Origin of the sequence: Aerosakkonema sp. BLCC-F183 (assembly GCF_041929145.1) — a bacterium.
Taxonomy (GTDB): Bacteria; Cyanobacteriota; Cyanobacteriia; order Cyanobacteriales; family Aerosakkonemataceae; genus Aerosakkonema.
The window spans coordinates 1-57,671 of record NZ_JBHFNU010000114.1; the positions used below are offsets into that span (position 1 = coordinate 1).

Here is a 57,671-nt window from a genome sequence, read left to right on the forward strand (position 1 = left end):
TTACATTATTCAAGTTAAGATTAGGTATGTAGTTGGGCATGACGCCTAGAATAAGAGGCGTAAAGCCCAACTACGTACCCAGAAAGCAAATAACTAGCAACTTGCGTTACTATTCTCAACAACGGGACGCCTTCTCAATTAATTACCTCAATGACTTGCGCGGAGAGATTCTGGCGTGTCCTTATTTTGCTACTAATAACCTCAACCGCGACTTTATTGGTACTAAAGGGTTTTCGGTGGTGTTTCACCGATCGCACATTGGGGAAGTGGAACAGCGCTTTCCCTTCTTCAAACCTTATCTAGACCGAGCTTTACTACCTACGTGTAACGCTTTTTACCTCAATCCCCTGCTACTCAAGGAAGGTTCTCGCGTCGATCCGCATATCGATCGCTCTTTGCGATCGTACTGCAAAGCGATCGATCCTCCTATGTTTGTCAGCGTGCTTTACGTACAAGTCCCGCCCAATTTGGAAGGTGGAGAATTGGTGCTGCGGAATTACAAACAACAAGTCGGACAGATTAAACCGCAGGTTAACACACTGGTGTATTTTCAGGGAGATTTGACTCATTCTGTGAATGCTGTGAAAAGTTCTGGAACTCGTCTGAGTTTAGTTTGCGAACAATACAGTTTGAGCGAAACCGAACTGGAAGAAATTCCCTTATTCATCGTAGAATCTAGGGCAGTTAACGGCAAGCAGAAACAGCTTAAAAATAACATAAAATAACCATTGAATCTAGATGCCCGACTTCTTCAAGAAGTCGGGCATCTGGACAGCAAGTTTTACTTAACAAACGTAGGATTCACCGATGAACTATTTACGATTCCTCTCTTTTATTTTAATCGCCTTTGGTTTCATGCCAAGTTCTGCGATCGCATCCTATCAAAACACATCCGCAGACTTCACCGCTGCGAAATGGCAAGCCGTTCCAGAAACCGGATCTGAACCGATTTATATTGACACCAATAGCATAAAATTAGATGAAAGTCAAAGTGTAATTACCTTCGATTTGCTCGCACCTGACGGTAGTTACGGTCGCATAGAAACAGATTGCATTAATAACAAACAAAGGTCAATTCGTCAAGGCTCGTTTGAATCTAAAACTAAGGCTACTTTCGTTTCATTACCGAATGCAATATGGCAAAATATTGAAACAGATAGCTTACAAGCAACTATATCAGGTTATGTGTGTTCGTTAGGCGATCGAATTGAACCAGCCACTGATGAAGCATTTTATAACGCACAAGTACAACAGCTCGAAGAAATGACTGAAGGTTGCCAAGAAAAGAAAAAAACGCAAGGTAACATTACCTATCAAATTTGTACCATTAACGGTAAACCCGTGCAAGCTTCGGAAGCTCTCACCGAAGCGGGAGATGGTTTAGGATTTTGGTTTCAAAATAATAAAGTGAGGGCAATTCGCTTTTTCCATAATGGCGATCTCGCTATTTTCGATGAAAATGGACGTTTACAAGTTCGATTTTATGATGGGAATGAGATGCAAACTGATTTTACTGAAACAGAAAGGAAAGAATTAGAAGCAACTGCTAAAAACGGGTATCGGGATATTTTTGCGGTGTTTAAAATTTAGGGTTGTCAATAAGCCTAAAGAAACCGGGTTTATCTGCGTGAATTGCCAGAAACCCGGTTTCTGACCCTCTAGGAAGCCAGTCAAGTAAAAGAGGTTGACAAAATAAACATAATCTGTGTTCTATTTAGATCTCGGCAGGGCGAAGCATTCGGGGAGAAAGATTGTTCATAATTGCGATCGATTGTCGCCCGAATGCTTCGCCCCTACACAATACATATTTCGTTATTTTTGTCAATTTATTCTACTGGACTGGCGTTCTAGGAAGCCATTTCAGCTAGGGGAGAGCGATCGTACTGTTGCAGCAGATCCGCTGGATCGTCGTAGATTGCGATCGCATCAGACAATTGCTCATCGCTAAAACCACCACAACGAAAAGCAATAACTCCTACTCCCGCTTTTCCAGCCGACTCAATATCGTAAGGCGTATCGCCCAGCATCACCGCTTTATCCGGTTCCAAGTTAGCTTTTTTCAAAGCTACCTCCACAATATCCGGTGCTGGTTTTGAGTTTTCTGCATCGCTAGAAGTTGTATGTTCCGGAATTAAATCGTCTACATCGGCAATTTTGAGCAAAACATCCATCTCTTGCGAAGTAGCCGAACTAGCAATAATTAAATGTAACCCAGCGTCTTGCATCTTTTGAACTAACTCTCGCGAACCATTGGCGGAAACTAACTGGGAAGAGAATTTATCGATCATCAATTCCTTGCGGCGATCGGAAATTTGTTTGCCAACACCCTCCTCGCTATTGAGTTCCGCCACCATCTTCGGAATTATCTGATCGCCACCCATACCGATCAGGGGGCGCACTTTTTCAAACTGAATTTCATACCCATAGTGAGCAAATGCCTCTACCCAAGCTTGTGCATGAGCATCATTGCTTAAAATTAGAGTTCCGTCCACATCTAAAATTACACCCTCTAGCGGCATCATCTTCTCCTGCAACCTTTAATTGTTCGATATTGACATAGCGATCGCAAAGGCTCATCTATCTCTATGAGGAGAAGAGGCTTGACAACGAGTAACATATATGGTACTCTAATGTGCAGTATGAAATTTTAAAATATACTATATTAAAATCAGTAAAGCCATTTTTAAAAATAGCTATTATGGCATTAAATAGAGATTTCAAAGAAACGGTTAACGCAAGAATTCAGAGAGATACTGCATTTGCAACAGCCCTGCTTGATGAAGCTATTTACCTTTTTCTCAATGGTGAACCAGAAACGGCAAGACTTATACTAAGAGAGCTTGTAAATGCAACTATAGGGTTTGAACAACTGGCGATTAAAACTTCCAAACCTAGTAAGAGTCTTCACCGGATGTTATCTGCAAAAGGTAATCCTACGATGGACAATCTGACTGCTATATTTGATGTCCTTCGTAAAACGTTAAATGTGGATATCAAGGTTAAGACAGTTGCAAGATCTTAAAATGCCAAAGATTTAAACTAAATCAAGGATTAAGCTTCAATGAATCTTCCGAATGCAGAGAATGCCGTAGTCGATATTCGCAAGCTTCGTGACTATTGCCTGAATCCAGAGCATGATGATGGAAAACACAAAGCTCGACTTTTTTCATCCATACTCGGTATGAATGCGGATAATGCAGAGGAATTACGTCAGATTCTTCTTGAAGTTGTCAAAACTCACGAAGTTCAACTAGGACGGCGTGATGAATTTGGACAACGCTACACTCTAGATTTTATGCTGACATGGCAAAATAGAAGTGCCACTATTCGGAGTGGTTGGATTATTGAACACGATTCCGGTATTCCAAAACTAACGACCTGCTATCCCCTATAACATTTGGAGGTTAGATGAAATGAGGAAAAATACAGTCAAGTTGCTTGATGTGGTAGCACTAACAGTCGATCTCCCGGAATACAACTTATGGCAAGGTCAAGTCGGCACAGTAGTTGAGATATTGGCTAATGGGACAGCATTTGAGGTAGAATTCAGCGATCGCAATGGGCGCACTTACGAATCTATTGGTTTACGACCAGAACAGATTATGGTGCTACGATTTGATCCAGCATCACTTGAACTCAGGCCGGAGATTGTGACGGCGCAAGCAGGGGAATAATGATGGTGAAAAGATCGATATTACACTGGGCTTTGCCATCGACTAGCTGTTGGTATGGTAAATTAATGATGGGATTGTTTTTATATTATAAGGAAGTTTTCCCTACTTAAATTATAAATATGATATAGTCCCACGTAGCCCCATCAACAGCAGGAGGTATCTGAATGAATATTTTTTATAGTCAAGCCATGATTGAGAACCGCAAACTAAATTATGAGCGATTGCGAAAAGCTGGATGGGTTGCCGTTAGCATTCGCAAAATTACAGGAATCGAGCGTATTTACTCCCTTGGCTGGACACTCCAAAGTGAAATATGTCTACCATTTCCACCTAGAGTTGGGGATGAAATTAGTATAGCCGTCTTTGACACAAAAACACTAGAGAACTATGGGCTGGACAGTGGCTATACTGAATCTATCACTGTGAAGGTTGAGGCAGTTGAAATAGATTCAATCTCACCAGATGAGCCTGCTTATCGGGTGGAAGATTCACTCCAATGTCTCTATCTATATATTGATGTGAGTGTCACCGATATATCAGCCCTGCTCAACAATACCTCTGCCTAGCAAAGAAAGATTGAAATATTAAAATCTAGTTATGAAAACAGATATTTCTCTTCCAGACCAAATTTTTGAAGAGGCTGAGGCACTTGCTCAACAGTTGGGGATGTCTCTTCCAAAGGAGAATTGGTAGTGTATCGCGGTGAAATTTGGTGGGCGCAGCTACCCGATCAAATTGGTTCAGAACCGGGTTATCGTAGACCTGTGCTAATTATTCAAAGTTGCGATCGCACTTCTGCAAATCCTCCTTACTTTAACAGCATTAACAAACGCTGTAATTCCCCGCAAGCTGCCTGAAGAGACTCTGGTGCATTTTCAGATAATCTCTGAAAACGGCATTCCTCTGCCAAACTCTCAACATACGGTTTACAAAAAGCTTCATTATTCTCAAACTTGGCATAACTATCCTCCTCATTTACAAATTCTCCTTGCAAATAATGTATCCAAGTTTCTATATTTCGTTTAGGAATAAAGATTGCGATCGCTTCATCCGCTCGACGTTCTGGCTGGGAATCTTCACTCAGAGCATCTGCTAACTGATTTAGTCGTTCCTGCAATGTACCCGTATCTGCATCAATTAACACTACTAACCCAATTGAAACGCGGTTTCTATTCTGGCGATATGCTTTAACTTCCGCCGCATATTGAGTGCGTACATACTGTTCTCCAGATTGGCTACCCGAAGGGCAAATTTTTGCTCTAATTATACCAGCAAAACCTCGCATTTTTAGGAAATGCCGAGCAAAAACTTCCTGCTGTCTATCTTCGCAAAGGATAACAATCTGAACTCTACGCTGGCTCATTCAACCATCCCCTTGCAATTAATTCTGAAACAGGTAATCCAGAATTATCAGCCACTTCACCACTAATTCGTTTTACTCTTACAGGTGCATTGCTTTGTCGCTCAAACCAATAGCCAATAGGTGAAGCCAAAAGGTAATTAATTAGCTCAGGATGGTGAGAAATCAGTAAAGATTGCAATTTACCTTCGCTACAAAGGTCATAAAGCTGAATCAGCCAAGGTTGAATTTCCGGCAAAGCTAAAAAGTTTTCAGGTTCATCAATACATAAAGTATAGTCTTCCGATTTTGTCCCATAAATAAGCGTATATAAAGCAACTAAAGCTTTTTGTCCGTCCGATAATTCTCCCAGACGATATTCAATTGGTTTAACGCTATTACTCCCTCCTGAAAAACGTGATTTTAGTACTAGATTTTGCTCGCTAACTCGCTCAAACTTAAAGCTGTTGAAACCATCCAAAACATTTCGTAAAATATTGCCTATTTCAGCTACCTTGCCTTGATCGTCAGAGAGGTAACGATACCAAGAAACAAAGTTTTCCATCTTGGTAGTTAACCGCATTTCTTCTTGGTTACTTTCATCAACCATCAAGCTGGGAATGATTCGGACAATAATAAATCGTTTGAGCCGTTCTCTAAACCAAGTTAACTTCGTATTGTCATTTCTTGGCATCAAAGAAGGTAGCATCGACTGCGACCAATCAAATGAGTATTGAGGGCCTTCGGAATGATTGTCTCGATAAAGTTGAACTTCGCCTAGCTCAAATTTTAGTAAAGGTTGGTTATCATACCACAAACGCTCATACTCAACACGCGATCGATCGCGATCGCATCCAATCCCCAACTCATATTTATAAGTTCCGCCATTACCTATAATCTCTAACTCAAAACGTTGAATTTGCGAAGTTTGCCAGCGAGTGCAATCTGATGCTTTAAAAATTCCCTCTACCTTACTATCACCGCTAACAAATGCCTGAATTTTCTGCAATACTTCAAAAACAGTTGATTTCCCCGAACCGTTAGAACCGAGGAACAAATTAATCGCATCAACATTAAGTTCAAAATTTACCAAACAGCGAAAATTATCAATGTATATGCGTTTTAACATAAGTTTTTATGCTTAAAATGAAACAGAAATAACAACTAGGCACTCAGTTTACCACGATTCATCTGTTGAACGTACCAGAAGCGATCGAATTTAGTGTAAGGGATATTATACCCCAACTGCGGTATAATGAATAGTTAGATTAATTCTAGTCAGGCTCAGTCTGCTGTTTTTAAATCTGATAGAGTTAAGCAGATAACTTGAAAAGGTTTTGTTGGAGGATTAAAATAGGCGACAGCAGCAGAATACGAAAGTATGATTACATCGCTGCAATGGGATGGGTTAAGAAAGCTATGGGACAACATCGAGAATCGCAACACCCCAAAATGGGAACCGGGCAAAGCCTTTGAGTATCTCGTTATACGAGCATTTCAACTTGATGGTGCAGCGGTAAGATGGCCTTACAGAGTGAAGCTTTTTGGGGAAGAAGTTGAACAAATTGATGGTGTTGTCCATTGTTCTGGACTTTCTTGTTTAGTTGAAAGCAAAGACTTTGCAGACGAAACAAAAGTTAATATCGATCCTATTGCTAAACTCCGCAATCAACTTTTACGTCGTCCCGCAGGTACAGTTGGATTAGTTTTCAGTCGAACTGGCTTCACCGATCCAGCACGTTACCTTTCATACTTTTCGTTACCCCAAGCAATTCTGCTGTGGAATGGAGAAGAAATAAAATATGCTTTAGACAATGAAATAATCTGCGAATTATTAACCCTAAAATATCGTCAATGTGTAGAAAATGGATTAACTGATTACGATGTTAGAGAGAGATATATCCCATGATTGCTTACATTGTTTGCGAAGGCCCTTCCGATGCAGAATTACTTAAAACTGTGTTGCCTAAAAAATTACTAAATGATGTGGAAGTTGTTGCAGGTGGTGGAATATCTGCTGTCAAGTCACTTGCGCGATCTCTCGTTGTGCGTCGGCAAGTACCAGTGATTATTGTAGTTGATGCAGATTCAGTAGTGCAAGAATTAATTCAAGAACGCCTCAAAAGCATTGAAGAAATAGTCGGAGGCGTAGCTGCTAATACACCAGTTAAAGTGGTGCTTGCTGTCCCTGAAATGGAAGCGATCTTTTTCCAAGATGCTTCTCTTCTTGCACGGGTACTAAGATACGAAACTCCTCAAAATTTACTTAATTTGGCAGTTTTTCAACCTAAAGAAGCTTTACACCTATTGCTTTCTCAATCAGAAAAGGACAATCATCTATCTCCATTAGAAATTATAGCTCGATTATCTAATGAAGATACTGAAATTTTACGTAAAACTCCGTTTATTCAAGAAATAATTAATTTTCTTGAATCTGTACGTGAAACAGCAAAAATTCAGTCTTGATGATGCACCAATCTAATGCTTTTACTTCCACCGAATATTGAGTGGGTGCATACTCTTGTCCAGATTGGCAAACCTGCAAGTACCTGAGACTGGTTAATTTTACGGTAAGCTCGATCGCACAACCAACCCCTCAACTCCCCCCAACCTACGGCACAATAAGAATGAGGTCAACAAGGGAGGGGCTATGTCTAAGCGCAAAAAGCACGATCTCCAATGGATTAAAGAAACCCTAGAGTTAAAAGAAGACCACAACTGGAAATCAGCGCCAGGAACTCGCATCTTTGTCGCTGGGCGGGGGGCTGTTCGCTTCGATGTCCCGGAAGATTGGTATTTTGAACCGGATGAGAAGTCGTTCCGGTTTTTGGACAAAAAGCCACCTAACGATGATTGTCGTTTAGAAGTTTCGTATAATTTGTTGCCCCCAGCTGATTGGACAGATTTTCCGCTAGTTCCCCTATTAAAAAAGCTAGTTCGAGAAGATGAACGAAAACCGATCGAACAAGGCGAAATTATTAAACTCAAGCGCCAAACAGCCCGCGTCGTTTGGACTCAATTCAAATTTATCGACCCGCAAGAAAACCGCGAAGCTTATTCCAGAATTTGTATTGGTTTAGGTTCTGGTGTTCAGTGTTTGATTACTTTTGATTACTGGGTAGACGATGCGGAACGCTTGACTCCCGTATGGGATACGGTGATGAATTCGTTAGTTCTCGGTTTGTATATCAGCGATCCTCGCACGGGATTTGCATTACCCGATTAGTAGTTTAATAAGAAACCGGGTTTCTTTTGGTGAAAAACCCGGTTTCTGTGTAATTGCGAAAATTTGGGAGATTAAAATCAAATGATTATGCAGGCTGAAGATAAAAAATATTACACCCCTGAAGAATACCTCGATTTTGAAGTTAATTCGGAAGAACGCCATGAATACATCGACGGGGAGATTGTTCTGATGACTGGTGGTTTGCCAAATCACAACCAAATTGTTGGTAACCTATCTGCTGCCCTAAATATTGCTCTAAAGCGCCAACCGTATCAAGTCTTTGTCGCAGATCAACGTCTTTGGATTCCCAAGAAACGCATCCATACTTATCCTGATGTGATGGTAGTTCAGGGTGAGTTGGTATTCCAACAAGGACGGCGAGACACAATTACTAACCCGTTAATCATCGCTGAGGTTTTGTCCGATTCAACCAGAAATTATGACAAAGATGCGAAATTTTCAGCTTATCGCACTATGGGCAGCTTTCAAGAATATCTCCTCATCGAACAACATACTATGCACGTCGAGCAGTTCTTCAAAACTGATAATAAACGCTGGACTTTTGCTGAGTATGATGATGCTGATGAAACGATTTCGTTAAATTCTATTTCTTTTCAAATCACGCTGGCAGATATTTACGATAAGGTTGAGTTTGAGGTAATAGAAAGTAGCGAAGATTAGGAATATTTTTGAACGCAGATGAACGCAGATAGAAATAGGCTTTGATAACAGTGATTAGGAATCGGTCATTTTACCTTTGACAATTAGGTAAATAGACCCTGGCAACCAGAATAAAAGTGCTGTTCCTACTTGAAAAAAGTTCCCATTGTGGAAAGCTTCATATAAATAATAGATGGTGGAAAGTAGACCGATCGCACCAATTATTCGCAGTGTATATGGGTGACTTTTGGGGAAAAAACAAAAGATGGCAATAACAACGCACACTCCCACCAGTCCGGCTGTACCCCAATAGAATAATGGTAGATTTTCAGGGGGTCTGGTGGCTAAGATCTCTCGCATTTGCACGATTAGAGAAATACCTGCAATTACGGAGAGGAAACCTAAAATATTGTAGAAAGTTCTGTTCATAATTTTCAATTGTATATGATGATATATACACTTTAAAAGATAATCATTTATAGATACCCGACTTCTTTGAGAAGTCGGGTATCTTAACTTACTACCTACTTACCAATCCCCTTACGAAATTTCATCTAAATCGACCCACTCATCATAGGACGAGTCATAATCGAGGTAATGTATAAAGTATTGATTGCCTCGGATTTCCTGAATGGTTGCTGTATACCAATCCTCTTCATCATCATCCCAAACTTTTATCTTTTGACCAACTGCATATCCATTATCGTCGGATGAACTATGTTCGCGAGAACGCACATCTTCCTCATCAACCCAATCGTCATCAGATGAACCGTAACCAACGTAATTAACAAAGTATTCGTTCTTTTTAGTTTTCAGAATGGTTGCTTGATACCAATCTTCGTCGTCTTCATCCCAAACTTCTACAGTTTGACCGACTGCATACCCACTAGCCGATTGTCCACCCGACGAGCTATGTTGGGGAGAACTTTGTTTTTCTTGTTCGATTTCTGCTTTAACTAAAGTGTGAGCTTGCAAAATTAAACGGCGAGCTACAGTTTGAATCCCGGTATGCTCGTAATAATTAGTAGTTTGATCCAAAAATGCCGCTACGAAATCTAAATTATCATCAGCAATTTGGATAAAGCTACCCACATGACTGAGGATGGCTTGGGGAGTAACGCCTGTGTTAGATATTAAGCCGTTCATCCAACCTTGCACGGCGTTGAAACTCTGAGTAATAAAACCGAATTTATCAGAGGGATTACTACCGGGCAGATAGTTTTGGACGGCTGTAAAGGCAGGATTTTGAGCGACTGCGCCAGCATTTGAACCGCTAATAATTTGGTGTATTTTGCTCAAGAAGTCTGGCCCTAATGGGAGCATTCCATCTAGGCAGACTAGAGCGATCATCCGCATCATAGCAGCATCTTGATAATTGTTGCTGAGAGAGTTAACAAACTCTTGCGGGTTGGGATTAGGAATACCGTTAAGTTTGCAGAAGGCAATAATTTCGACTGCTATTTTCAATAACAGATCGACAGTTTGAGCGGTGTCTGCTTTGGGAGTAATATTACCTAAAAAAGAGAGGAAACTAATTTTTTCACTTACTTTATTGGCTAAAGCCGCCGTTCCCATCGCTACGTCTGCTTTATCAATCGCCTGATAAAGTTGGATGGCAGTTTGGTAGCCTTGTTGAGAATCTTGATATAAGAATGCAGCTCGATCGCGAATTTTTTGGATTACTTTGGCATCGCTTTCTCCGGTAATAGCACTGATACTGTTATCAAACCCCACCAAATTATTCCATTGACCTGGGACAACGAAATCCAGAGCTTTTAAAGCTTTGACAGTAATACTATCATTTGGTAATTCGTCAACTAGCTGAATAATGGATTTGCCCATGTGTTTATTCTGGAACTGTACAACGCAATAATCTTATTAAATTCTAAGATATCCCCAAAAAGGGGAGTAATTCATAATATTTAATATGAGGATAAGATTTAAAGTTTTATTAATAATTGGAAGTAAAAAAATAAAATAAAAAAATAATTAAATATTACTGGCCGATCGCATAGCAATCCGGATAATTCGAGCGATCGCTTGTATGGCCCGCAGAATGGGTATACACATAAAGTAAGATTATATTCATCTGCCATTTGCCAACCCCTTGACCCCATGTTCTGCGACTACCTGGTTCAAATCCTCACCGCCCGCGTCTACGATGTTGCGGAAGAAACGCCTCTAGACTATGCCCCCAACCTCTCTGCACGCCTGAATAACAAACTTTTGCTCAAAAGAGAGGATATGCAGTCTGTCTTCTCCTTCAAGCTGCGCGGTGCATATAATAAGATGGCGAATTTGCCGCCGGATAAGTTAGCACAGGGGGTAATTGCTGCTTCGGCGGGAAACCATGCCCAAGGAGTTGCCCTTGGTGCTAGGAAATTGGGAACTACAGCGATTATTGTGATGCCTGTCACGACACCGCAAGTTAAGGTGGATGCGGTGAAAGCTAGGGGAGGAGAGGTGGTGTTGCATGGCGATACCTACGATGACGCCTACGCTTATGCCCGTCAGTTGGAAGCAGAGAAAGGGTTAACTTTTATACATCCATTTGATGACCCTCATGTGATTGCCGGACAAGGTACGATCGGCATGGAAATTCTGCGACAATATCAGCAACCGATTCATGCTATTTTTGTGGCGATCGGCGGTGGCGGATTGATTTCGGGAATTGCGGCGTATGTGAAGCGGATACGCCCGGAAATCAAGATTATCGGCGTCGAACCGGTGGATGCCGATGCCATGTATCGATCGCTCAAAACTGGCAAAAGGGTAAGATTGCCGCAAGTGGGCTTATTTGCTGATGGTGTAGCCGTGCGGGAAGTGGGGGAAGAAACCTTCTGGCTGTGTCAGCAATACGTAGATGAAATTGTGCTAGTCGATACCGATGCTACCTGTGCGGCGATAAAAGATGTGTTCGAGGATACGCGATCGATCTTAGAACCAGCTGGTGCGTTGGCGATCGCAGGTGCAAAAGCTTATGTCGAACGAGAACAAATCGAAGGACAAACATTAGTTGCCGTCGCTTGCGGTGCTAATATGAACTTCGATCGACTCAGATTTGTCGCAGAAAGAGCAGAATTTGGCGAACGTCGCGAAGCCATTTATGCCGTCAATATTCCCGAACAACCGGGCAGTTTGCGTAAGTTTTGCGAATGTCTTGGCAGACGCAATCTAACTGAATTTAGCTATCGCATTGCCGATGAAAAAGAAGCGCATATTTTTGTCGGCGTGCAAATTCAAAACCGTGCCGACGCAGCCAAAATGGTCGAAAGTTTTGAATCCTGTGGTTTCAAAACTATTGATTTAACCGACGACGAACTAACCAAATTACATTTGCGTCACATGGTAGGCGGACGTTCTACCCTCGCACACCATGAATTGCTCTACCGTTTTGAATTTCCCGAACGTCCTGGTGCATTAATGAAGTTCGTCAGTTCGATGAGTCCGAACTGGAATATCAGTATGTTCCACTATCGCAATAACGGTGCAGATTACGGGCGAATTGTGGTAGGAATACAAGTGCCACCCGACGAGATGAAAGAGTGGGAAGCTTTTCTCGATACGCTGGGATATCGCTATTGGGATGAAAGCAACAATTTGGCTTACAAGTTGTTTTTGGGTTAGGACTGTATCCCTTGACAATAATATGCCATAACTAGCATATTTAAGATATGAGTTCATCGTTGAAACCAGTTGAGTGGGTTGGAAGTTCCTTGGAAGATTTGAGGGAGTTCCCAGAGGACGTTCAGCAAGTCGTGGGCTATGCCTTGTACTTGGCTCAATGTGGGGAAAAGCATCCTTCAGCCAAACCACTCAAAGGATTTAAAGGTGCTGGAGTTCTTGAAGTTGTGGAAGACTTCGATGGAGACACTTATCGAGCGGTTTACACGGTGAAACTCGCAGGCGTTATTTATGTTTTGCACGCCTTTCAGAAGAAATCGAAACACGGTATTGCGACGCCTAAGCAAGATATTGAATTAATTGAAACAAGACTTAAACGGGCAAAAGAGCATCATTTAGAAAACTATAGCAAGCAGCAAAAGGGAGAGAAAAATGACTGAGGAAATCAAAGTACAACCAAGTAGCGGCAATGTGTTTGCTGATTTAGGTTTAGAAAACGCTGATGAATTGCTTGTGAAAGCAGAACTCGCCCGTAAAATTAGCAGCATAATTACCAATCAAAAGATGACGCAAGCTGAAGCAGCAGACCTTTTAGGAATTGACCAAATAAAAGTATCCTATCTCATAAACGGAAAATTTTCTAGCTTTTCGACTGTACAGATGTTTCGCTTTTTAAATTCTTTAGGTCGAGATGTAGAAATTGTCGTGAAAAGTAAACCTAAATCTCGCTTAAAAGCTCAAACGCGGGTTGTTAGTACGTAATCAAAGTAATCGATTTTGGTAGTGGTTCGCCAGTAGCTTCGTAAGCCATAATTAGCGACTCCAAAGCTTCAGTGCCATTGGCAAAAGCTTCCTCATAACTATCACCATGAGTCTGCCAACGCTGTCCGGGAAAATCAGGAAATCCCACTAAGAAGCAGTTATCTTCATCAGACCATTGAATGAGCATTGGCTACTTAAATTTAATCATTTTTTGCATTACTTTTTTGGTAATAAATATGTTAAAAACACCAAAATCGCCACTATTAGACCTATAATCTTTCCTAAAGAACTAAAGCCAAACATCGCTGCAACAACTAATCCAGAAATTCCACTTCCAATTAAGAGTATTGTTACTCCTAAGAGCAAAGCTATAGAAAAGTTAAATATTCCCTGGCCTAATTCTTCTAGGCTTATTTTTCTTGCTTCTTCAGCTTTTGCTTCCTCTAATTGCCTTTTATTTCGTTCTTTTTCTTGTCTTTTTTGCTGTCTTTGTTTTTCTTCTATTTCCCAATTTGGATAGGCTTTATTCGCACACAATTTATGATAAATTTCATAATCATACTTAATTTCAAAACCTTTTAATACTGTATTTCTACAAAGTTTGCATCTACCAGCATAATATTCGTTTGTCATAAAGTAATGACCGCATTTAGGACAAGTTGGAGTTGATGTAGAATGTGAAATTGTTATATTTGTTTGACAAACTGGACATTGGTAAAAAATTTTTTGGTTTCCAAGTACTTCTTCCTTAACCCAATTAAGGCATCCTTCGTGAGCAGAGTAAAGAGGTTCACCTTGAGAATCTAAAACTTCTATAGCTCTTGACTTCCGCAATTTATTCTTACAGATGTGACAAGTAATACCAAAAGGCGATGTTGTCTGGCAATGGGGACATTGGTAAGCAGAAGAACTTATTTTTCTTTCACATTCAGCACAGTTAGTTAAATAAGGCTGGTTCATACTACCGACTTTGTGTTAAGTATTAATCCGATGCTAGACCGATCGCACCAAACTGAAAAGTAGAAAAAGACTGATTTATGTTAATTTTTTTGAAAAAGACGGATTAAGACAGAAAAAGACGGATTAAGACAGCTATAATAACTGGGTTACTCTCACACCCCAGATTATGCAGGTTGATGAAGTATTGGAATTTGTCGATCGATCTGTATACGCCAAGACAGGCACACATCTCAATGACTTGCAGCGTGGAATTATCGAGGGAATACTGAAGCGCCAAAAATATGCCGAAATTGCAGACAATAATGGTTGTTCAGCAGGTTATGCTAAGGATGTCGGTTACAAGTTGCTGCAAATGTTATCTGATGTCTTTGATGAATCTGTTAATAAAAGGAACCTGAAATCAGTGCTAGAACGGCAAGGAAATATAAAGATTATTTTTAATAAAAATAAAACTATCGACAATAACATGATTGGCTATATCAACATTTGTTCTGAAAAACCCAACTTCATTCCAGATAAAATTCAATCAGAAAGTGCTAATTTTCAGCAAGAAAGCAAGCATCAAGCTAATATGGAAACTATTGATAAATTACGACAGTTTGGCTTAAGCGACGAACAAATTGCAGCAGCGTTAAACTTACCTTTGGAGGTGATTAAGCAGATTTGACAAGTAATAAGTAAACTATCACCATTTTGGCGTAGTTTTCGCATAGCTGACCTAATAGTTGGATGAAGTGAGTGAGAGCGATCGACAAGGCGCAACAGCACGTTAGTATCGACTAAGTACATCACAGTTATGGGTGTTCCTCGTAAATGCCAGCGCGACTCACAGCATAATCTGATAGTATAGGCACATTACCTCTTACACAAGCCTCGAATTGATCGGCTAAATTATCTGCGATCGCTTCAAATTCTTCATACTCCTTTATAAATCTCTCATTTTGAGATTCCGCTTGCTTTGATGTTGAATCTTTTCTATGCCAAGTTAAAAAATCTACGAAATCAAGCACTTCCTGAAGTTTGGCTTCCGGTAAAGAATGTAGCTTGTGTACAATTTCTTCAATTAAGAGTTCCATAAATCCCGTAACTATGCAAGTAACTTTGGCTTTTCTTGTGGTACTAAAATTAAGTAACTGTTAACCGTTGACGATATCAAAATTTTAGCACTTATCATATCATGTCCGCTAGCTTCGGTTGTGTATATTTGTAGGGGCGAAGCATTCGGGCGACAATTGCTCGCGAAAAACGCTAGATTTTATATCCGAATGCTTCGCCCTCCCCTTACGCAACCGATGCAACCAGACACGATATCAGAACAGTTTTAGATCCACAATAACAGTATAAGCAGCCTGACTGGGGCAGGTATGCGACAATGGTACGATTAAAAGTGTGGCAATCGATCGATCGCTTTTATCCAGGTGAACTTGCGGCGGATGACTTAATAGAATAATGGCTTATTCTGCAAAAATAGCTCATATTACCATCTGTATGATAAGTTTGAGCGGGTAGGAGCGCCTACAGCTAATCTTGCATAGGAAAGTCGCATTATGAGAAAACTTTACTTTTTACTTCCCGGTACAGGTAAAAAATTTGCTTGCGGTGGTCTTTGGGCAGAGTTAAAAACATACAATCTCGCTAAGCAAATTTGCAATGCGGAAGTCGTGACTTATCGCCAGCGGGAAAAAGACACGCTTTTCTTGGATGACCTGCTGAAAGAGCCAAATTTAGATGATGTTATTTTGGCGATTAGTTGGGGATTTGATGTCCCTAAACTAGCTGCCAAGCTAAAACCATATAATGCGATCTATCACGCCCACAGCAGCGGGTATGGATTCAAGCTTCCGGCGAGTATTCCAATTATTACAGTTAGTCGCAATACGATGGGATATTGGGGACAAAAATCTCCACACTCGCTTATTTACTATTTGCCAAACCAAATTTCTGATGAATTTCAAAATTTAAACCTTGAGCGGGATATTGATGTTTTAGTCCAAGTCCGCAAATCTTCTGAATATCTCTTGCAAGAATTGATTCCGGCTTTGCAGAAACAATTTAAAGTCTGCGTTGTTGATTCCTATGTAGAAGATTTACCCGGTCTTTTCAATCGGGCAAAGGTTTATTTGTATGACTCCGCCGAGTACTGGGCGCTACAGGGAGTGAGCGAAGGGTTTGGTTTGCAACCAATGGAAGCGATCGCGTGTGGGTGTCAGGTATTTTCCAGCGTCAACGGTGGGTTATCCGATTATTTAGATCCCGGATTTAATTGCTATAAAATAGCCGGATACTCAAAAGAGTACGATCTCCAGCGCATCCAGAAAGTGCTGGCAAGTTCAGCACCGATCGTACTACCGGAATATTTTTTGGCCGAGTATCGTTATGAAAATATCATTAAACGGTTAAATGTTATTTTGACCGATATAAATGAGTTTTTCGATATGAAAAAAGAGCAGCAATCAAATATCAAGAGCTTAACGAGAATGCGGATGGCGAAATTACTGACGCAAAGGATTGTTGGTAAACTGAGGAAGAAGTTTTTTAGTTAAGGGTAGGGGCGAAGCATTTGGGCGACAATTGACCGCCTCAAACCCTAGATTTTCTGCCCAAATGCTTCGCCCCTTCATGCCAAAAAATGCTTAACCGAGCAGTATTGGAAACCGCGTTTCTTGCAAATACCCTTAGCTGAAATACTGATTTTTCGTTGAGAAACCCGGTTTCGTAGGTCTGATTGAGTACAAATGCACGACATCAACTTGAGGAAGCGATCGCATTGTGTTGCACAACACATTTGTGCAGTTAAACAAAAACACCTCAACCGTAGATACATTTTTACACCAAGCAGGTACAATCATTAATGCCAGCATATAGATAACCTTAGAAATTTTACGATCGTAGAGCTTTCAGCTATGCCATTTTTATCTGACCCGCCGATTTCCGTTAAAATCCGCAAAATGAAGGAAAGAGTGCGGTGGGAAGATCCACTCATTACCCAACGGGGAATCGATCAAACCCGGATGGTTATAGATGATGGTTTTGCCGAAAATCCAGAATTTTCATTTTTGGTGATCGGCGATAGCGGTTCGGGATATCATCGGGGATACAACCCGCAAAGAAAAATAGCAGAATTGATGCTGGCGCACAAAGAAAACAGTAGTTTTGTCCTGCACACCGGAGATGTAATCTATCTAGTTGGTTCCAGCGAATATTACCCGAAAAATTTCATCAACCCATACCGAGAATTTCTACTGGGTGGCGAAGAACCAAAACGCATTGCATACGATCGCATGACCTTCACCCTACCAATTTTACCAGTGCCAGGTAATCACGATTATTATGATGTTTCCTTGATATTAGGTTTGCTTGCACAAACTGCACTTCCGTTTCGTCGCCTGCTTAAATCTCAGATAGATTTTGATGTGATGCTGCACGGTTCTTTTCAAGGCAAAGCTTACGCACAGGCTTTTCTTGACTATCTCAAAGCTTTCCAGAACCAGGCAGAACTTGGCCGTCATCTTGACCGATATTATACTGCCAAAACCGATACAGGGCGCTGTCTTTCTTATCAACCAGGACGCTTTACCCGCTTACCCAATCGCTATTACACATTCCGTTATGGCGGCATTGACTTTTTTGCGGTTGACTCGAATACATTTAACGCGCCACTACCCCTACCTACAACTCGCAAAGGCAAAGCTTATCGGCGCGAATTAGAAAAGCGTCTTCTTCAACTGGAACAAGAAAAAGAGCAGATCCTCGATACCTCTGGCAATCTCGATCCGAACTTACCGGAAGAAGCTGAATATATCAACGATTTGCAGGCAAAATTGGAGCAAATTGACGAAATGGAACTGGACATCAACAAACAATTAGCATCCAATGAAACAACCGTTACCGATTTTGAACAACTTGATTGGCTAAAACAAAAATTAATTGCATCCTGGCACACAAAAGAAGTGCGCGGACGTATAATTTATTTTCACCATCCCCCTTATGTTACCGAAGCAACAAAGTGGTATCAAGGACAAACTTTGGCAGTTCGCCGTCGCCTCCGCCAAGTATTAGATGAAGTTTCTTCCGCAGTCGGTTCGTTACCAGAAGGTCGTCCGCTAGTCGATTTAATTTTAAACGGTCACGCGCACTGCTTGGAATATATTCGCACTGGCGATACCGGACACGCTGATTCTCATCTCAACTGGATTGTTTGCGGTGGTAGCGGTTATAGCTTGCGGCGTCAGCGAATTGAGGGGTCAGAATTGACGGAAACTTTTGAGGATGCTGCTGGTATTTTCAGCCGAAAGGTAGCAGAATCTCTGTTATTTGTGGGTCGTGAAGGACAGGGGAAAAATAAGCGACGACCTTATTCGTTTTTACGAATTGATGTTAAGGAAGGTCGCTCGCCAAAATTTATCGTGCGTCCGTTTATCGCTGAATGGTTCCAGCACGAGTGGAATAGTAGCGCGATGGAACCGTTTGTCATATGAAAGGGGCTAGGGCGTCGGGGCTAGGGGCTAGGGACTAGGAGAGTTTTGAGTTTTCAGTTTGTAAGGACTTTGCACACAACATCTGTACAGAGTTTTGAGTAAAAAAACTGCCTTCCTCCTTTTATTCTCAGTCTCCAATTGCTTGGTATCAACGATTGACTGCACTCATCCCTGATTCGGGATAGCGCAATCCAGCGGCGACACCTTTGGGTGCAACTTCATCGATGCGTTGGAGATCTTCCGGTGTCAATTCCACATCGACTGCACCGACATTTTCCTCTAAATATTTGCGCCGTTTGGTACCGGGAATGGGAACAATATCTTCACCTTGCGCTAATACCCAAGCTAAAGCTAATTGTGCGGGAAGGCAACCTTTTTGTTGCGCTATTTCTTCGATGCGTTGTACCAATTCCAGGTTTTTCTCAAAGTTTTCCCCTTGAAAACGGGGTGATTGACGGCGATAATCATCGGGAGCTAAATCCTCGAATTTTTTAATTTGACCTGTGAGAAAACCGCGTCCGAGTGGACTGTAGGGAACAAAACCGATGCCGAGTTCTCGACAGGTGTCGAGAATTCCGTCTTCCGGATCGCGACTCCATAGGGAATATTCGCTTTGCAATGCGGTAATGGGATGTACCGAGTAAGCGCGACGCAATGTTTCCGAACTCGCTTCGGAAAGTCCCAAATAGCGAACTTTGCCTTCTTTTACCAGTTCCGCCATTGCGCCGACGGTTTCTTCAATGGGTGTGTTGGGATCGACTCGATGCTGGTAATAAAGATCGATCGTTTCTACGCCAAGACGCCGCAAACTACCTTCGCAGGCGCTACGTACATATTCCGGTTTGCCGTTGATACCGCGAAAGTTGGCATCTTCGCTGCGAACGATACCGAATTTGGTAGCTAAAATTACTTTGTCGCGTCGATCGCCGATCGCTTTTCCCACCAATTCTTCGTTCTTGAATGGCCCATACATATCGGCGGTATCGAGAAAGGTTATCCCCAATTCCAACGCTCTATGAATGGTAGCAATTGATTCAGCATCGTCGCGATCGCTGTAGAAATCCGACATTCCCATACAACCTAAGCCGATCGCAGAAACCGTAAGTCCGCTTTTCCCTAACTGTCGTGTTTTCATGGTTAATTACCAAATGCTGTGACTGTTATGGTTATTACCTATTCTTCTTCTTCAGACAATTTTACTGCTATTTCTTGACTTAGAGCCTCTATAACTTCTTCAACCACAGATGGCATATCAACCTCATCCACAACCTCACTTATAGCATTTATCAATCTATGATAAAAATCTTCTTCACCTGTTAATCTATACCAAAACTCTTTTCCCATATATACTGTATAATCTTTGGAAAGCTCTTTAATAAAAGAATTCATTTCGCTCTCTTCACCGTATAACGTACAGAAAATAAAATCATAAGAGCTAATTTGAAGATTATTAGTTTTAGCTCTATTTCTTGCTTCTCTGAAATGGTTCTTGATGCTAGTAACATCCTCTCTATTTATTACATTTGGCCCTGCTTTTAATTGGCAATATTTTTTCCTTCCATCAATTTGATCTATAAACTCTACATCAATTCCCGGTGTCATAGAACCAAAACCTTGAAGAACTCTCGATATAAACTTTTGCATCGCCGTCCCAAATGTAGTAGTTATCGATGTACCAAGAACCCTGGGATATACTAAAATTTTGGCAATACTCTGTGGCGATATATTCCCTGTCAAATATTTAGCTAAATAATACCATAAAAAAGGATTTATATTAAATTGTTCAAGTTTTTTAAGCTTTAGCGTATTTCTCCGATGATTGCTAATTATCTCATCTCTAAAAAAAGCTTTAAATTTATTTAAAATATCAAGGCGATCGTTTTCAGGAATCATATTTTTGGCCAAAGTCTACTTGGGTTAATAATGATTTCATCAAGTGGTAAACAACGGGGACTGGAACAGCATTGCCAAATTGTTTTTTAGCACTACTTTCATTTTTTGCCATGATAAACCAATCGGGGAATCCTTGCAACTTTCCAGCATCTTTAGCAGAAATAGGTTTAAAAATTTTGGTTTGGTAAATCTCTTTAATAAATTTATCTTTATATTCTTCAGGATTTTCACAGCCTTCTATAGAAATCTTTGCTATATAATCTTTATTGCCTGTGGCTGTCAATGTAGGTATAATATCTGAATGAGGTAGGAAGATTCTATAAATGCCATTGATTCCTGCCGAATTTTTAGAATTGACAAACTCATATCCTTGGTTTTTTACATACCGAAGAATATTCTTTCTAATTAGCTTGTCTAGTTCTTCCTGTTTGAGGTCGGGGATTAATTCTGCCAAATCTTCAAAAGATAAAGGATTTCCATCTTTTGAGCCATATTTTTTCTTTCTCCTGTTTTTCAGAATGGTATAACAAATCAATTTTTCTCTTTCGCTAGTCCTGATAATATCCCAGGAATGAATAGTGGTGTGACCATCTCTAGTATCGCAAAAGACAAAAAAATCATTTAATTCATCATCTTTTTGAAACCGATTTCTCGAGCGCGGTATTTTCTTATCTCCATATAAAATTTGAGGTTCGATTTTTGATTTATTAAAATTACTGCAATCTTTTACCCCATCAATAAAGCTATAGAGTTTAGGTTTAATTTCCAATGGTTCTGGAAAGCTAAATTCTTGGGCGTTTTCTAAATCTTTTCTTATCCCTACTATAAAAACTCTTTCCCGATTTTGTGGCAAACCAAAATCATAAGAGTTTAGTAGCTGCCATTTGACAAAGTATCCTATGCTTTGAAAGCTACGTACTAGATGCTCAAAATGTTTTTTATTTATTGGTTCAATTAAGCCTTTTACATTTTCAAATATAAAAATTTTGGGTTGATTTATTCTCACAACTCTCAGGGTATCGAACCAAAGTTCGCCTCTGGGATCGTCGAACCCTTTAAGCTTACCAGCTACAGACCAAGGCTGGCAGGGCACTCCACCCACTACTACATCTACTTGAAAAGGAAATTTATCGATATTGCGAATATCTCCTAACCTGATATCCGCGCTATTAGAATTATTAATAAAATTTTTTTCATAAACTTCGATCGCTGCTTTATCAATTTCGGAATAACCTAAACATTTCCCACCCAGTTCTTCTAATGCAATTCTAAATCCTCCTATTCCTGCAAATAGATCGACAAAAGTAAAACCAATTTTATCCAATTTTGATTTGCATGGATCGATAGATTCTATTTGACTAGGTGAATAGACATCTTTAGTAAGAGTTTTCATTTTTATTACTAGAATTAACTCCCCAATTATTAAGAATAATTATAATTGTTTCAAAGAATATACAAATTGTCAAGTCTTTGTCGCATTATTTGTATGATGTCTGACTGCATCTATCTATATTGTATGACAAGTTGAATTTGGGCATGGAGTAGGAGATTGCTTCCCACGTCCGGCCACAAATTATTTATAATTGTTTAAACTGGTTGACATTTGCCGGCGCGAATCAATCCGACGCGACGTGCGATCGCCTCATCTCTCGAAGCAATTGGCCCCCATTTTTCTACTATATTTGCATCTTCTTTGCCTTCCACGCGATCGCTAGGCAGAATATCGCAGTGACCTTCATTGCGCTTGACAATATACCAAGTTTGTGTATTTTCCATATTTACTAAAAATCTTGTCAGTTTTGCTCATCAAATAGGGCACCAGCCAGATGCCCGATGCCCTACCATAATTGCAGATTTGAGATAGCAAATTTAATTATCAAAATCTGAAATTTGAAATCTCAAATCTGAAATCCAATCAACGGTGACCGTTGCCGTTAGTCTTGCCGTTACCGCTAGTTGCCACCACCTTTTCTGCTAGCTTGTCCGGTACTTCTTGCAGGTGGTCGAACTTCCAGTTAAAGAAGCCAACACCCATAGTAAGCGATCGCAACTCCACAATAAAGTTCTGCATTTCCGCTTGCGGCAAATAAGCAGAAACCTTATCCCAACCTTTCCAATCCGACCGACCTTCGTAGCCCAAAATTTGGCCGCGATGTCCAGTCAGCAATTGCATTACCTTAGAAGTAAATTCTTGAGGCGTACAAACCTCAACAGCAGTAATCGGTTCCAGCAACGTCGGTTCGCACTTGGGCATTCCTTCCTGCATTGCCAAACGCGCTGCTTGCTTGAATGCTTGTTCCGAACTATCGACAGTGTGGTAAGAACCATTGATCAGCGTCACCGCCACATCGACCACCGGGAAACCCAACGGCCCATGTGCCAGAGACTCCCGCACACCAATTTCCACACCAGGAATGTACTGGCGCGGAACCACTCCGCCCACAATCTTCTCATTAAAGTTGAAGCCTTCCCCGCGAGACAGGGGTTTGATGTCCAGATAAACATCGCCGAATTGTCCGTGTCCGCCGCTTTGGTGCTTGTAGCGCCCGTGAACGGACGAAACAGCTTTGCGGATAGTTTCTTTATAAGGAACTTGCGGCAGGTGCGTACTCATCGGTAGATTGTACTTGCGGCGCAACCGGTCTAAGGCTACTTGCAAGTGAATTTCTCCCTGACCCCAGAGAATAACTTCGCGAGTATCGCCGTGTTGTTCCCAACTCAAGGATGGGTCTTCTTCGATCAGTTTGCCAAAGGCGCTGCTGATTTTCACTTCATCGTTGCGCTTTTCGGCTGTTACCGCCAAAGCGTAAACCGGCGTCAGTTGTTCCGCTTTGGGTAATTCTGACGCCGGTTGTCCGCTATTAGTCGATAGGGTATCCCCCGTTTTTATGCCCTCCAAACGTCCCACAGCCACAATTTCGCCGGCTTTGGCTTCTTGGATGCCGTTTTGTTGTTGACCTGCGAGACGGTAGAGTCCGCCAGCACGCACGCCGTTGAGAACTGCGCCATCTGTGAGAGTACCTTGCCAAACTCGCACGAGGGAAAGTTTGCCACCTTGGGGAGTGAAGTAGGTTTTCAGCACTTGCGCTAGAGGTGCGTCGCCACTGAGGGTAATTCCCCGCCGTCCCAATGTGGTTTCTGGGGTGGGTGCTTCCCGCAGCAAGGCTTGCAGTAGGGGACGAACGCCAAAATCTTTTTCGGCAATACCCAGGAATACTGGCACGATTAGATCTGCGCCCAATTCCATTTTCAGGTCTTGGATAATTTCTTCTTGGGGCGGTTCGATTTCTTCTAGCAGTTCTTCCAAAAGGTGGTCGTCAAAGTTAGCCAACTCTTCTAACATTTCCGTCCGCGCTGCGTGTTCTTGTTCTTTGAGTTCGGCGGGGAAGGGAACGGGGTCTGCTGGCGCACCTGGGTGATAGTGGTAAGCTTGTTCGGTAACTAGATCGATAAAGCCAACGAGGTTTTCTCCTTGACCGATCGGATATTGGTGCGGTACTAACGGACGACTGGAGACGTTTTTGAGGGCGTGCAGTACGTCCATGAAGTTGTTGTTCGCCCGATCCATTTTGTTGATGAAGACTAGGTGGGGAATTTCCCAGTCGTCTAAGAATTTGAATAGGGGGGCGAGGGTGAGGACGCGATCGATTACTGGTTCGCAAACCACTACCGCTGCATCTACACCGATTAAAGCATTATAAGTTTCCTGGGAGAATTCCACCGATCCGGGACAGTCGAGGAACGTGAACCGCACGCCGTCGTATTCGGTGCAGGCGGTTGCGATCTCGACGCTCATTTGGCGATCGCGTGCTTCTGGGGCGCTATCTCCTACTGTATTTTTATCCTTGATGCTGCCTTTGCGAGTAATCGCACCTGTGACGAACAATATACTTTCTAGAAATGTTGTTTTGCCGCTCAGATAGGGGCCAACGATCGCCACATTACGAAAACTGGAAACGACTTTTTCGTTCATAAATCCTCCTTTTCGCGTCGCTGTCAACTTGCTTAAGAGTGCAGCTGCCGCTTGTGACAGTGGATAGCAAATGTTTTTCGAGTAGTAAGGGTGAGTTTGGCCAGTTTGCTGGTTAGATAACTGAAATTCTCGCTCAACTTCCCCTACGCGCCTGTAGATTTTGATAGAAGCCGTTTAGTAGAATGTCCGAGTCTATTGTCAGTTGTCCGTTGACGATAAATTTTTCAACTGACTACTCACAACTGACGAGCGGGTGCGTGCAAAATTGTGGATTTTTTTATAGATGGCTGGTTTAACCCGCCCCTACACAACAGACTTCTCGGTTGTTAATGGTTGAGCTTACCTTGTCAGAATTAACTCACCTATTTGAAAACTTACCTCGTATTTAGTTAGAGGTTAACCCCTTTTTAACAGACTGTCATAAAAATCTGATTTTGTTTTACAATAAAGTTTATTATTTATTAATTTCAATAAAGTTTTATTTTTAAGTAATAATTTTTATTTCAAAATGTTATGCAAATAAAGCTAAAAGCCCATTTAATTTAAATATATGGACATACCTGTGAGAAAAGTAGGTTTTAGATGTTTTTAACCACTCTGTACCCAGATCGACGCAGATAAATAGTGATGTTTGGCTACTCCGGAAGTAGATTTTTAGAATAAGTATAAATTATTCAATAAAACCTTTGCAAATCTTATCAATACCAAGCTCAAGCTTAATTGTAAAGTTGCGGATTGTGAGTTGGGATTACTATTCCAGTTTCCAATTAAGAGTGGGGTGGGGGCGAATTGGGAAACGCCCCCTACCCAGTTAGCTTTATCGGGTCGCCGATGCTGACCTACCGTGTTTGGCAATTTGCTGCTGCAACGCTTCCAAAGCTTTGGCGTATTGCGGGTCTGCCTTGGTGCCGATTTCGTCGCGATTGCGGCTCAATTCTTGCCGTTGGGTATCGTTGAGTTCGATCGTCACATCTGGTACGATACCGGCATGATTGATATCCCGACCGCTGGGGGTGAAGTACTTAGCGATCGTCACTGCCAGTCCGGAACCGTCACCCAGTCCGCGTACCGACTGCACTAAGCCTTTGCCGAAGGTTTTTGTGCCGACGAGAATGGCGCGTTGGTTATCTTGCAACGCCCCAGAGAGAATTTCGCTGGCACTTGCCGATCCGCCATCCACCAGCACAACTAACGGTTTATTGGTAAGTTGGCGGTTGTTTGCTTTTTGGCGATCGCTTACTCCCTGACGGTCTACTGTGGAGACAATGCCGCCATCTTTCAACCACATTCTGGCAATATCGATGCTGGCGTAGAGGAGTCCGCCTGGATTAGAACGCAGATCCAAAACGTAGCCAGAAACTCCTTGCTTTTCTAGTGCTTGAATTGCCGCACGCATTTCTCCTGCTGCATTGGCGCTGAACTGATTCAGGCGAATGTAGCCAACGCCGCCGGGGATATCTTGACTGCGGCTGTAACGGACGGGATGGATTTCGATGCGATCGCGTTTCAGCTTAAATATCTTTTGCTGATTGCTCCGCATTACCGTCAGCGTCACTTCTGTACCCACTGGGCCTCGGATCAAGCTGACTGCATCGTTGACATCCATACCATCGGTACTCTTGCCATCTATCTTGAGGATGATATCTTTGGCAAGCACTCCAGCTTTAGCCGCTGGCGTACCTTCAATCGGAGCGATCACAACGAGTTTTTTGCTGTCTTCATCTTGGGAAAGTTGAATACCAACACCAGTCAGTTCCCCAGAGGTATCAATTTGCATACTCTTGAATTCTTCGGGGTCCATAAACCGGGTGTAAGGGTCATCCAGTTTTTTCAACATTTCCCGGATTGCCTTGTAAGCTTCCTCCTTGCTGGTATAGTTCCGGCCCAGATATTCGTTGCGAACTTTCTGCCAATCAACTTGGTTGAAGGTGCCGTCTACGTAGTTGCGATCGACTATCTGCCAGACCTCATCAACCAGTTCTTTTGGACTATCGCGAAAGAAAGCTTGACTTGAAAGGTGAATACCAGCGCCGGTTACTGCCACAGTCGTCAATACTGCGGCTGTTGCACCTAAAACGAGTCCACGTTTTGCTATAACCATCTTTATCTCTGAGCCGGAAGGGAAAAACTGCAATGGGAGTAAGCCCAATTTAACACAGGCTTTTTGTGGAAATGTTCAGTGAATATCACTATTGTGCTTAGCCAAATTCAACTTCGGATAGGGTTGTTAAGGATCGACCCACCGATCGTCTGCTTTGATTAAGTTGATTAACTCCTCAACACCTTGAGACTCTGGGACTTTTTTTATTTCTTCTCTGCCGCGATACAGGGAAATATAACCGGGCTGTTTGCCAACATAACCGTAGTCGGCATCTGCCATTTCTCCAGGGCCATTGACAATGCAGCCCATTACTGCTATGTCTAACCCCGTGAGATGTTTGGTGGCTTCCCGTACCTTGTGCAGGACTTCCTCTAGGTTAAACAAGGTGCGACCGCAGGAAGGACAGGCGACATATTCCACCATTGTTTTCCGCAATCCCAGAGCTTGCAGAATACTATAGCAGACGGGAATCTCTTTTTCCGGAGCTTCGGTGAGCGAAACCCGGATAGTATCCCCAATGCCATCAGCTAAAAGTGTAGCAATCCCGGCAGTAGACTTGATGCGACCGTATTCCCCATCTCCCGCTTCCGTGACGCCCAAATGCAGGGGGTAGTCCATACCCAGCTCGTCCATACGATGTGCCAATAAGCGATAAGCGGCTAACATCACCGGCACTCGCGAAGCTTTCAGGGAAACAACCAAGTTACGGAAGTCGAGAGATTCACAGATGCGAATGAATTCTAAAGCAGACTCTACCATGCCTTCCGGAGTATCGCCATAGGTAAATACCATTCTTTCGGCGAGGGAACCGTGATTGACACCGATACGCATAGCTTTACCTTGGTCGCGCAGGGAAACTACCAGCGGTTCTAGAGTTTCGCGAATCTTTTCACCAATTTCGTCAAACTCGGCTTTGGTGTATTCGGTGCGATCGGATTTTGGCTTTTCAAATACGTACAATCCCGGATTTATCCGTACCTTGTCAACGTGCTGGGCAACTTCCAGGGCAATTTTCATGCCATTGTGATGCACGTCGGCAACTAGCGGCACATCTTGGTAAGTTTTGAGAAGTTTTTGTTTGATTTCCGCTAATGCTTTGGCGTGTGCGAGACTGGGCACGGTAACGCGGACAATTTCGCAACCAATCTCGTGCAAGCGACGAATAGCAGCAACAGATCCTTCCACATCGAGGGTATCTTCGTTGATCATCGATTGTACGACGACTGGATAGCCACCGCCGATCGTAACATTTCCCACCTTAACGGGACGGGTTTTGCGCCGCTTGATGGTGGTATCGAAAGTAGGTTGACTGGTGGCGGTTGGATTGGACAGAGTTTGCATAACCTGTTTTTTACTTTTGCGATTCCTCTCTGTTTTTCAGGTTGCCATAGAAGGGGACAGTTTTAGCTGTTGGAGTAGCCAGATTTACGTTTGTCTGGTTTATTTGTGCCTAGAAAACTGGTCGATCGGACATAATTCCTTATGTGAGAGGCGCTAAGCAAACAAGCTAAAATGTAAGAAGGAGATTGCATTGAGATTTGTTACTGAAAGGGGCATAGCAATATATAGATAGGACTTCTGATACCAAATCCGGTCGATCGACTATGATATAATCACAAGAAATTCAAACATTCCGCGTCAATGATTATTGTATGTACGAAGCCTTTATCGATTTAGATGAACTAATATTACGATGCAGAGATAAATTATCTAGAAAGTTTATCCAAGAGGCAGTTTCTTGTTATCGCGCTGGTGCATTTCGTTCTTGTATTGTCGCCACATGGAACGCGGTAGTTTTTGACTTTCTACACAAACTGAGAGAGTTAGAACTTTTGGGAGATAAAGAAGCTGCGAACTTACTAAAAGAATTTGATAAGTTGAGAGGTTCAGGTAAACAGTTTAGAGAGCTTTGGAAATTTGAGTCTGATATTCCTGAGATTGCACTCACGAAATTTGAACTAATCTCAACCGTAGAGAAATCAGACATTGAAAGGCTGTTTGAAGATCGAAGCCGATGCGCTCATCCTTCCATGACTTCTTTGGAGGAGCCATTTGAAGCAACAGCCGAGCTAGCACGCTATCACTTGAGAAGTGCAGTAACACATCTTTTAGAACGTCCGCCTGTTCAAGGACGTGCCGCCAGCGAGAGAATTTTTCAGGATATTAAATCTGAATACTTTCCGGTAGAACCAGAATCAGCAATAAAGTATTTTCAAAAAAGCCCATTAGCGCGTGCGCGATTTGCCCTAGTTAAAGATATTGTTATCGGTTTAACGAAAAGTTTGTTAATAGAAGAGCGTCCAGAAGATGAAAGAGCACGTCAGTTTTCAGCACTGAACGCTATATCGAATATGTATCCTCAAGAGATAAGGGAGATATTGAATGCTCAATTATCTGACATTATTCTCAATAGAGTTATGGATGAGAATTGGGATAAAGCTATCGTTTATCTTGGTAGCATTACTGCTTGGGATAGCCTTAGTGAACCATGTAGGTTAAAAGCGGAAGCTTACATTGATAAAATTGACATATTTGAGACACATCAAAAAAACTCCAAGCAACTTTCACAAGAAGCTGTATTTATATTAGTGAAAGCATCTCGTATAGGTTTTTTGAGAGAATCTATCATTAAGAAGCTTCATATTTCTTTGAAAGATTTACTCTCATTAAGAGAAACTTGTAAAGATAACTTTTTTAAGGAGAAAATACTTATTCCCGTTTTGCGAGAATTGTCGTCGCAAGCTACTTTAGACGAACTACTTTTAATGAGAACCGAGACCTTACTGAAATCGGATGAGAATATTCAAGCTTATACAAAAGAGAAAATAAAGGCTTCTCCGTTAAAGGAGTTAACCTCGATAGCATCCAAGTATCAAGATAATTGGCTTATTGATTTGATTGAGTCTGAGTTAAAAGTAAAAATACCCAATGCCAATTTAAAAGATTTACGTGCAGCTAAATCAAGATATAAATCAATAAATGAGCCAAAGGTTGAATTATTTGAATTATTTGATAAATTTATTGTTAAACAAGTTAAAGTAGAAAATATCTCCCTAGAGAAAACATTTGAGTTAATGTATGAGTTAATGGAATATGATGAAGATAAAGTTTTGAACGATTTAATTGAGCTTGAATTAGATGAGAAGATTTCTACTGCAAGCCTAGAGGATTTACTGGCGGGAAAGTCAACATACAAATCGATAGATAAACCAAAAGACAATATACTTAAGTTGCTTGATAACTCTATTGCTCGGCAGGTTAAAGCTGCCTCATTTGATGATTTACTTGCTCAAAGAAGTCGTTGGGACGAAATTTCGGATGAACTAATTGAAACTATTTTGAAAAATAATGTTTCAACAATAATTGATAAATTTGCAAATTCTGAAAACTTTTCTGATGCCGGAAGTAATTCTAGGCTGCTAGTAAAAATTGCTGCATATTTGAGCCCAAGACAATGGCAAAATATTTTAGATGCTTTTTTCCAGAATAATCAGATTTATGATTCATATAGTTGCTATAGTGGATTTGAATCACTATTTAAGAAATCTTTAGAATTGAGTAATTGTGTGCAACCTTACTGGCTCACTTTTCGGGAAAAGCTTAATAATTTCAATGATAAACACAGCAATAGTCTGAAGCGTCTGATCGATTCTCATTAAAACAAATGAACAATTATCGGGCTATTTTGAAGCGAGTGGGAATTGTGCTGATCGCGGTTGGCATTCTCGATATCGCGTACTTTTTCTATTACACATCACAAGATGAAAGCTTTTCATCCAGTTTGAGAGGTAACTATTCATCGAATGGATTAGTTATTGTGGTAGCGGGTATATTTCTCCTGCGGGGTAGCCTGCGTGCTGTTGAGATAGTCAGATGGGTCGCCGCTTTTGGGATCTCTAACTTGGTCAGCAACATATTCATACTGCTTCCGTTTTTAAAGCCAGCAGAACTCTGGGCAATTGAATTTCGTCTCTATCCAGTTAGTCTTTGTATATCGTTTTTAGTTAAAATTATGTCGATCGCCCTTCTCTGTTGGATCTACACACAACTGCGTGCTGCGCCTGTAATATCGGCAAGCCTTAAATCCGGTCATTCTGCCTCGACTCCGAAATGTGCATTCATTCTTGGGGTAGCAAGTATAGTATTACTTACTGGCATTATGCAGTTCACGGTAAATAGTGCTGCGGGAACTAAAGCAGTCGAATTAGCCCGTTCGCAATACGGAGACAAGTACAAGTATCATGTCACAGGTATGCGCTGGTCGAATGGGAATGTAAAGGCCAGCCTCACCGCATACAATGAACAGGAAATAAAACCTATTCAAGTAGAATGGAAGTAGTGAGTAAGATGCGATCGCACCCGCCCACATCTTCAACCAAAAATTATTTGGGAGAATACAAAATGTTAACAAATCGAATATCAATTATTAAAGGTGATATTACTAAACTAAAGGTGGATGCGATCGTCAACACAACCGATCCATACTTTTCGGGTAGTAGTGTTGTAGATGGTGCGATTCACCGTGCAGCTGGTTCTCAGCTTCGAGAAGAATGCGATCGACTCGATCGCTCTTCTAGGAGTGAAGCTAAAATTACCAGTGGCTATAACCTCCCAGCACGGTGGATTATTCATACAGTTGCTCCGCTCTGGCAGAAGGGTAATAATAATGAGGAGCGAATGTTGGCTGTGACGGAATGCTATCGAAACTGCTTGGCTTTGGCTGAAGAATACTCGGTAAAGACGATCGCTTTTCCGGCTATTAGCAGAGGAATGTTGGGTTTTCCAAGAAGAGAAGCGTCTAGAATTGCTGTCGGTGAAGTTAAAGGTTTTCTTGAGAGGAATAGTTCGGTTGAGAAGGTAGTTTTTGTTTGTTCGGAGCAAAAGTATTATAACCACTACTGGAATGCTGTTAAGGAAATTATAGTTAGCGCGTAGGGCGTTGGGGGAAGAGGAAGAACGGGATACAAATATTGGGTTTGATGAAAAAGCGATCGCACCCCCCCCATTCTCCTCAAACTAAGTATCTATACTCACAGACCTGAGAAACCGGGTTTGTTCGCGAAAAATGTAGACTGCTGGCTTCAATTGGCAGGAAACCCGGTTTCTAGCCGATTTTGTTGTCCTAGACTACCAAGTAGGCTTAGCATTTTGTGCCAAAATTGGTATCAACCAACGATTCGAGTAACGACGTCACGGCGCAGCGGCAATCCGATGCAGGGAAAAACACTGGGAGGGCGCTACCAAATTATCAGCCACTTGGGAGGAGGGGGTTTCGGTACAACCTTCTTGGCTGTGGATAGGCATTTACCGGGCAATCCTCAGTGTGTCGTCAAGCAACTGAAGCCGAAAACTGCCGACAATCCATCGGCTTTGCAGGTGGCAAGGCGGTTATTCAATCGGGAAGCAGAAGTTTTATATCAATTGGGAAATCACGATCGCATCCCGCGACTGTTTGCCCACTTTGAAGAAGAACAAGAATTTTATTTAGTTCAAGAATTCGTTGCCGGATACGAACTTAAGCAGGAATTGTCAGCGGGTCAGCAATTAAATGAAGCTCAAGTTATTGTTCTGTTGCGCGATATTCTAGAAATTTTAGGATTTGTTCATCAGCAAAATGTGATTCATCGCGATATCAAACCTTCTAATTTAATTCGACGCCGACTAGATGGGAAACTGGTTTTGATTGACTTTGGCGCAGTCAAACAATTTGGCTCTCAGGTGATTAATCCGGAAGGTGAGACTAGCTTAACTATTGCTGTTGGTTCGCCGGGATATATGCCAAACGAACAAATGGCAGGTAAACCGCGCTTTAGCAGCGATATTTTTGCGGTGGGAATCATCGGTATCCAAGCTGCCACAGGGTTAAATCCCAGACAATTACCGGAAGATCCCAGAACTTGCGAAATTGTTTGGCGCAATTTTGTACAGGTAAGTTCTGAGTTTGCTGATGTTTTAGATAAGATGGTGCGTTATGACTTTCGTCAGCGTTACCAATCAGCAGATGAAGCGCTGTCAGCACTCAATTCTGTACCGACAACAGCTTTGACTGCGAAGATAGCAGTACCTTTAACAGATGTTAGTTCAGACATTAACTCATTACCGACGGAAACGATCGCTCCTGACGATCTTAGTTCTGAGTGTGGCATAGATTACTCTCGGTTACGGAATTTACTAGCAACAAGGGAATGGCAAGAGGCTGATGAAGAAACTAGAGCTTTGATGCTCAAAGTATTTCGTAAAGACACTAAAGACTGGCTCAGTAAAGAAGTAATGGAGAAGTTTCCTTGTGTGGATATCCGCACTATCGATCGACTATGGGTAAAGTACAGCAAAGGACATTTCGGCTTTAGCGTGCAGCAGCGCATCTGGCAAAGTATTGGTGGGAAACCCGACGCAGATTACACAACATATTGTCATTTCGTCGATCGGATAGGTTGGCGTGTGGAGCAAAATTGGCTTTCTTGGTTCGATCTCACTTTCTCCTTAAAGGCTCCAGAGGGACATTTACCTGTAGGATTAGGTCGAGGGATGGTAGGTTTTGGTTTGGCTTTCTTGTCTCGCGTCGAAGCTTGTGGATTGGACGAGCAAACTGATCTTTTGTCCAACATCAAGTTAGAAAAGCCAACCGATGACCTCAGTTCTGAACGGGGAGTAGATTATACGAAATTACAAAATTTACTAGCATCTGGAAAATGGAAAGAAGCGACTGACGAGACTAAAGCTGTCATACTTCAGGCAGTTGGTCGAGAACAGGAAGATCGGCTGATAGTGGAAGATCTAGAAAAATTCCCCTGCTCTGACTTACGCACGATCGACAATCTGTGGGTGAAATACAGCAACGGTCGTTTCGGTTTTAGCGTGCAGAGGCGTATTTGGGAAAATATAGGGGGTAAAAAGGATGCAACGAGGGATGCAGATTATCAAACTTGGCGCAATTTTGGCGAACAAGTGGGATGGCGCTTAAATGACTCTTGGTTGCTTTTGGATGAACTTAATTTCACATTAAACGCTACTGTCGGTCATCTACCCACACTTCCCAATCGCAGGTGGTGGGGGTTGAGCTATCATCTGATATCTCGTCGAATTGAGGCTTGTCAACTCGAAGATCCTAGTGATGTTTCGTCCAACATCAAGGCAAAAATTTCAACCGATGACCTCAGTTGTAAACGAGGAGTAGACTATACGCACTTACGAGATTTACTAGCAGCAGGAAAATGGCAAGAAGCCGATCGCGAAACGATGGCTCTGATGCAAATGGCAGCTGGTAAAGAGGAAGAGGAAAAGCTGACAGTAGAAGAAATCGAAAAACTTCCCTGTTCCGACTTGCGTGCGATCGATAATCTTTGGGTAAAGTACAGCAAGGGACGTTTCGGCTTTAGCGTGCAGCAGCGTATCTGGCAAAGTATTGGGGGAACTCTGGATGCACCAAAAGATGCAGATTACGATACCTGGCACCGTTTCGGCGAACAAGTGGGATGGCGCGTAAAAGGGTCGTGGTTAATGTGGGATAAACTGACTTTCTCATCAAATGCTTCTGTCGGTCATCTGCCGGCGCTTTCTATGGGAAGGTGGTCTCGCAGTTGGTGGGGTTTGAATTATCATATTGTTTCGCGTCGTATTGAAGCTTGCAAATCGAGCGATCGCACTGAGGTTTTGTCTGTTAAACAAGAAAGTAAGCTGGGAGTAGATTACACTTATCTGCGGGAGTTATTAGCAGCTGGAAAATGGAAAGAAGCGGATTTGGAAACTAAAGCCGTTATACTTCAGGCATCTGGTCGCAATAAAGAGGCATCGCTTCAACTAAAAGACATTAAAAAAATTGGGTGTTCGGACATACGTATGATTAACCAATTATGGTTAGAGTTCAGCAATGGACGTTTTGGTTTTAGCGTTCAAAAGCAAATATTTTTGAGTTTGAATGGAAGTTGGCCGGATTTTGGCGATCGCGTTGGATGGGTTGCCAATGGTGCTTGGCTGCGCTACGATCGACTCAATTTTAGCCTTGATGCACCGTCAGGACATCTGCCATTATTGGGTATAGATTTAATGGATTCTAATATTAGAATATTGGGTTCTGCTATTATCGCGAAGCTAACAGAGTGTAACATCCAGTAGTTATATGCGCCGCAATTGTGGGTCAGAAGCGATCGTACTCCTGAGCGTCACTTTTACTAATCCGAAATTCCAGACTCATTCATTGCAGCAGATCTATCATTTTTTGGGCGTCTAAATTCCATATTTAGCCTTAAAATCCTTAAAATTACTTTGAAAAGCGTACCGCAGTCTATTAATATCATTCCTCGAACCAGGCGTCACATTCTGTTCCCATTTTAAGCGGTGCATTGCCAGTAACTTCGCTACAGACGCACTGGAAGTATTAGAAACAAAATAGCAGTCACCTTCAACTTGTAACTCAGCAGCTAAACCAATAAATGACCGGGCTAAATTGAGACTCAATTCCGATTCATAATGCTTACTTTCTACAGCAATTATTACCCTCGAACAGTCTGGTTCGCGTCTTTCTAGCCGACAAATATCTGCCTCATCTTGATATAAAACGCAAATATCGCACTCGTGAGCCACTTGCGAGACTCCCCTGACCCTCACCCCGACATGAACTTCTAATAAAGGTTTCCCAGGAAACTCAACAATTGCGTGGGTGTAGGGTTCATCAACTGCATAAATTTGACCCGGACTTTCACGAAACAGTAAAGATTGAGGTCTATTTTTCAAAGCATCTCGGTAATCAATTAAAGCTCCCTCACTTCTAGCTGCACTAATCACAATTTCAAACAGAAATCTTTCATATAGTTTTGATGTTCTAGTATCTGATGTATAACCGGGAGCGATTCCAGAACCGACAAAACTGCTAATCGCTTGCTTTAAACGCGAATTAATCGACATGAGCTAAAGCATCCCGACGTAGTTCTTCAAGTAATGCTTTTAAGGCATCGGCTTTTTGTTTCTTGGCATAAACGACTTCTGGTCGATAATCATCGATTGTGGCGTAATTTCCATCTGAAGTTATAATTTTAGGTTCGAGTTTTTCTGAAATCAAAAAATCAGAAATTTCCACCTCCATCGCCGTTGTTTCCACTAATGCCCGTTCGATAGCATCAATTAATAAAAATAGTTTTTCTCGATGTTTTAATGGTTCATTTTCTAATCGATAGTACGGTTGACTGTTCTTGCTTACTGCAACATTTTCCCCTCTTTGAATAGTTAATTCTACTTTTTCAACTAACCATCCCATCCCCAATTCCTTCAGCATTGAAGCCAATTCTTGATAGGCTGTAGCACATTCTTGTTCGTTCATAAATCTCTCCATAAATTATGTATAAGAAGCGATCTGGTCAAACCAGATCGCACTCCTCTGGTCACTTTTGTTACTCCGGAAAATCGGGAATTACCCATTTGGGTGGCTGCGACATTTTCTTTCGCAAAGCTGCCTCTGCTATTTCGTGCATTTTATCTAACGAAGTTTCGTTCATGAAACTTGTTGCCTTCGCTATATATTCCCGATTGGGACATTTTTCGCCCAAAATGCAACCGTTAACGCAGTCTACAGCGCAGTTTACAGATACTTCCGCAGTCATATCTCCTCTCTTGTTCTCTCCGACGACAGCAGACGGATTGCACAGTGTTATACGCAAATAATCTGTTGCCTATCTCATTTTACCGTTACAAATGGGTTTAGAAACCGCTGATTTGGATAAACAGTGTTCTTTTTCGTGGCCCATCCAAGTCAAAAAATAACACAGATTGCCATGTTCCTAATGCTAATTGTCCATCTACAACGGGAATTACTTCGCTGGTACTCAACATCATTGCCATGAGGTGAGAATGAGCGTTCATAGGTTCATCATCGGGGATATTTTTTCTGAGGTGAAGGTCGTTGTGTAGATATTTATCTGATTCTGGTGCTAATTTTCTCAGGTGTACTTTGACATCTTCTAGCAATCTTTCTTCGTTTTCGTTGATAGCTAATGCGGTAGTGGTGTGCCGAGAAAATACCAAAACTTGACCGCTTTGTATGGAACTGACGCGAAGTAATTTTTCGATTTGAGGAGTGATGTTATAAATGCCGATTCCCTTTTCTGTTTCTACGTAAATTATCTCGCTTATAATCTGCATTTGGTCACCCGATTTTAGATTTTAGATTTTGGATTTTAGATTGGATATGCAATGAGCGAAAGGAACTTGAAATTCGGATTGTTTTAATGATTCCGATTGAATTGGGAGGCTTAAAACCTCTTTTTTTGCTCAATTACTGGTAAATTAACCGATAAATGTACATTATATCAGTTATGGTTGTCTTGTGGAAAATGTTTTTACCACAGATGAACGCAAATAAACAAAGATGAATTTTATATTAACTCTAGTTGCTACTTACTTGCACTTCTGCGTATGTTGTTGGGCTTTAGCGCTCTTTAACCCACTCGAATAAGAGCGCTAAAGCGCAACAACGTACCTAATAAGGATATGCCTACCGCACGTTAAGCGATCGCAACCTATTGATGGCAGCAGCTAACTCGAATTGACGGAAACTTGCCAAGTCGCATTGAGGGAAAGGTGTCAAAATATCCAGACCTTCAAATTCGATATCTGCCATGACAAGGGCGAGAATTTCTGCTAAGGTGCGTTTGCCATCAATATATTGTCGCACGGCATAAACCATTGCAGCTGCGATCGCTCTCGATTGTGCTGTATCCACAATTTGTTCGACTGCTGATAAATCGATATCTTCTGTACCGAAAACCATCTCATCGACATCGCGAACTTTTAATCGCACTTGTTTCTGCCGATAGCTGGGGTCGATGCTTTCCGGTAGGGGTATTCGGGCAGTAATTTGTCCGAATCTTTCGCCACCTTCGGGGGTGCGCGAGTAGGTGTATTCTTGCGCGATCGCTTTTGCTTTTGCGGTCACATCTTCGGGTTGAAAATTCTGCATGGCGATGACAGTATCTGCCACTTCAAAGTAATCGCCGCTACCACCCATAACTAAAATAGTAGAAACGTTGTAATCGGCATACAATTGTTTCACTTTATCGATAAATGGGGTAATCGGTTCTTTATCTTTGGCGATGAGGGCTTGCATTCTGCGATCGCGAATCATAAAATTGGTCGCGGCAGTATCTTCATCGACTAGCAATACTTTGGCATCTGCTTCCAATGCTTCGATAATATTTGCCGCTTGTGAGGTGCTACCGCTGGCGTTAGTTGTGGAGAAATTAGTTGTAGATTTGCCTTGGGGAAGATGGTTAATAAAAGGAGAAATATCGACGCCGACAATATTCCGTCCATCTTCGGCTCGAATTTTCACTGCGGCTGGATGCGTCACTACTAACTCTCGTCCGTCGTTGGGAATATGGTTGTAAACTCCTAATTCAATTGCTCTGAGTAATGTGGATTTGCCGTGATATCCGCCGCCGACTATCAAAGTTACGCCTGCCGGTACGCCCATACCAGTAATTAAACCTTGATTCGGACAATTAAATTCAACTTGCAATGATTTTGGCGATTGAAATGCTATCGCTTCATTTGGCAAAGGTCGGTCATCGACGCCACTGCGTCGCGGTAAAATGGCACCGTTGGGAATGAAAGCAACTAAACCGCGTTCTGCTAATTGCTGTCTGATCCAATCTGCATCCTCAACAACTTCGACGTGATGTTGAATTTTGTTCGCATCCAGGTGATAATATTTAAGAGTGCGATCGACAATTTGGGGTATTTGTTCGCAGAGCATTTCGACAGCTTGGTGTCCCAGAATACGTCGCCCACCAGCGGGTAGTCCGACGACAAATCGCACTTCCACAAATTCATCATCGATTAATACAGAAGTGCGTTCTAAAACTTCTTGTCCGATCCTGGTAATTCCGATTAAACCGCTGTTGCCAGTACCGCGCCTTTTGCTGATACTGCGGGCGTAGAGATCGAACTGACGAGTGAGGTAATCGCGCAGGGCGATCGCACGGCTTTTGGTTTGGTATAGTTGAGGGGGAAAAGCGGCGATTTCTCCTGCTACCTTGACGCGGACGTGACTGGGTGCGGCGAAGGGATCTCCCTGCGTGCGATCGACTATTAAAGTGAAATCGGAAAACTCGTAGCTTCCTTCAATATCTCGGTAAGCTTTGTAACCGCGACCGTCGAGTTGTAGTAGCTGCTGACGCAGTTTTTCTTGATTGGGCATAATTATTAATAATGAAGAAACAAGCTGCTGGAAAAAACCTGCGTGGCTTCTATGGTACTGGAGATAATTATCACTTTGTTGTTGGGTTCGTTGCTGTTTCGTTTGGGTATGGGTTTTGGTAGGGTATTGTTGCGAAATGGAGCGACCGCAAACGATTTGTTTAAGGGTAAATCGTGGCTATCCCTAGCTTTCTTAGGTTTCTATTTCGCATTATTGATACTAACATTGAATGTGCCGCAGATGCAGATTTTGCCTTTAGAATGGCGTTTCTACGGTATGCAGGTGAGTTGGACATTGCTGCGGGTAATCTTGTTAGGAATTTGCGGGATGGCTTTCACAGTTAGCTGGTACACGGCGCGATCGCAGATAATTGCAGTAGTTTTGCTTGCCATACTGGGACTGGGTGCGTTTACCTCCGCCGAAGCTTATTTTTTGGCTCCCATTTACGGCTCTCTTCAAGATAACCTGCAACCGAATGGCGTGTTTAAGCAAACTTCCACCAGCAGCTGTGCGCCTGCGGCATTGGCTACCTTGTTGCGTCGCTGGGGACTGGATACCACCGAATCCAGCGTGGCGCGTTTAGCTGGAACGAGTCGCATGGGAACTTCCATGCCCCAGTTAATTCTAGCTGCCCAAGCTTTGGGTATGGATGGCATCGAACTGGGCCCAACCTGGGAACAAATGCAGCAAATCAATCGCCCTGGTGTGTTGGCAGTTTGGCTGTTCAGCGGCGTTCGCAAACTTCCTCATGCGGTGGCTTTGTTGGCGTTGAGTTCCGATTCTGCTACAATTGCAGACCCCGCACGGGGAAAAATATTTAAACTCGATCGCACCCTCTTTGCCAAAGTTTGGCGTCACCAGTACGTGCCGATTTTTCGCCCCCAGGATATTTACTTAACTCCCCCTCAAGCGGCTGATTATCTGCATCGGCTGGGGTATTTGCAGACAGCGCAGTCTTTTGGCGACTTGAAAAAAGCTATCCTGAGTTTTCAGAAGGCTGAAGGTTTGAAAGCAAACGGCGAACTCGATCCGCAAACAGTATTGCTGCTAAGTGGAGCTTTTTTACAAGGCGTACCGACTCTATCTAACTAAGGCTAAGCTAAATCAAGTATGCAATGCGAGTCATCGCGTTGGTTGTGTAATACTACAAAAAGATGTATGCTTGTATTACACAAGGTCGGCGTGCGGGGTCAACGATCGCGTCAAGGGAAGGAAAAATGAGTAAAAATCCCCAGCAACCAGAAGCATCTTCTGCCGTTTTAGGGGGGCAAAATGCTCCCCATGCAGCATTGGTGCAACAGCTGGATTTAATGATTCGGGCGCTTTACCCGCTGCTGTACATTGTCGCCGCTGAAGAAGAACCAGTGGAAGTAGTGCTGCATCAAGTAGCCGAACGCGGAAGTAAGCGCAAACTATTGTTTTGGGATATTGTGCGCGGTTGGAATGACAACGGCGCGGATAAAGGCTCGGCAATGGGAGCGTTAACTCGCATTGCGAAGGTAAGCGACCAAGAAGCTGCTAAACAAAAACAAAATGAGCAGGAATCGACTATTTTTGTCCTGCGGGATTTGCACCCGATTTTGAGATTTCCCTACACGGATAGAAATGCACCGGTGGTGAGGGAGTTGCGGAATTTGGCGCGATCGCTAAAGCGCAGTCGCCAAACTTTAATCCTGACTGCTCACACTTTGGAATTGCCAGTGGAGTTGAGGGAAGAAACAACGGTGATTGACTTCCCTTTGCCAGATGTGCATGAAATTAATTACCTGATTAGCACTTTAGTAAAACCAGAAAATCTGAAGGTGAGCGGATTAGCTAAAGAACAGCTAGTTAAAGCTTGTCAGGGATTGAGTCGAGCGAGAATTAGGCGCGTATTGGCGAAAGCTTTGATTGGGGAAAAACAAAAAGTAGATGAAACAGTTATTGATGCGGTACTGGATGAGAAAAAACAGGCAATTCGCCAAACAGAAATCTTAGAATTTTACAAAACCACAGAATCTCTGAAAACTGTTGGGGGATTGGAAAATCTCAAGCAGTGGGTACGGATGCGTCAAGATGCTTTTACCGAAGATGCGAGACGCTACGGTATTCCCAATCCTAAAGGGGTTTTATTGGTGGGAATTCAAGGTACTGGTAAATCGCTTTCTGCGAAGACGATCGCCCACGAATGGCGCTTACCTTTGTTGCGTTTGGATACGGGGAGATTGTTTGGTGGAATTGTCGGCGAAAGCGAAAGCCGCGTGCGACAAATGATTCAAATATCGGAAGCGATCGCGCCCTGCGTTTTGTGGATTGATGAAATTGATAAAGCGTTTGGTAATATCGCCTCTGGCGTCGATGGCGATTCGGGAACTTCTCGGCGCGTGTTCGGTAGTTTGATTACCTGGATGCAGGAAAAAACGACGCCTGTGTTTATTGTGGCGACGGCGAATAATGTGCGAATTTTGCCTGCGGAATTGTTGCGAAAGGGCAGATTTGATGAAATTTTCTTTTTGAATTTGCCTACAGAAGCCGAACGCATGGAAATCTTTAAAGTGCATTTGCAGCGCTTGCGCCCCAGTCGGATGCGCGACTTCGATTTCGCAATGTTGGCGAGAAGCGCGAAAAATTTCAGCGGTGCGGAAATTGAGCAAGTAATTGTAGATGCGATGTATCGGGCGTTTGGACAAAGGCAAGATTTCGCCACTTTGGATATTTTGCGATCGATTGAGGAGACGGTACCATTGGCGGCGATCGCCCGTCACCAAATCGACGAATTGAAACTCTGGGCTGCTGAAGCGGGAGCCAGAACTGCTTCTAACGATACTCGATTAATGGAGGAATTGAAACGATTTACGCTCAAAAAAGATATCGGCTCCTTGGAATTAGATTGAACCCCACCCCCGTCCCCTCCCCGTCTACAGGGAGGGGTGGAAATCAAAGAACAACTATTTTCCCAAAAATTACTACTAAGGAGAGTTAAACTCATGTCGCACTTCACTGCTATCAAAACAGAGTTAAGAGATGTCAACGCTTTGGTGATGGCGTTAGAAGATCTGGGATTTAAAGATAAGGTTGAAGTCTACGCAGAAGCGCAGCGTCTTTACGGTTTTCAGGGCGATTTACGTGAGGAAACGGCAGAAGTTGTGATTCGCCGCCAGCACCTGGGTGCTGCTAGCAACGATATCGGTTTCAAAAAGCAAGATGATGGCACTTATGAAGCTGTGATTTCTTCATTCGATCGCGCCTATAAGTATTCTCAACAATGGTTGAACAAGCTAACTCAACGTTATGGCTATCATATGCTGATGGCAACAGTACCGGAACAAGGCTTCACCATTGAAGAGGAAGAAACTTTAGAAGATGGTACGATTCGCGTCTTGGTAGCACGCTGGGTGTAAGGTAATTGCAGATTGCAGATTGCAGATTTCAAATTTGAAATCTGCAATTTTCAATTTGAAATTATATGGTACAATTCGGATAACACTGGCGCGATCGCTGTCAGCAAATGGCAGATGGCAAATTTCAGATTTCAGATTGAATGAACAACATTTCTTTCAATTTGAAATCCTCAACCTCAAATTTGAAATTTCCCAAGGAAGATTTTATGTCTCATTTCACGACAATCAAAGTCCAAATCAAGAATGGCGAAGTTTTGCATGAGGTATTGCAGGAGTTGGGATATCAGGTAGAACGCAACACTTATGTGAGAGGATATAATGGCGATCGCACTCAGGCAGAGTATACGATCCGTCAGTCAAATGGCTACGATTTGGGCTTTCGTTACAACACAGAAAGCGAAGGCTACGAATTGGTGGCAGATTTTTGGGGAGCGAAAATTAATCAAAAACAATTTATTAATTCAATTTCGCAAAAATATGCACACAAAACTTTGATGGCAACTGTACAAGAGCAAGGTTTCAATGTTGAAGAAGAAGAAACTCTAGAAGATGGTACAGTGCGGGTAGTTGTGGCAAAGTGGGTCTAGCGATAGGCTTTCCCAACGGTATGCTATTTAAAGTATTAGTTGGGAAAGCCTACACTCAAAAATGACGAAAACACTGATCGATCTGTATCGTCAGGGAAATGCTAGTTCTCCTAAAATGGATAATGTTCGACCCAAGGATGTTACCAGCTATGAAGATAACGGGCAAGTCTGGGTCACCCCTACTTTAGAAGGATCTCCCGGAGGAATCTCGACATTTGCTACTTTAGGAGCAGGGAAAAACTGGTGGAAATTAGAAGCCGGTACAGATATTCCGCCTGAACTGAGATTGGTTAATGATTATAACGATCACTGGGTATGGGAACCGAGTGACACGATGCCGATAGACCTATACAAAGCTGCGCTTCATCTTATCGGCGCATCTTTCTACAAAGTGAGTTGACCGCTACAATAAGGAACTTCATATGAATCTATCATATAAAGCAACGCAGTTTATCATTGAAGCGATCGAATTTCAGATGAAAGCATACAAAGAACGTCTCGCTGTTATCGAAGATGTGGATGAAGATGAAGCTTCTGAAATAGGCAACGATTATTATTTTTTAGAGGCTCTCCGTAAAGACTTAGTAAAAAGTTTGGATAAGTGGGGAGCGCCCAAAGCATTACAATCCAATCGAAAAATTCCCGATCGAACTGTAGAAAACGGTACACAAACAACGATGCAGGTTCCCACAGAGCTAGTTCCTATTGTACGGGAACTGATTGCCAAGCATCAAGACGTTGTTAATTCCGTAAACCCTTGATTATAGCTTCTTCTTTTTGACTTTTGAAGGCATGACTTTTGACTTTTTCTAGCCCCTAACTATAACAGTCTACTTTGAAAATGCTTGCACGCGATCGATACAACCGAGTTTAACAGCTTCAGTCAAAACATCGCGATTTTTAATTCGCTTAAAGAACAGCGCCGCGTAATTCCGCTGCATCTGCGTGCCATTAAACAAATAATACTTAATTCTATCTTTTCCGCGAGCAGTGTTCACCAAACCCAGTACAAAATCAACCAGTTTGTAAGTAGCGGTGTTCTCATCAACTTCCAGCGCTTCCATGAGAAAATCCACATCGGAAACGCTACCGTTTTTAGCCATTGCGACAAAAGTATCGTAGCGGTTAGTAAATTTTTCTTGTAAAGCTTGTTTGGCTTTTGGTTCTGGTTGGTTTTGCAGTAGTCGATCGGCAACTTTTCGCACTTGCCAAAACGGATCTTTCAAAGCTAGAATTACCAAATCCAAGCCTGCATCGCCATACTTCAACGCTTCATGAAGTGCTGCTATTCTTGTTTCTACAATCGGACTTGCCAGACGATGCTTAACGCCTGTCAGTCCGCCCAAAATGGCAGCAGTAATTGGGCTGGGAGTTTGATTGCCCAAAACGACATCATCAGATCTGGGCCGATCGTCATGGAATGGCATTGCAGTTTGATGCTTGTACTACTCTTTGTATTATGCCTTGTGGAAGTGCGATCGTCTATGGCAAGTTGGGCGAATTTTGCGATCGCAAGCCCCACACTTTAATAGTTTTGTCATTACTGGTGTTATCTTTACTACCGCTGACAATAGTTTTTCCATCCGGGCTTATGCAGACGGAATAAACAGCATTGGAATGCTTTTTGAAAGTGCGAATAACTTCTGCTGTCTGTAAATTCCACACTTTTATAGAGTTGTCGCTGCTACCGCTAACTATGGTAAGATTATCTGGGTTATAACACACGGAATGAACAAATTTTGAATGTCCTTTTAGGATGGTTTGAAGTTGTTTTGTCTGCAAATTCCACACATGAATATTTTCTCCATCGCTATTAACCAACGCCAGACCATCCGGGCTATAGCAAATGGAACGCACTGAGTTTGAGTGCCCTTTAAGCGTGCGTTGAAAATGTCCGGTTGACAAATACCACAATTTAATAATTTTGTCGTAACTACCGCTAGCGATCGTTTGTCCATCCGGGCTAATTGCAACAGAAGCAACCCAGTCTCTATGCCCTTCTAGAGTGCGAATGCACTGAAAAAAATTATAGGGAATGTAATCTTGTAACGCTTGTTTTACTTTTGGTTCTTCTCTTTGGCAGAGTAGCGGGTAAGCAGCCCACTTTAGCTGACCTAATTCTTCTTGCCAAACCTGAAGCGCCAAATCTAAACCAGCTTCCCCATAATTAAACGCCTCTTTTAGTGCTGTTAGTTGTTGCTCTATATCTGGGCTTGCCAAGCGCCTTTTAACGCCTTCCAAACCTCCCAAAACAACTGCACTAGCTGGGGCTGTATTTTGACCGCCAAGTATGGCATCGGATTCTCTAGGTCGCTCGAAATTTTCTGTCATTCGCACATTTACCTCTGCAAAATTAGGAATTTTTCAACTACTTAAAAAAGCGCGATCGCTACTCCATTCATATGACGGTACTATTATCGATATTGATATTACAGCAGAAGTGCGAGCAAACTGAAAGATACGGAGTGGTAGAGTGGGAGTGGGGCAGACTAAAACCGATCGATTACTTATACCGCCTTCTAGCCAATTGTCCCTCAATTTAATTAAAATTCATTGCAGTCTATCATTTTTTCAATGGTATCTTTATCAAAAAGGAAGCGCAAGTACAATGCCCGAACTAAGACAAAACATCATCACCAGAGACTGGGTAATCATTGCTACCGAAAGAGCAAAAAGACCCCATGAATTTGCCGCCATCAGAAAAGAAGCGTCCGCCATTCCCTGCTATAAAGAAGATTGCCCTTTTTGTTTTGGGAACGAGCATCGCACCCCAGAAATTGAATTATTGTGTTTGAGCGACGATCGGGGATGGAGAGTGCGCGTAGTGCCAAACAAATATCCCGCTCTTTCTTGTCTGGGAGAAAGAGTCAGGAAAACAGAAGGAATTTACCGCTCTATGTCGGGGGTGGGAATCCACGAAGTAGTTATCGAACATCCCCGCCACGATGTCACTATTGCTTTGCTTAGCATCGCAGATGTTGCCAATATTTTGAATGTGTACCGTCAAAGATATAGGGATATCAGAAAAGACCCCCGCATTGAGGCAATTGTGATCTTCAAAAATCACGGACAAGAGGCGGGAACATCCCTGGAACATCCTCACTCACAAATTACCGCTACACCAATTGTACCTTCCCAAATTCGTATCCGGATAGAAGAAGCGATCCGGTTTTTTGATGATACGGGAGAATGTATATTCTGTCGAACTTTAGCCCAGGAACTGGAAGCGGGCGAGAGAATAGTTTTCGAGAGCAAAAACTTCGTTGCTTTTATTCCCTATGCCGCACTTTCACCGTTTCATGTTTGGATTTTTCCCCGCCGACATACATCTTCTTTTGAAGATATCACCGATGTAGAGATTTTGGATCTCGCTTACACCCTCAAAACGGTACTTGCCAAACTTTATTACGGATTAAACAATCCCGATTACAATTACTCTATTCGTTCTGTTCCCACCCGCGACGGACAAACATCTTATTTTCATTGGTACATAGCGATTATTCCCAGAATTTCCAAGTCAGCAGGTTTTGAGTTGGGCAGCGGTATGTATATTAACACCGCTATGCCAGAAGATAGCGCTGAGTATCTGCGAGATGTGCAGTTTGTTGTGACGGATGAGGATGCCAATATAATTAAATTATTAACTGGAAAAGAAAAATAGTTAATCCAGCCATGAGTAACAAATGAGGGAGATTACTGAGAAGCGATCGCATTATCGAGACTCCATCGCCTCGTTTGGTAATTCGCAACAGCGGGTAAGGACTGAATACCATTGCCGAAAGCAGCGTCACTCCTTGCAGAAATTGCGCGACATCCAAACTCCAAGTCAGCGTTGGCAGTCCTGCACCACTATATCCCAAAGAACGCGCAAATACGGGGAGAATTTGCCCTGCTTCGGTAATGGCGGCGGGAACGTAGTATGCTAGATTGGCAGCGAGGACAAAGGGAAGATAGGCGTAGATGACGGTGAGGTAATCGGGTTGGGAGCGATCGCAAAAGCGAGCGATCGTATGAGTAGCATAAGTTAAGATAGCTGGAATACTCAATAATCCTAGCGCGATCGGCAAACTGGTCAGCAAATGGTCGGCATCCACAGGCACATCTTCAAATCCCAGCCAGTTGAGAATGGTGTGGGAATGGTGCATAAACACGCCGCCGAACAACAGCAACAATAGCGCCGCTTCCGCCCAAAAACCTTGATGATTATCTAATAAATCCGATGCGGGAAAGCGTAAATTTAATTGTGCCGATCGATTCGGGCAAGTTTTCAGACAAGTCATGCACAGCATACAATCCCGGTTATCTTGCAATTGGGCGGGATGGGAGTACAGGGGACAGCCTTCTGTTGCTTGTCCTTCATTGGGTAGCGCATCGGCAAAGTTAAGGGAAGTTTCCGCGCTACCTTTGTAACAGCCAAACGTACTGCACTGACTGCCACAAACTTGCTGTGTCGATCGCAATTCCGTCATCGACAATTTCGCAAACATTCCATTCATTCCACCGATCGGACAAAGATAGCGACACCAAAGCCGACGTTCGTAAATTAAACTAAAAATTACCGCTCCTGCCGTAATTGCTACTAATAACCAAGCCGAAAGATAGGCATGGTGCGGCAAATCCCAAAGTTTTTCCCACAGGTAAATAATCACAAATCCTGCAAATACTACCCACGCGCCCCAACGGTTTAGCCATTGGGTATTCCAAGTAAGTTGCTGGCGGGGAAATAGCCACAGGGAAAGACGGCGCATCCATTCACCAGCGATCGTAAATGGGCAGACCGCACACCATAACCGACCTACGAAGGCGAATAAAAATAGATAACCGGGCCACCACCAAGCCCAAAATAAATTCAGAGTAATGCTGCTATCTCGCGATTGAGAACCGACAAAACCTAAAATTGTAATCGGTACGAAAATTGCCATCATTACTATCCAAATTGCTTCTGGATACCAGCGACTGAGGAACAATTGCCGCAACCAGGGAACATGGGTAAGTAAGTCAATCCGAAAAGCATTTTTAGTTGATTGTACCGACCATAAGGCTTGTTCTGGAATGACAGATTGCCCGCTCGGTGTCATCATTACGGCGCGGTGCAATATTTCTGCTAATTCTGCTAAATTGCCGGGATATTCGTAGCCGATCAAGCGGCGTAAATCGGCGCGATCGAGTAGGAGAGTCAGGCGATTTTGTTCGCGACAACAGCGATTGAGGAAGTAATTGGCAAATTCGGGAATGTCTGCTTTGCGTTGGGATAAGCTAAATAGTTTGAGCGAAATTGTTTCGAGATCGGAAAAAATGAGTTTGCTGGGAGAAGCAAAGATTAAACGCACTGAAGATTGCACTGGTTGAGGTGGTTCTTCAGATAATTGATGGTTGTCCGATATGCCATGATTGGGGAGAATAAAACCTGTTTTCAGGTAGTGGATTAAGCGAGTGCGATCGCTTTCGCTCAATACATGAACGTTATCCAGCAAAAGCGTTCCCCGTTCTAATAATTCTAGGATACCGGGTTGTTTGTTTATTCTGCCAAACAGCACATCGGTATTGAGTCTGCCATCGGTTGTACGGGGTAGTTCGGCACAATCTAATTCGGCAAAAGGTTGATCTGCCAATTGCGATCGCAGGTGAATCAGTCCCGCCAAGAAGGTTTTTCCGGTTCCGGGTAGGGCTTGAAACACTACGGGCTGTAGGTTGGATGCGGCTTTGTCGATTTGTTGTGCTAATTTTTGGGTAGCTTTGCTATTGCCGAGAATGGTTTCCCCAAAGGGAATATGTTGGATGTAAGGTTGTAAACCTCGGATTCGTTCTTCTTCCCAAGCGATGCGACTGGCAAAATCATCTAATTCCTGGATCAACAGAGAATGAAGTGCTTGTTGAATGGCTGGATAATCTGTTACCAGTTCCAAAAACTGAGACTGGGGTAAAAAGAGGATTTCGCTGACTGTCAGTGCGATCGCGCTGCTATGGTAAGTTCCTTCATCGGAACTAGCCACCAGCGTATAGCCAAATAAATCTCCTGGATGGCGGTAGCGGATCGACAATTTGCCGATAGGTGAGTCTCGGAAGATTTCTACTTTTCCCAACTTCAGCAAATATAGCCCGATCGGAGTTTGTCCTTCTAGGTAAATGTGGGTTCCGGCTTCGACTTGGAAGCTATGGAACGATCGAGCGATCGCTTCCTTGGCGCTTTCTGGCAAACTTCCCCAGATGCGCTGACTCCCTAACCAATCTTGATATTCTGCGATTACCCGTTCGTCGCTGGCGATGGTGCGATCGCAAACGAACGGTAGCGGCAATGGCCGGTCTGGAAATGGCAGAATCGATCCAGATGGGAAGATGTCTGTTGATGTGGTTGCAGAATTCATCTAAACCTCACGGTGGCGAGTGTCAAAGCGCCATTGATTTCCGATACTTTAACCGAGCGAGCTATAGCTAGGGCAAAGCGGTTATAGCAAAAGTCAAAAGTCAAAAGTCAAAAGTCAAATGCTTGCTGTGAATTGGTTCTGGCGTTTTAGGATGCCCTAACCGCCCTGGCGGTTGCTATACTATAAATTAAATTTTTATATTTAAAATATAGTATATCCAACCAAAACAATCAAATCAGCAGGTTATATCCCGAAATATTTGAGCTTTTGTTTGGAGAGGTTTAGGAGGAATTTTCAGTTTGTATTTTTTTACAAATTTTTATTATTTTCCGATAAAATTTGTTGAATAATTAGAGACAGACGTTGCAGTGGGATCGGTTTAGTTAAATATTCATCCGCACCTGCTTGTAAACACTTTTGCCGATCGCCAGACATGGCTAGTGCCGTCAGTGCGATGATGGGAATATCTGTTTGCCCTTGGGCGCGGATTTGACGTATTGCTTCCAGCCCGTCCATTTCTGGCATTTGAATGTCCATCAGAATTAGGTTAGGCTGTTGAGATTGGGCAAGGTTGAGGGCTTGTTGTCCGTTGTCTGCCACAATGAGACGATACCCGCAACTTTTGAGATAGCTAGATACGGTATCGCTGGTTGGTTGATTATCTTCCACCAGCAGGATTAAAGGAGATTCTAGGGTAGAAACTGAGCTGGCGATCGCTCCATATAGCTTGCGATCGACTTCCATCCTGTCTGACTGGCTGCTGCCAAGATAGGGAATGCGGATGGTAAAACAACTACCCCGTCCTACTTCGCTACTAACTGATACTGTTCCTCCGTGCAAGTTGGCGATTTGTTTGACGAGTGCCAGTCCCAAACCAGTACCGCTGTAACGGCGACTTAAGCTACTATCAATTTGCACAAAAGCTTGGAAGAGTTTGCCTAGATTTTCTGGTGCAATGCCGATACCCGTATCGATGACGGCAAAGCAGAGGTGATAGGAGGATTTGGGAATCGATGAAGTAATTATTTCTTGTAATTCTGGGGTTTCTATGGCATTTTCCAGCCGAACTTCTAGCGTTACAGAACCTCCTTCGGCAGTAAATTTAATGGCATTGCTGAGAAGGTTGATCAGTGCCTGACGCAGGCGGCGCTCGTCTGCTTCAATGCTGCCCAAATTTTCAGGGATATTAGTATGAAAATGAATACCTTTTTTAAAGGCTAGATGTTTGACAAAAACAACACTGGCTTCGCATAATTCTTTTATGGTCACATCGCTGATTTCTAGTTCTAATTTGCCAGCTTCGATTTTAGATAAATCCAGAATGTCATTAATCAGTTCCAGCAGATGCCTGCCGCTGCTCTCAATGGTGGCGAGCGATTTTTTTTGCCGCTCGTCCATCTCACCAAATACGCTGTCCTGTAGTCCTTCCGCCATACCCAGAATCACATTTAAAGGAGTTCGCAATTCGTGACTCATGTTGGCCAAAAATTCGTCTTTGAGGCGGGTAGCGCGGGCAAGTTCGACGTTAGCAAGCATCAGTTCTTCGTTGGTATGCCGCAATTTTTCTTCTGCCAGTTTGCGATCGGTAATATCTTCATAAGAACCGAGAACGCCTATTATCTCACCTACACTGTTGGTGAGGGGAACTTTGTTCGTTCGTATCCATAATGACTTACCATTCGTAAATTCGGTTGGCTCCTCATAGCCCAATTTGGGAATTCCAGTTTTAATCACTTTTGTATCATCTGCACGGTACAGATGCGCCCACTTAGCCCAAGGTAACTCAAAGTCTGTCTTGCCCAGGATCTCCTCGATACTGATTTGACCATCCTCAGCAAATGTTCGGTTGCAGCCTAAATAACGGAATTGGCGATCTTTCCAAAAGACACGCTGGGGAATTGTATCCAACACTAATTGCAGCATCATACGAGATTCTTGCAATTGTTGTTCAGCAAGTTTGCGATCGGTAAGATCCAGCACCGTACCAACTACGCGCACTGGCTTGCCATTAGTATCCAATATCGCTTCTGCTCGTGCGAGCAAGTAGCGTAATTTTCCATCTGGATGAAGTAAGCGATACTCGTATTCGTAAAGCTGCCCCTGTTCGATCGTCTGCTGGATTGAGACATCGTGTCGATCGAGATCGTCGGGATGGACAGACTGCCGGAACTCCGTGTAGGAAGGTGGGCCAGATGCAGGATCGCGTCCGAAAATGCGAAAAACTTCTTCTGACCAGACAATTTCTTGGGTTTGCAAGTCAGTTTCCCAACTGCCTAAATGGGCGATCCGCTGTGCGGTGGCTAGGTGGACTGCATTTTGGCGCAGTTGTGCTTCGATCTGTTTTTGTTGGGTAATATCTTTGGCAATCCCTAAAAATCCGATCGTTTTTCCTTGTGAATCTTCTAGGAATTTAATTGATAGCAATACAGGGAAGCGAGAGCCATCTTTGCGGATGTAAGTCCATTCGTCCTCATAGGTTCCATTTTGCGCTTTCGTCGCAAAAAATTCTCTACCGGGCGCGATCTTCTTGCCCAGTTCTAAGGAAAGTGCTTCTGCCCGTTGCTTGAGTTGTTCTGGGTCGTGGAATATTGCGGGAGTAATCTGCCCGACGACTTCTTCTGCTGTATAGCCCAACATCTTTTGAGCGGCAGAGTTGAAGGTTTGGATGACGCCCTCGATGTTATTGGAAATAATGGCATAATCTGTACCATCTAGAATTGCTTGTTGTAAATTAGTGATGGCTAATAACTCGGCTTCTACTTGTTTGCGTCGGGTGATATCTCGATCGATCCCGCGATAGCCTTGGAAGTTTCCTTGCCGATCGAAAAATGGCACTCCGCTAGTTTCCAACACAACTGAATTGCCGCACCGATGCAGGTTGGTATTTTCTAAGCAGTGAAACGGTTGACGGGCATCCTTCAGCTTTCTAAACTCGGCTGCAACTAGCTCGGCTTCCGAGCTTGGCATTAATTCAAAAGGTGTTTTGCCGATAATTTCATCGGGTTGATAGCCGAGAATATCAAATATTTTTGGACTGACATAAGTATAAACGTTATGTTCGTTTACTTCCCATACCCAATCGCTAGAAGTTTCTACTAGATTGCGAAAACGTTGTTCACTAGCTTGCAAAGCTGCGGTGCGTTGTTCGACTCTCGCTTCGAGTTCCTGATTTAACTGTTGCAGCGCTTGTTCTGCACGAACTCGATCGGTAATATCGATCGCCACACCACCCACCAATAGTTGCTTGGAAAGACTTTGCAGCGGAAATTTGTACACTAAAAATTGTCCGATCGTACCATCTCGTCTGGGTGCGAGTTCGATCGCTTCCACTGCTTGACGAGTTTGGACTACTTTCCGAATGTTTTGCAAGTATTGTTGCGCTAACTCAGGGGAATAAAGCTGTCTGTCAGTTTTTTGAGGTATATAATCTTCTGGAATCTGAAATACTTGTTTGTAGGTTTCGCTAATATAAACGAGTCGTCCGTTTTCATCTGTAATCCAGGAAGCGGTAGGACTGTTATTCATAAAGGCTTGAAAGCGCGATTCGCTCTCCTGCAAAGCGGCTTCTGCTCGTTTGCGATCGGTAATGTCCTGAATAACGCTGATAAACTGTTGGGGATTACCCGCAGCATCGCGTAGCAATGAAACTGTCAAGTTTGCCTGTACGATCGCACCATCTTTGCGGATATAGCGCTTTTCTCTCAAACAGGTCTGTATTTCCCCTGTTAACAGCTTTTGTACCTGTTCGAGATCGAACGCTAAATCTTCCGGGTGAGTAACGTCCCTAAACTTTAGGTTTAAGAGTTCGGGCTGAGAATATCCTAGAATCTCAGATAATTTTGGGTTGATGCGAATAAATTGGCCGTTGACCGATACCAGGCACATTCCTACGGCTGCTTGCTCGAAGATACGGCGAAATTTTTCTTCGCTTTGTCGCAGTGCGATTTCGGTTTTCTGACGTTCGGCAATTTCCGCCTCTAGCTTCTGATTCGTCGCGGCTAAACTTGGCAGTGCGAGGGCTTCGGGAATTAAAGATGCCAATATGAAGGAGGTATAAAGTGAAACCAACGCTGCGATTGCTTTGATCGCTCCAGACACCCAGTAGATGGGATGCCAAAGCGTCCATACTTCCATGAGGTGAGTAGTGCCGCAGGAAATAATAAAGGCGCTAAATAGCAGAAAAATACCATAAAACGGTAAATCCCGTCGCAGGCGAACAAAGTAGAGCAGCGTAATGGGGATGGAATAATAAGCAAGTGCGATCGTCACATCGGAAATCAGATGAAGTCCGACTAATTCGGGCTTCCACAGGTAGCAATGCCCGTGTGGAATAAATAAATTAAGCTTGACAAAGCTGTGAAAGAATTCGTGCATAAATTTATTCAGCCTACGCCCTCTACAATGGCGCTGTTTACTGTTATATAGCGTTTGAGGGAAAAAGTAGCAGTTATGCAGATGCTCTTGGCCCAAAATCCCGCTTTGTCGGCAGGGTTTCGAGTCTTGCTGATGGTGGAAGTATTTCATCCATCTTTAATAAGATTTGTAAACTGTTTAGTAAAAAAATTAAATAATTTATTATTTTTTAACTTTTACCAATGCGGCAAACAAGCAACCCTATAAATTTAATTAATTTATATTCAGTCGAAAAATAAAATAATTAACATATTTTAATAAACTTCCCATTAGTTACTATTTCTCGAATCAAGCGTGAAGAATCTTAAAGGGCAGGCAGGATGCCTACCCCACAAAAATTTTTGGAGATGTTCATTGATGGTGACGAACTGGCAACTCAATTCTAAACTCAGTTCCTTTGCCAAGGGTAGAAAAACACTGCAAATGACCTTGATGATTCTCCGTGATAATTTGATAGCTAATTGCTAAGCCCATACCCGTACCTTTACCGACAGCTTTAGTCGTAAAAAATGGATTAAATATTTTTTCTTTAACTTGGGGAGCCATCCCACAACCATTATCCTGAAATGAGAGCAAAACCTGATTTTCTTTAGTGAGAGAAGTCGTAATCGTAATCCTACCAACATAATCTAATTTTGCCCCTGGTTCTAGGCTTTCTCGGTGTTGTTCGATCGCATCAATAGCATTGACTAACAAATTCATAAATACCTGATTTAATAAACCACCATAACATTCAATTTTAGACAAATTACCATAGTTTTTGACCACCTGAATTTCTGGCGTTCCTGCCCGACCATTCAAACGGTTTTGTAAAATAACTAAGGTACTTTCGATATTTTCGTGAATATCTATCTCTTTCAAATCAGCTTCGTCTAAACGGGAAAACGTCCGCAGCGACTTAACAATATCCCTGATGCGCGTCGCACCAGTTTTCATCGATTCCAACAACTTAGAAAAATCACTCGCAAGATACTCAAAGTCGATCTCTTCTGTCAAATCAGAAATCGCCTGTGGTGGAATCGGATAATGCTTTTGGTAGAGGTGAATTAACTGAATTAAGTCATTAGCATAATTATTAGCCGGTTGAATATTGCTATAAATAAAACTCACAGGGTTATTAATTTCATGGGCAATTCCCGCTACTAATTGACCCAAACTTGACATTTTTTCCGCTTGAATTAATTGAGTTTGAGTATTTTGCAATTTTTTCAGAGTTGCTTCTAATTCTTCAGATTGCAGCCGCAGTTTAATTTCTGATTGACGGATTGCTTCCGCTTGTATCCTTTCGATTTCTGCACCACCACGAGTGGCAAATATTTTCAAGATAGCTGACTGCATTTCTAGATTTTTTACCATCGGCTTAGTGTCCATCACCTTCAGCAATCCCAAATGATTGCCAGCAGCATCAATTATTGGCAAACCAGCATAACTTTCGGCTTGGAGGGCGACTAAACTATCATCTTCAGGGAACAAATATTGGACAGAATTTGGATAGCGAAAAACTTCGGTAGTCAGCTCAAAATTTTCACAGGGTTTTCCGGCTATACTGTAAGTAAAATTATCGCCAAAGTTGTCTCCTGCCCAAAATGCTATAGTTTTCGCAATCGATTTTTCTGGGTTAACAAATTCAGCGATTAAAGCATAACGGACTTCTAAGACTTGGGCGAGATATTGGACGCAACTTTTGAAGAAATCTTCACCAGTTTTAGCCGCCGTACCTTCGACTATTAAACGGAGAGCTTGTTCTTGAAGTTTGCGATCCGTGATATCAGTTACAGTGCCAACATATCCTTCTATTTCACCTTCACTATCAATCAGAGGTAAGGCTTGACCAATAACCCAAGCGACACTACTATCGGGACGCAGGAAGCGATACTCAGATTGAAATTGTTGTTTGGCCAAGGCGCTTTCATACCATTCCTGAAAAACCCGCTCTCGATCTTCAGGATGGAGCGTTTGAGCCCAATCTGGCCCCAGAGCTTTTTCTCTAGTTAAGCCCGTAGTTTGCGACCAAGTTTGATTAACATAGAGGCAGTCACCTTTGGCATTAGCTAAAAACACACCAATCGGTGATGCTTCTGCTAGGGTTTGATAGCGTTTTTGGCTTTGTTGGAGTTGGATTTCGGCTTGTTTGCGATCGGTAATATCCATCGCCGTGCCAAACAAACGCATAATTTTTTCATTTTCCCGTTCGATTTCCATGCGACCATTAATATAGCGAATCGCACCATCCGAGCGGTAAATCCGAATGTCAAAGTTTTGGGGAATTCCCTGCTCGCTTGCTTCTTTAACGTAACTTACAAATAATTCCCGATCGTCGGGATGATATTGTTTTATATGGTCTTCAAACTCTGGTTCTCCCTGTGAGGAATTCATACCAAAAATCCGAAACAACTCGGCAGACCAGGTAATTTTTTGGGTGGCTAGGTCAAAAGACCAACTGCCAATGCGGGCGATTCGTTGTGCTTCTTCCAGTTGTCGAGTAAGTTCCTGTTGGGCAACTTCGGCAGCTTTGCGATCGCTAATATCGCTATGAGTACCTATCAAGCGCACAGCTTGACCTTCTTTGTCCCTTTCAGTCACCTGAGCGCGAGCTAAAATCCACTTGTAAGAACCATCTTTACAACGCAGGCGATGTTCATTCTCATAAGTAGATGTTTCGCCGTTTAGGTGTTTGCTAACAAGTTCATAGGAGCGAGCTTTATCCTCTGGATGCACCAGACTTTCCCACCCTTCTAAAGCATTGGCAATTTCATCCTCTGCGTAGCCCAGCATCGCTTTCCACTGCCGAGAAAACCTAACTTCATTAGTTTTGAGGTTCCAATCCCAAGTTCCATCTCCGGCACTTTCTATGGCCAACTGCCAGCGGCTATTACTTTCTTGCAAAGCGAGTTCTGTGGCTTTGAGTTCTGAGATATCCCGAATGATTGTGGAAAAGTATTCCACTTCTCCATCTGTTGATTTGTGAGCTAAGATTACTTGAGAAACAGGGATTTCATGTCCTTTTGGATCGAGTATTGCCGTCTCGCCCTGCCAACTGCCAAAACGTGCCGCTGACGGCAAACCCTGATTTAAGATAATATCTAAAGCCCACTCTGGATGGCCTTTCGAGATTTCTAGATGGGCGATCGCAGCTTCATCATTTTCAAGTAGATTCCGCCAAGCTCGATTGAGGTAAAGAGCTTTCCCCGTACAATCAGCCGTTGCGATCAAATCTGACGTGCTTTCCAAAATGGCAAGCAGACGTTGATTGTCAGCTTCAGCTTGTTTGCTTTCTGTGAGTTGGCGGGTAAGTTCCTGAACTTGTGCCTGTGTTTGTCTGTACTCTGTAATGTCTCGCATTACTAATAGATGACGGTGAGGCAAAAAGTTGACCGTTGCTGCATATTCCACTATGCGGAACTCGCCATCACTCCGTACTAAACGCAACTCACCCCGGATTTTTTCCTGTTGTTGAAATGCTTGCCATACAGCCTGGAAATCAAACCCAGGTTCTGTAAACTCACAGATGCAACATCCCAGCAGTCGATCTTTCTCTAGAGCGAATAATTCACACCCAACGGAATTGACATCTAAGTAACGTCCTTCTTCATCTACGATGGCGATCGCATCTAGGGACGTTTCAAACAGCGTCCGCAATTGAATATCTCTCAATGATAAAAGAGTTGAATCGCTTTCATCACCGGACAGAGCGAGCCAAGAGTCGTAGCTGAAAGGACATGACATACGCTGTTAATTGGTTGAGGAAAAGGACTGGATTAAATCCAATTTATATTTACACAAAGTCTAATATATAAGACATTGATTTTAATAATTTTAGTTGGAATTTGCCTGCTTGTAACCAGGTTATATCGCTGATTTTTTCTGGCTAATCGGCAACTCAATCCGAAACTCAGTTCTCTGGCCGAGTCTAGAAAAACACCGCAAATCACCCTGATGATTCTCCGTCACAATTTGATAGCTAATTGCTAAGCCCATACCCGTACCTTTACCGACAGCTTTAGTCGTAAAAAATGGATTAAATATTTTTTCTTTAACTTCGGCAC

The 57,671-nt window shown here is 42.7% G+C and carries 54 protein-coding genes (1 of these 54 running past the window's edge); 28 read left to right on the forward strand and 26 right to left on the reverse strand.

The window, feature by feature from the left end; all coding sequences use genetic code 11:
• Positions 1–38 precede the first annotated feature (38 nt).
• Complete coding sequence (locus ACE1CD_RS33355) at positions 39–725, forward strand: 2OG-Fe(II) oxygenase (RefSeq protein WP_374827484.1); 687 nt, start codon at positions 39–41, stop codon at positions 723–725.
• 82 nt (positions 726–807) lie between these two features.
• Positions 808–1,590, forward strand: coding sequence for a hypothetical protein (locus ACE1CD_RS33360; RefSeq protein WP_374801248.1), 783 nt, complete (start codon positions 808–810; stop codon positions 1,588–1,590).
• A gap of 257 nt (positions 1,591–1,847) precedes the next feature.
• On the opposite strand, the gene ACE1CD_RS33365 is transcribed toward ACE1CD_RS33360, so the two are convergent.
• Positions 1,848–2,522: an HAD family hydrolase gene (locus ACE1CD_RS33365; RefSeq protein WP_374827485.1), complete on the reverse strand. Its 675-nt coding sequence runs from the start codon at positions 2,520–2,522 to the stop codon at positions 1,848–1,850.
• A gap of 110 nt (positions 2,523–2,632) precedes the next feature.
• Here ACE1CD_RS33365 and ACE1CD_RS33370 point away from each other — a divergent pair, with 110 nt between their 5' ends.
• From ACE1CD_RS33370 to ACE1CD_RS33390, 5 genes are all read left to right on the forward strand, one after another.
• Complete coding sequence (locus tag ACE1CD_RS33370; RefSeq protein ID WP_374827486.1) at positions 2,633–3,022, forward strand: DNA-binding protein; 390 nt, start codon at positions 2,633–2,635, stop codon at positions 3,020–3,022.
• A 39-nt stretch (positions 3,023–3,061) separates the two neighbouring features.
• Positions 3,062–3,394, forward strand: a complete 333-nt coding sequence (locus ACE1CD_RS33375; protein WP_374827487.1) for a DUF6883 domain-containing protein — start codon at positions 3,062–3,064, stop codon at positions 3,392–3,394.
• A gap of 19 nt (positions 3,395–3,413) precedes the next feature.
• Entirely contained in the window at positions 3,414–3,674 is a 261-nt protein-coding gene (locus tag ACE1CD_RS33380) for a DUF4926 domain-containing protein (RefSeq protein WP_374827488.1), read from the forward strand.
• Positions 3,675–3,838: 164 nt separating this feature from the next.
• Complete coding sequence (locus tag ACE1CD_RS33385) at positions 3,839–4,240, forward strand: hypothetical protein (protein WP_374827489.1); 402 nt, start codon at positions 3,839–3,841, stop codon at positions 4,238–4,240.
• Between the two features lie 126 nt (positions 4,241–4,366).
• Positions 4,367–4,531 carry a type II toxin-antitoxin system PemK/MazF family toxin gene (locus tag ACE1CD_RS33390; RefSeq protein ID WP_374827490.1) on the forward strand — a complete coding sequence of 55 codons (165 nt, stop codon included), beginning with the start codon at positions 4,367–4,369 and terminating at the stop codon, positions 4,529–4,531.
• Here ACE1CD_RS33390 and ACE1CD_RS33395 read toward each other — a convergent pair.
• Both ACE1CD_RS33395 and ACE1CD_RS33400 read right to left on the reverse strand, forming a co-directional pair.
• Positions 4,483–5,037 (reverse strand): hypothetical protein, encoded by a 555-nt coding sequence (locus ACE1CD_RS33395; protein WP_374827491.1) that lies wholly within the window; start codon positions 5,035–5,037, stop codon positions 4,483–4,485. The genes ACE1CD_RS33390 and ACE1CD_RS33395 overlap by 49 nt on opposite strands.
• Positions 5,024–6,142 carry an AAA family ATPase gene (locus ACE1CD_RS33400; protein WP_374801259.1) on the reverse strand — a complete coding sequence of 373 codons (1,119 nt, stop codon included), beginning with the start codon at positions 6,140–6,142 and terminating at the stop codon, positions 5,024–5,026. Before ACE1CD_RS33400 ends, ACE1CD_RS33395 begins: the two co-directional genes overlap by 14 nt.
• 252 nt (positions 6,143–6,394) lie before the next feature.
• Here ACE1CD_RS33400 and ACE1CD_RS33405 point away from each other — a divergent pair, with 252 nt between their 5' ends.
• The 4 genes from ACE1CD_RS33405 to ACE1CD_RS33420 all read left to right on the forward strand — a co-directional run bounded on the left by ACE1CD_RS33405 (position 6,395) and on the right by ACE1CD_RS33420 (position 8,920).
• A complete protein-coding gene (locus ACE1CD_RS33405) occupies positions 6,395–6,922 on the forward strand; it encodes a restriction endonuclease (protein ID WP_374827492.1) in 528 nt (175 codons plus the stop codon).
• Positions 6,919–7,479: a hypothetical protein gene (locus ACE1CD_RS33410; RefSeq protein WP_374827493.1), complete on the forward strand. Its 561-nt coding sequence runs from the start codon at positions 6,919–6,921 to the stop codon at positions 7,477–7,479. The genes ACE1CD_RS33405 and ACE1CD_RS33410 overlap by 4 nt, the downstream gene beginning before the upstream one ends.
• 184 nt (positions 7,480–7,663) lie before the next feature.
• Positions 7,664–8,239, forward strand: a complete 576-nt coding sequence (locus ACE1CD_RS33415) for a hypothetical protein (protein ID WP_374801265.1) — start codon at positions 7,664–7,666, stop codon at positions 8,237–8,239.
• Positions 8,240–8,326: 87 nt separating this feature from the next.
• Positions 8,327–8,920, forward strand: coding sequence for a Uma2 family endonuclease (locus ACE1CD_RS33420; RefSeq protein ID WP_374827546.1), 594 nt, complete (start codon positions 8,327–8,329; stop codon positions 8,918–8,920).
• A 54-nt stretch (positions 8,921–8,974) separates the two neighbouring features.
• On the opposite strand, the gene ACE1CD_RS33425 is transcribed toward ACE1CD_RS33420, so the two are convergent.
• A complete protein-coding gene (locus ACE1CD_RS33425; protein ID WP_374801267.1) occupies positions 8,975–9,328 on the reverse strand; it encodes a hypothetical protein in 354 nt (117 codons plus the stop codon).
• Positions 9,329–9,439: 111 nt separating this feature from the next.
• Positions 9,440–10,741 (reverse strand): Tudor-knot domain-containing protein, encoded by a 1,302-nt coding sequence (locus ACE1CD_RS33430; RefSeq protein ID WP_374827494.1) that lies wholly within the window; start codon positions 10,739–10,741, stop codon positions 9,440–9,442.
• 273 nt (positions 10,742–11,014) lie between these two features.
• On the opposite strand from ACE1CD_RS33430, the gene ilvA reads away from it, so the two are divergent.
• From ilvA to ACE1CD_RS33445, 3 genes are read left to right on the forward strand one after another with little or no spacing between them, the layout of a single operon-like run.
• On the forward strand, positions 11,015–12,526 hold the full coding sequence (gene ilvA, locus ACE1CD_RS33435; protein ID WP_374827495.1) for a threonine ammonia-lyase, biosynthetic: 1,512 nt from the start codon (positions 11,015–11,017) through the stop codon (positions 12,524–12,526).
• A 47-nt stretch (positions 12,527–12,573) separates the two neighbouring features.
• On the forward strand, positions 12,574–12,963 hold the full coding sequence (locus tag ACE1CD_RS33440; protein WP_374827496.1) for a type II toxin-antitoxin system RelE/ParE family toxin: 390 nt from the start codon (positions 12,574–12,576) through the stop codon (positions 12,961–12,963).
• Positions 12,956–13,285: a helix-turn-helix domain-containing protein gene (locus tag ACE1CD_RS33445; RefSeq protein WP_374827497.1), complete on the forward strand. Its 330-nt coding sequence runs from the start codon at positions 12,956–12,958 to the stop codon at positions 13,283–13,285. The genes ACE1CD_RS33440 and ACE1CD_RS33445 overlap by 8 nt, the downstream gene beginning before the upstream one ends.
• Here the strand turns inward: ACE1CD_RS33445 and ACE1CD_RS33450 are convergent.
• Both ACE1CD_RS33450 and ACE1CD_RS33455 read right to left on the reverse strand, forming a co-directional pair.
• On the reverse strand, positions 13,275–13,472 hold the full coding sequence (locus ACE1CD_RS33450; RefSeq protein ID WP_374827498.1) for a type II toxin-antitoxin system HicB family antitoxin: 198 nt from the start codon (positions 13,470–13,472) through the stop codon (positions 13,275–13,277). The two genes, ACE1CD_RS33445 and ACE1CD_RS33450, sit on opposite strands and share 11 nt — an antisense overlap.
• Before the next feature lie 29 nt (positions 13,473–13,501).
• Positions 13,502–14,245, reverse strand: a complete 744-nt coding sequence (locus ACE1CD_RS33455; RefSeq protein WP_374827499.1) for a hypothetical protein — start codon at positions 14,243–14,245, stop codon at positions 13,502–13,504.
• 166 nt (positions 14,246–14,411) lie between these two features.
• Between ACE1CD_RS33455 and ACE1CD_RS33460 the strand changes: the two genes are divergently transcribed.
• Entirely contained in the window at positions 14,412–14,912 is a 501-nt protein-coding gene (locus ACE1CD_RS33460; RefSeq protein WP_374827500.1) for a hypothetical protein, read from the forward strand.
• 127 nt (positions 14,913–15,039) lie between these two features.
• Here the strand turns inward: ACE1CD_RS33460 and ACE1CD_RS33465 are convergent, their stop codons facing one another.
• On the reverse strand, positions 15,040–15,321 hold the full coding sequence (locus ACE1CD_RS33465) for a hypothetical protein (RefSeq protein ID WP_374827501.1): 282 nt from the start codon (positions 15,319–15,321) through the stop codon (positions 15,040–15,042).
• Positions 15,322–15,792: 471 nt separating this feature from the next.
• Here ACE1CD_RS33465 and ACE1CD_RS33470 point away from each other — a divergent pair, with 471 nt between their 5' ends.
• Together ACE1CD_RS33470 and ACE1CD_RS33475 are read left to right on the forward strand one after the other, a co-directional pair.
• The gene (locus ACE1CD_RS33470; protein ID WP_374827502.1) at positions 15,793–16,788 is read left to right on the forward strand and encodes a glycosyltransferase; all 996 of its coding nucleotides are present in this window, start codon (positions 15,793–15,795) and stop codon (positions 16,786–16,788) included.
• Positions 16,789–17,148: 360 nt separating this feature from the next.
• Entirely contained in the window at positions 17,149–18,723 is a 1,575-nt protein-coding gene (locus ACE1CD_RS33475) for a metallophosphoesterase family protein (protein ID WP_374827503.1), read from the forward strand.
• Positions 18,724–18,871: 148 nt separating this feature from the next.
• On the opposite strand, the gene ACE1CD_RS33480 is transcribed toward ACE1CD_RS33475, so the two are convergent.
• From ACE1CD_RS33480 to ispG, 7 genes are all read right to left on the reverse strand, one after another.
• Entirely contained in the window at positions 18,872–19,858 is a 987-nt protein-coding gene (locus ACE1CD_RS33480) for an aldo/keto reductase (protein ID WP_374827504.1), read from the reverse strand.
• A 38-nt stretch (positions 19,859–19,896) separates the two neighbouring features.
• Positions 19,897–20,616: a PmeII family type II restriction endonuclease gene (locus tag ACE1CD_RS33485; protein WP_374827506.1), complete on the reverse strand. Its 720-nt coding sequence runs from the start codon at positions 20,614–20,616 to the stop codon at positions 19,897–19,899.
• On the reverse strand, positions 20,606–22,009 hold the full coding sequence (dcm, locus tag ACE1CD_RS33490; protein ID WP_374827508.1) for a DNA (cytosine-5-)-methyltransferase: 1,404 nt from the start codon (positions 22,007–22,009) through the stop codon (positions 20,606–20,608). Before dcm ends, ACE1CD_RS33485 begins: the two co-directional genes overlap by 11 nt.
• A gap of 194 nt (positions 22,010–22,203) precedes the next feature.
• Positions 22,204–22,392 (reverse strand): DDE transposase family protein, encoded by a 189-nt coding sequence (locus ACE1CD_RS33495; protein WP_190461815.1) that lies wholly within the window; start codon positions 22,390–22,392, stop codon positions 22,204–22,206.
• Positions 22,393–22,531: 139 nt separating this feature from the next.
• Positions 22,532–24,589 carry an elongation factor G gene (locus tag ACE1CD_RS33500; protein WP_190461812.1) on the reverse strand — a complete coding sequence of 686 codons (2,058 nt, stop codon included), beginning with the start codon at positions 24,587–24,589 and terminating at the stop codon, positions 22,532–22,534.
• Between the two features lie 817 nt (positions 24,590–25,406).
• Entirely contained in the window at positions 25,407–26,690 is a 1,284-nt protein-coding gene (ctpC, locus tag ACE1CD_RS33505; protein ID WP_374827510.1) for a carboxyl-terminal processing protease CtpC, read from the reverse strand.
• Positions 26,691–26,816: 126 nt separating this feature from the next.
• Complete coding sequence (gene ispG, locus ACE1CD_RS33510) at positions 26,817–28,031, reverse strand: (E)-4-hydroxy-3-methylbut-2-enyl-diphosphate synthase (protein ID WP_374827511.1); 1,215 nt, start codon at positions 28,029–28,031, stop codon at positions 26,817–26,819.
• Positions 28,032–28,342: 311 nt separating this feature from the next.
• Between ispG and ACE1CD_RS33515 the strand changes: the two genes are divergently transcribed.
• The 4 genes from ACE1CD_RS33515 (at position 28,343) to ACE1CD_RS33530 (ending at position 34,805) form a co-directional block, all read left to right on the forward strand.
• Positions 28,343–30,349, forward strand: coding sequence for a hypothetical protein (locus ACE1CD_RS33515; RefSeq protein ID WP_374827512.1), 2,007 nt, complete (start codon positions 28,343–28,345; stop codon positions 30,347–30,349).
• 5 nt (positions 30,350–30,354) lie between these two features.
• The gene (locus ACE1CD_RS33520; protein ID WP_374827513.1) at positions 30,355–31,029 is read left to right on the forward strand and encodes a hypothetical protein; all 675 of its coding nucleotides are present in this window, start codon (positions 30,355–30,357) and stop codon (positions 31,027–31,029) included.
• On the forward strand, positions 31,020–31,625 hold the full coding sequence (locus ACE1CD_RS33525; protein WP_374827514.1) for a macro domain-containing protein: 606 nt from the start codon (positions 31,020–31,022) through the stop codon (positions 31,623–31,625). The genes ACE1CD_RS33520 and ACE1CD_RS33525 overlap by 10 nt, the downstream gene beginning before the upstream one ends.
• Before the next feature lie 276 nt (positions 31,626–31,901).
• Complete coding sequence (locus tag ACE1CD_RS33530; RefSeq protein ID WP_374827515.1) at positions 31,902–34,805, forward strand: GUN4 domain-containing protein; 2,904 nt, start codon at positions 31,902–31,904, stop codon at positions 34,803–34,805.
• A gap of 111 nt (positions 34,806–34,916) precedes the next feature.
• Here ACE1CD_RS33530 and ACE1CD_RS33535 read toward each other — a convergent pair whose 3' ends face one another.
• The 5 genes from ACE1CD_RS33535 to ACE1CD_RS33555 all read right to left on the reverse strand — a co-directional run bounded on the left by ACE1CD_RS33535 (position 34,917) and on the right by ACE1CD_RS33555 (position 38,880).
• On the reverse strand, positions 34,917–35,594 hold the full coding sequence (locus tag ACE1CD_RS33535) for a hypothetical protein (protein WP_374789579.1): 678 nt from the start codon (positions 35,592–35,594) through the stop codon (positions 34,917–34,919).
• A complete protein-coding gene (locus ACE1CD_RS33540) occupies positions 35,584–36,006 on the reverse strand; it encodes a hypothetical protein (protein WP_374789581.1) in 423 nt (140 codons plus the stop codon). Before ACE1CD_RS33540 ends, ACE1CD_RS33535 begins: the two co-directional genes overlap by 11 nt.
• Before the next feature lie 70 nt (positions 36,007–36,076).
• Positions 36,077–36,286 carry a hypothetical protein gene (locus ACE1CD_RS33545; RefSeq protein ID WP_374827516.1) on the reverse strand — a complete coding sequence of 70 codons (210 nt, stop codon included), beginning with the start codon at positions 36,284–36,286 and terminating at the stop codon, positions 36,077–36,079.
• A 97-nt stretch (positions 36,287–36,383) separates the two neighbouring features.
• Positions 36,384–36,824, reverse strand: a complete 441-nt coding sequence (locus tag ACE1CD_RS33550) for a secondary thiamine-phosphate synthase enzyme YjbQ (protein WP_374789585.1) — start codon at positions 36,822–36,824, stop codon at positions 36,384–36,386.
• Between the two features lie 352 nt (positions 36,825–37,176).
• A complete protein-coding gene (locus ACE1CD_RS33555) occupies positions 37,177–38,880 on the reverse strand; it encodes an ABC-ATPase domain-containing protein (RefSeq protein WP_374827517.1) in 1,704 nt (567 codons plus the stop codon).
• Positions 38,881–38,931: 51 nt separating this feature from the next.
• Here ACE1CD_RS33555 and ACE1CD_RS33560 point away from each other — a divergent pair, with 51 nt between their 5' ends.
• The 6 genes from ACE1CD_RS33560 to ACE1CD_RS33585 all read left to right on the forward strand — a co-directional run bounded on the left by ACE1CD_RS33560 (position 38,932) and on the right by ACE1CD_RS33585 (position 43,608).
• Entirely contained in the window at positions 38,932–39,972 is a 1,041-nt protein-coding gene (locus tag ACE1CD_RS33560; protein ID WP_374789607.1) for a cysteine peptidase family C39 domain-containing protein, read from the forward strand.
• Between the two features lie 125 nt (positions 39,973–40,097).
• Positions 40,098–41,753, forward strand: coding sequence for an AAA family ATPase (locus ACE1CD_RS33565; protein WP_374789589.1), 1,656 nt, complete (start codon positions 40,098–40,100; stop codon positions 41,751–41,753).
• Positions 41,754–41,846: 93 nt separating this feature from the next.
• Positions 41,847–42,260, forward strand: a complete 414-nt coding sequence (locus tag ACE1CD_RS33570) for a DUF1257 domain-containing protein (protein WP_374827518.1) — start codon at positions 41,847–41,849, stop codon at positions 42,258–42,260.
• A gap of 206 nt (positions 42,261–42,466) precedes the next feature.
• Positions 42,467–42,847 (forward strand): DUF1257 domain-containing protein, encoded by a 381-nt coding sequence (locus ACE1CD_RS33575; RefSeq protein WP_190461788.1) that lies wholly within the window; start codon positions 42,467–42,469, stop codon positions 42,845–42,847.
• A gap of 61 nt (positions 42,848–42,908) precedes the next feature.
• Positions 42,909–43,247, forward strand: coding sequence for a hypothetical protein (locus ACE1CD_RS33580; protein ID WP_374789593.1), 339 nt, complete (start codon positions 42,909–42,911; stop codon positions 43,245–43,247).
• Between the two features lie 22 nt (positions 43,248–43,269).
• Positions 43,270–43,608 carry a hypothetical protein gene (locus ACE1CD_RS33585; protein ID WP_374789595.1) on the forward strand — a complete coding sequence of 113 codons (339 nt, stop codon included), beginning with the start codon at positions 43,270–43,272 and terminating at the stop codon, positions 43,606–43,608.
• Between the two features lie 69 nt (positions 43,609–43,677).
• Here the strand turns inward: ACE1CD_RS33585 and ACE1CD_RS33590 are convergent, their stop codons facing one another.
• The gene (locus ACE1CD_RS33590; protein WP_374827519.1) at positions 43,678–44,274 is read right to left on the reverse strand and encodes a hypothetical protein; all 597 of its coding nucleotides are present in this window, start codon (positions 44,272–44,274) and stop codon (positions 43,678–43,680) included.
• 55 nt (positions 44,275–44,329) lie between these two features.
• Entirely contained in the window at positions 44,330–45,178 is an 849-nt protein-coding gene (locus tag ACE1CD_RS33595; protein ID WP_374827520.1) for a WD40 repeat domain-containing protein, read from the reverse strand.
• Between the two features lie 277 nt (positions 45,179–45,455).
• Here ACE1CD_RS33595 and galT point away from each other — a divergent pair, with 277 nt between their 5' ends.
• Positions 45,456–46,508: a galactose-1-phosphate uridylyltransferase gene (gene galT / locus ACE1CD_RS33600; RefSeq protein WP_374789600.1), complete on the forward strand. Its 1,053-nt coding sequence runs from the start codon at positions 45,456–45,458 to the stop codon at positions 46,506–46,508.
• Here the strand turns inward: galT and ACE1CD_RS33605 are convergent.
• From ACE1CD_RS33605 to ACE1CD_RS33620, 4 genes are all read right to left on the reverse strand, one after another.
• The gene (locus tag ACE1CD_RS33605) at positions 46,480–49,212 is read right to left on the reverse strand and encodes a cyclic nucleotide-binding domain-containing protein (protein ID WP_374827521.1); all 2,733 of its coding nucleotides are present in this window, start codon (positions 49,210–49,212) and stop codon (positions 46,480–46,482) included. The genes galT and ACE1CD_RS33605 overlap by 29 nt on opposite strands.
• Positions 49,213–49,521: 309 nt before the next feature.
• Entirely contained in the window at positions 49,522–53,586 is a 4,065-nt protein-coding gene (locus ACE1CD_RS33610) for a PAS domain S-box protein (RefSeq protein WP_374827522.1), read from the reverse strand.
• Between the two features lie 390 nt (positions 53,587–53,976).
• Positions 53,977–57,351 (reverse strand): PAS domain S-box protein, encoded by a 3,375-nt coding sequence (locus ACE1CD_RS33615; RefSeq protein ID WP_374827524.1) that lies wholly within the window; start codon positions 57,349–57,351, stop codon positions 53,977–53,979.
• A 120-nt stretch (positions 57,352–57,471) separates the two neighbouring features.
• On the reverse strand, positions 57,472–57,671 hold the final stretch of the coding sequence (locus ACE1CD_RS33620) for a PAS domain S-box protein (RefSeq protein WP_374827525.1). Its footprint extends 4,054 nt past the window's final position; only the last 200 of its 4,254 coding nucleotides appear in the window; the start codon falls outside the window, past its right edge — the gene reads right to left on this strand; it ends in the stop codon at positions 57,472–57,474.

Bases quoted from the DNA above. Each gene is read 5' to 3' on its own strand.
- dcm (WP_374827508.1), bottom strand. From the start codon at position 22,009: ATGAAAACTCTTACTAAAGATGTCTATTCACCTAGTCAAATAGAATCT.
- ACE1CD_RS33420 (WP_374827546.1), top strand. From the start codon at position 8,327: ATGCAGGCTGAAGATAAAAAATATTACACCCCTGAAGAATACCTCGAT.
- ACE1CD_RS33380 (WP_374827488.1), top strand. From the start codon at position 3,414: ATGAGGAAAAATACAGTCAAGTTGCTTGATGTGGTAGCACTAACAGTC.
- ACE1CD_RS33520 (WP_374827513.1), top strand. From the start codon at position 30,355: ATGAACAATTATCGGGCTATTTTGAAGCGAGTGGGAATTGTGCTGATC.
- ACE1CD_RS33365 (WP_374827485.1), bottom strand. From the start codon at position 2,522: ATGATGCCGCTAGAGGGTGTAATTTTAGATGTGGACGGAACTCTAATT.
- ACE1CD_RS33355 (WP_374827484.1), top strand. From the start codon at position 39: ATGACGCCTAGAATAAGAGGCGTAAAGCCCAACTACGTACCCAGAAAG.
- ACE1CD_RS33460 (WP_374827500.1), top strand. From the start codon at position 14,412: ATGCAGGTTGATGAAGTATTGGAATTTGTCGATCGATCTGTATACGCC.
- ACE1CD_RS33385 (WP_374827489.1), top strand. From the start codon at position 3,839: ATGAATATTTTTTATAGTCAAGCCATGATTGAGAACCGCAAACTAAAT.
- ACE1CD_RS33430 (WP_374827494.1), bottom strand. From the start codon at position 10,741: ATGGGCAAATCCATTATTCAGCTAGTTGACGAATTACCAAATGATAGT.
- ACE1CD_RS33605 (WP_374827521.1), bottom strand. From the start codon at position 49,212: ATGAATTCTGCAACCACATCAACAGACATCTTCCCATCTGGATCGATT.
- ACE1CD_RS33425 (WP_374801267.1), bottom strand. From the start codon at position 9,328: ATGAACAGAACTTTCTACAATATTTTAGGTTTCCTCTCCGTAATTGCA.
- galT (WP_374789600.1), top strand. From the start codon at position 45,456: ATGCCCGAACTAAGACAAAACATCATCACCAGAGACTGGGTAATCATT.
- ACE1CD_RS33550 (WP_374789585.1), bottom strand. From the start codon at position 36,824: ATGCAGATTATAAGCGAGATAATTTACGTAGAAACAGAAAAGGGAATC.
- ACE1CD_RS33395 (WP_374827491.1), bottom strand. From the start codon at position 5,037: ATGAGCCAGCGTAGAGTTCAGATTGTTATCCTTTGCGAAGATAGACAG.
- ACE1CD_RS33570 (WP_374827518.1), top strand. From the start codon at position 41,847: ATGTCGCACTTCACTGCTATCAAAACAGAGTTAAGAGATGTCAACGCT.
- ACE1CD_RS33575 (WP_190461788.1), top strand. From the start codon at position 42,467: ATGTCTCATTTCACGACAATCAAAGTCCAAATCAAGAATGGCGAAGTT.
- ACE1CD_RS33405 (WP_374827492.1), top strand. From the start codon at position 6,395: ATGATTACATCGCTGCAATGGGATGGGTTAAGAAAGCTATGGGACAAC.
- ACE1CD_RS33530 (WP_374827515.1), top strand. From the start codon at position 31,902: ATGCAGGGAAAAACACTGGGAGGGCGCTACCAAATTATCAGCCACTTG.
- ACE1CD_RS33565 (WP_374789589.1), top strand. From the start codon at position 40,098: ATGAGTAAAAATCCCCAGCAACCAGAAGCATCTTCTGCCGTTTTAGGG.
- ispG (WP_374827511.1), bottom strand. From the start codon at position 28,031: ATGCAAACTCTGTCCAATCCAACCGCCACCAGTCAACCTACTTTCGAT.
- ACE1CD_RS33515 (WP_374827512.1), top strand. From the start codon at position 28,343: ATGTACGAAGCCTTTATCGATTTAGATGAACTAATATTACGATGCAGA.
- ACE1CD_RS33500 (WP_190461812.1), bottom strand. From the start codon at position 24,589: ATGAACGAAAAAGTCGTTTCCAGTTTTCGTAATGTGGCGATCGTTGGC.
- ACE1CD_RS33525 (WP_374827514.1), top strand. From the start codon at position 31,020: ATGGAAGTAGTGAGTAAGATGCGATCGCACCCGCCCACATCTTCAACC.
- ACE1CD_RS33360 (WP_374801248.1), top strand. From the start codon at position 808: ATGAACTATTTACGATTCCTCTCTTTTATTTTAATCGCCTTTGGTTTC.
- ACE1CD_RS33415 (WP_374801265.1), top strand. From the start codon at position 7,664: ATGTCTAAGCGCAAAAAGCACGATCTCCAATGGATTAAAGAAACCCTA.
- ACE1CD_RS33475 (WP_374827503.1), top strand. From the start codon at position 17,149: ATGCCATTTTTATCTGACCCGCCGATTTCCGTTAAAATCCGCAAAATG.
- ACE1CD_RS33615 (WP_374827524.1), bottom strand. From the start codon at position 57,351: ATGTCATGTCCTTTCAGCTACGACTCTTGGCTCGCTCTGTCCGGTGAT.
- ACE1CD_RS33470 (WP_374827502.1), top strand. From the start codon at position 15,793: ATGAGAAAACTTTACTTTTTACTTCCCGGTACAGGTAAAAAATTTGCT.
- ACE1CD_RS33455 (WP_374827499.1), bottom strand. From the start codon at position 14,245: ATGAACCAGCCTTATTTAACTAACTGTGCTGAATGTGAAAGAAAAATA.
- ACE1CD_RS33495 (WP_190461815.1), bottom strand. From the start codon at position 22,392: ATGGAAAATACACAAACTTGGTATATTGTCAAGCGCAATGAAGGTCAC.
- ACE1CD_RS33410 (WP_374827493.1), top strand. From the start codon at position 6,919: ATGATTGCTTACATTGTTTGCGAAGGCCCTTCCGATGCAGAATTACTT.
- ACE1CD_RS33595 (WP_374827520.1), bottom strand. From the start codon at position 45,178: ATGACAGAAAATTTCGAGCGACCTAGAGAATCCGATGCCATACTTGGC.
- ACE1CD_RS33590 (WP_374827519.1), bottom strand. From the start codon at position 44,274: ATGCCATTCCATGACGATCGGCCCAGATCTGATGATGTCGTTTTGGGC.
- ACE1CD_RS33400 (WP_374801259.1), bottom strand. From the start codon at position 6,142: ATGTTAAAACGCATATACATTGATAATTTTCGCTGTTTGGTAAATTTT.
- ACE1CD_RS33450 (WP_374827498.1), bottom strand. From the start codon at position 13,472: ATGCTCATTCAATGGTCTGATGAAGATAACTGCTTCTTAGTGGGATTT.
- ACE1CD_RS33445 (WP_374827497.1), top strand. From the start codon at position 12,956: ATGACTGAGGAAATCAAAGTACAACCAAGTAGCGGCAATGTGTTTGCT.
- ACE1CD_RS33585 (WP_374789595.1), top strand. From the start codon at position 43,270: ATGAATCTATCATATAAAGCAACGCAGTTTATCATTGAAGCGATCGAA.
- ACE1CD_RS33580 (WP_374789593.1), top strand. From the start codon at position 42,909: ATGACGAAAACACTGATCGATCTGTATCGTCAGGGAAATGCTAGTTCT.
- ctpC (WP_374827510.1), bottom strand. From the start codon at position 26,690: ATGGTTATAGCAAAACGTGGACTCGTTTTAGGTGCAACAGCCGCAGTA.
- ACE1CD_RS33545 (WP_374827516.1), bottom strand. From the start codon at position 36,286: ATGACTGCGGAAGTATCTGTAAACTGCGCTGTAGACTGCGTTAACGGT.
- ACE1CD_RS33555 (WP_374827517.1), bottom strand. From the start codon at position 38,880: ATGCCCAATCAAGAAAAACTGCGTCAGCAGCTACTACAACTCGACGGT.
- ACE1CD_RS33535 (WP_374789579.1), bottom strand. From the start codon at position 35,594: ATGTCGATTAATTCGCGTTTAAAGCAAGCGATTAGCAGTTTTGTCGGT.
- ACE1CD_RS33610 (WP_374827522.1), bottom strand. From the start codon at position 53,586: ATGCACGAATTCTTTCACAGCTTTGTCAAGCTTAATTTATTTATTCCA.
- ACE1CD_RS33440 (WP_374827496.1), top strand. From the start codon at position 12,574: ATGAGTTCATCGTTGAAACCAGTTGAGTGGGTTGGAAGTTCCTTGGAA.
- ACE1CD_RS33485 (WP_374827506.1), bottom strand. From the start codon at position 20,616: ATGATTCCTGAAAACGATCGCCTTGATATTTTAAATAAATTTAAAGCT.
- ACE1CD_RS33560 (WP_374789607.1), top strand. From the start codon at position 38,932: ATGGTACTGGAGATAATTATCACTTTGTTGTTGGGTTCGTTGCTGTTT.
- ilvA (WP_374827495.1), top strand. From the start codon at position 11,015: ATGTTCTGCGACTACCTGGTTCAAATCCTCACCGCCCGCGTCTACGAT.
- ACE1CD_RS33465 (WP_374827501.1), bottom strand. From the start codon at position 15,321: ATGGAACTCTTAATTGAAGAAATTGTACACAAGCTACATTCTTTACCG.
- ACE1CD_RS33375 (WP_374827487.1), top strand. From the start codon at position 3,062: ATGAATCTTCCGAATGCAGAGAATGCCGTAGTCGATATTCGCAAGCTT.
- ACE1CD_RS33540 (WP_374789581.1), bottom strand. From the start codon at position 36,006: ATGAACGAACAAGAATGTGCTACAGCCTATCAAGAATTGGCTTCAATG.
- ACE1CD_RS33480 (WP_374827504.1), bottom strand. From the start codon at position 19,858: ATGAAAACACGACAGTTAGGGAAAAGCGGACTTACGGTTTCTGCGATC.